This window comes from Flavihumibacter petaseus NBRC 106054 (genome assembly GCF_000974785.1).
GTDB lineage: Bacteria > Bacteroidota > Bacteroidia > Chitinophagales > Chitinophagaceae > Flavihumibacter > Flavihumibacter petaseus.
Genome location: NZ_BBWV01000005.1, coordinates 1 through 56,659, shown reverse-complemented (window position 1 = coordinate 56,659; position 56,659 = coordinate 1). Strand labels below are relative to the sequence as shown.

General features: G+C 49.6%; 55 protein-coding genes and 1 tRNA gene (1 of these 56 cut by a window edge). 22 read left to right on the top strand and 34 right to left on the bottom strand.

The features are described from left to right. The 10 genes from FPE01S_RS22495 to glgB form a co-directional block, all read right to left on the bottom strand. A protein-coding gene (locus FPE01S_RS22495) for a DMP19 family protein (RefSeq protein ID WP_083990447.1) crosses the window boundary here: on the bottom strand, positions 1 to 432 show its 5' portion. 192 nt of this gene lie to the left of the window's left edge; the window shows 432 of its 624 coding nt (coding positions 1-432); the start codon lies at positions 430 to 432; its stop codon lies beyond the left edge, outside the window. Between the two features lie 20 nt (positions 433 to 452). Continuing rightward, complete coding sequence (locus FPE01S_RS22490; protein WP_046371378.1) at positions 453 to 2,174, bottom strand: amidohydrolase; 1,722 nt, start codon at positions 2,172 to 2,174, stop codon at positions 453 to 455. A 37-nt stretch (positions 2,175 to 2,211) separates the two neighbouring features. Further along, a complete protein-coding gene (locus FPE01S_RS22485) occupies positions 2,212 to 2,661 on the bottom strand; it encodes a DUF4279 domain-containing protein (RefSeq protein ID WP_046371377.1) in 450 nt (149 codons plus the stop codon). 6 nt (positions 2,662 to 2,667) lie between these two features. Beyond that, positions 2,668 to 3,165 (bottom strand): hypothetical protein, encoded by a 498-nt coding sequence (locus FPE01S_RS22480; protein ID WP_046371376.1) that lies wholly within the window; start codon positions 3,163 to 3,165, stop codon positions 2,668 to 2,670. A gap of 86 nt (positions 3,166 to 3,251) precedes the next feature. Next, complete coding sequence (locus FPE01S_RS22475) at positions 3,252 to 3,818, bottom strand: hypothetical protein (RefSeq protein WP_046371375.1); 567 nt, start codon at positions 3,816 to 3,818, stop codon at positions 3,252 to 3,254. Between the two features lie 384 nt (positions 3,819 to 4,202). After that, the gene (locus FPE01S_RS22465; RefSeq protein ID WP_046371373.1) at positions 4,203 to 4,949 is read right to left on the bottom strand and encodes a hypothetical protein; all 747 of its coding nucleotides are present in this window, start codon (positions 4,947 to 4,949) and stop codon (positions 4,203 to 4,205) included. A 173-nt stretch (positions 4,950 to 5,122) separates the two neighbouring features. Next, positions 5,123 to 5,896, bottom strand: a complete 774-nt coding sequence (locus FPE01S_RS22460) for a hypothetical protein (protein WP_046371372.1) — start codon at positions 5,894 to 5,896, stop codon at positions 5,123 to 5,125. Positions 5,897 to 5,900: 4 nt separating this feature from the next. Continuing rightward, positions 5,901 to 6,563, bottom strand: coding sequence for a DUF4844 domain-containing protein (locus FPE01S_RS22455; protein WP_046371371.1), 663 nt, complete (start codon positions 6,561 to 6,563; stop codon positions 5,901 to 5,903). Between the two features lie 316 nt (positions 6,564 to 6,879). Next, positions 6,880 to 8,052: a tetratricopeptide repeat protein gene (locus FPE01S_RS22450; protein WP_046371370.1), complete on the bottom strand. Its 1,173-nt coding sequence runs from the start codon at positions 8,050 to 8,052 to the stop codon at positions 6,880 to 6,882. A gap of 50 nt (positions 8,053 to 8,102) precedes the next feature. Continuing rightward, on the bottom strand, positions 8,103 to 10,058 hold the full coding sequence (gene glgB / locus FPE01S_RS22445) for a 1,4-alpha-glucan branching protein GlgB (RefSeq protein ID WP_046371369.1): 1,956 nt from the start codon (positions 10,056 to 10,058) through the stop codon (positions 8,103 to 8,105). A gap of 111 nt (positions 10,059 to 10,169) precedes the next feature. Here glgB and FPE01S_RS22440 point away from each other — a divergent pair, with 111 nt between their 5' ends. After that, positions 10,170 to 12,938 carry an outer membrane beta-barrel family protein gene (locus FPE01S_RS22440; protein ID WP_169749215.1) on the top strand — a complete coding sequence of 923 codons (2,769 nt, stop codon included), beginning with the start codon at positions 10,170 to 10,172 and terminating at the stop codon, positions 12,936 to 12,938. Between the two features lie 5 nt (positions 12,939 to 12,943). After that, positions 12,944 to 13,693, top strand: coding sequence for a GLPGLI family protein (locus FPE01S_RS22435; protein WP_052956109.1), 750 nt, complete (start codon positions 12,944 to 12,946; stop codon positions 13,691 to 13,693). Positions 13,694 to 14,534: 841 nt separating this feature from the next. Here FPE01S_RS22435 and FPE01S_RS22425 read toward each other — a convergent pair. The 5 genes from FPE01S_RS22425 to FPE01S_RS22405 all read right to left on the bottom strand — a co-directional run bounded on the left by FPE01S_RS22425 (position 14,535) and on the right by FPE01S_RS22405 (position 21,385). Next, positions 14,535 to 15,152 carry a class I SAM-dependent methyltransferase gene (locus FPE01S_RS22425; RefSeq protein ID WP_046371367.1) on the bottom strand — a complete coding sequence of 206 codons (618 nt, stop codon included), beginning with the start codon at positions 15,150 to 15,152 and terminating at the stop codon, positions 14,535 to 14,537. 15 nt (positions 15,153 to 15,167) lie between these two features. Beyond that, the gene (locus FPE01S_RS22420) at positions 15,168 to 17,147 is read right to left on the bottom strand and encodes an alpha-amylase family glycosyl hydrolase (protein ID WP_046371366.1); all 1,980 of its coding nucleotides are present in this window, start codon (positions 17,145 to 17,147) and stop codon (positions 15,168 to 15,170) included. Continuing rightward, complete coding sequence (locus FPE01S_RS22415) at positions 17,134 to 18,513, bottom strand: MFS transporter (protein ID WP_046371365.1); 1,380 nt, start codon at positions 18,511 to 18,513, stop codon at positions 17,134 to 17,136. Before FPE01S_RS22415 ends, FPE01S_RS22420 begins: the two co-directional genes overlap by 14 nt. Positions 18,514 to 18,664: 151 nt before the next feature. Further along, positions 18,665 to 19,942: a glucose-1-phosphate adenylyltransferase gene (locus FPE01S_RS22410; protein WP_046371364.1), complete on the bottom strand. Its 1,278-nt coding sequence runs from the start codon at positions 19,940 to 19,942 to the stop codon at positions 18,665 to 18,667. Positions 19,943 to 19,966: 24 nt separating this feature from the next. Beyond that, the gene (locus FPE01S_RS22405; RefSeq protein WP_046371363.1) at positions 19,967 to 21,385 is read right to left on the bottom strand and encodes a glycogen synthase; all 1,419 of its coding nucleotides are present in this window, start codon (positions 21,383 to 21,385) and stop codon (positions 19,967 to 19,969) included. Between the two features lie 161 nt (positions 21,386 to 21,546). On the opposite strand from FPE01S_RS22405, the gene FPE01S_RS22400 reads away from it, so the two are divergent. Together FPE01S_RS22400 and FPE01S_RS22395 are read left to right on the top strand one after the other, a co-directional pair. Further along, complete coding sequence (locus FPE01S_RS22400) at positions 21,547 to 23,154, top strand: MFS transporter (RefSeq protein ID WP_046371362.1); 1,608 nt, start codon at positions 21,547 to 21,549, stop codon at positions 23,152 to 23,154. A gap of 18 nt (positions 23,155 to 23,172) precedes the next feature. Beyond that, positions 23,173 to 24,165, top strand: a complete 993-nt coding sequence (locus FPE01S_RS22395) for an ROK family protein (RefSeq protein WP_046371361.1) — start codon at positions 23,173 to 23,175, stop codon at positions 24,163 to 24,165. A gap of 86 nt (positions 24,166 to 24,251) precedes the next feature. Here the strand turns inward: FPE01S_RS22395 and lipA are convergent, their stop codons facing one another. Together lipA and FPE01S_RS22385 are read right to left on the bottom strand one after the other, a co-directional pair. Next, positions 24,252 to 25,190: a lipoyl synthase gene (lipA, locus tag FPE01S_RS22390; RefSeq protein ID WP_046371360.1), complete on the bottom strand. Its 939-nt coding sequence runs from the start codon at positions 25,188 to 25,190 to the stop codon at positions 24,252 to 24,254. A 16-nt stretch (positions 25,191 to 25,206) separates the two neighbouring features. Further along, positions 25,207 to 26,016 (bottom strand): hypothetical protein, encoded by an 810-nt coding sequence (locus tag FPE01S_RS22385; RefSeq protein ID WP_157474133.1) that lies wholly within the window; start codon positions 26,014 to 26,016, stop codon positions 25,207 to 25,209. Between the two features lie 49 nt (positions 26,017 to 26,065). On the opposite strand from FPE01S_RS22385, the gene FPE01S_RS22380 reads away from it, so the two are divergent. Next, complete coding sequence (locus FPE01S_RS22380) at positions 26,066 to 26,470, top strand: OsmC family protein (RefSeq protein ID WP_046371358.1); 405 nt, start codon at positions 26,066 to 26,068, stop codon at positions 26,468 to 26,470. A 27-nt stretch (positions 26,471 to 26,497) separates the two neighbouring features. On the opposite strand, the gene FPE01S_RS22375 is transcribed toward FPE01S_RS22380, so the two are convergent. The 6 genes from FPE01S_RS22375 to FPE01S_RS22350 are packed head-to-tail and all read right to left on the bottom strand — an operon-like array spanning position 26,498 to position 30,450. Next, positions 26,498 to 27,763: a DUF2851 family protein gene (locus tag FPE01S_RS22375; protein ID WP_046371357.1), complete on the bottom strand. Its 1,266-nt coding sequence runs from the start codon at positions 27,761 to 27,763 to the stop codon at positions 26,498 to 26,500. Positions 27,764 to 27,806: 43 nt separating this feature from the next. Next, positions 27,807 to 28,373 (bottom strand): Maf family protein, encoded by a 567-nt coding sequence (locus FPE01S_RS22370; RefSeq protein WP_052956107.1) that lies wholly within the window; start codon positions 28,371 to 28,373, stop codon positions 27,807 to 27,809. Further along, entirely contained in the window at positions 28,370 to 29,326 is a 957-nt protein-coding gene (locus FPE01S_RS22365; RefSeq protein ID WP_046371355.1) for a geranylgeranylglycerol-phosphate geranylgeranyltransferase, read from the bottom strand. The genes FPE01S_RS22370 and FPE01S_RS22365 overlap by 4 nt, the downstream gene beginning before the upstream one ends. Positions 29,327 to 29,337: 11 nt before the next feature. Further along, positions 29,338 to 29,853 (bottom strand): KdsC family phosphatase, encoded by a 516-nt coding sequence (locus FPE01S_RS22360; protein WP_046371354.1) that lies wholly within the window; start codon positions 29,851 to 29,853, stop codon positions 29,338 to 29,340. 4 nt (positions 29,854 to 29,857) lie between these two features. Next, complete coding sequence (iscX, locus tag FPE01S_RS22355) at positions 29,858 to 30,097, bottom strand: Fe-S cluster assembly protein IscX (RefSeq protein ID WP_046371353.1); 240 nt, start codon at positions 30,095 to 30,097, stop codon at positions 29,858 to 29,860. A gap of 14 nt (positions 30,098 to 30,111) precedes the next feature. Beyond that, the gene (locus FPE01S_RS22350) at positions 30,112 to 30,450 is read right to left on the bottom strand and encodes a 2Fe-2S iron-sulfur cluster-binding protein (protein ID WP_046371352.1); all 339 of its coding nucleotides are present in this window, start codon (positions 30,448 to 30,450) and stop codon (positions 30,112 to 30,114) included. A gap of 67 nt (positions 30,451 to 30,517) precedes the next feature. Between FPE01S_RS22350 and FPE01S_RS22345 the strand changes: the two genes are divergently transcribed. Continuing rightward, the gene (locus tag FPE01S_RS22345) at positions 30,518 to 31,531 is read left to right on the top strand and encodes an SRPBCC family protein (RefSeq protein WP_046371351.1); all 1,014 of its coding nucleotides are present in this window, start codon (positions 30,518 to 30,520) and stop codon (positions 31,529 to 31,531) included. Here FPE01S_RS22345 and FPE01S_RS22340 read toward each other — a convergent pair. Then, positions 31,512 to 32,282 carry a Rossmann-like and DUF2520 domain-containing protein gene (locus FPE01S_RS22340; RefSeq protein WP_046371350.1) on the bottom strand — a complete coding sequence of 257 codons (771 nt, stop codon included), beginning with the start codon at positions 32,280 to 32,282 and terminating at the stop codon, positions 31,512 to 31,514. The two genes, FPE01S_RS22345 and FPE01S_RS22340, sit on opposite strands and share 20 nt — an antisense overlap. A 17-nt stretch (positions 32,283 to 32,299) precedes the next feature. On the opposite strand from FPE01S_RS22340, the gene FPE01S_RS22335 reads away from it, so the two are divergent. Then, entirely contained in the window at positions 32,300 to 33,142 is an 843-nt protein-coding gene (locus tag FPE01S_RS22335; protein WP_046371349.1) for an alpha/beta hydrolase, read from the top strand. Here FPE01S_RS22335 and FPE01S_RS22330 read toward each other — a convergent pair. Both FPE01S_RS22330 and FPE01S_RS22325 read right to left on the bottom strand, forming a co-directional pair. Next, positions 33,137 to 33,802, bottom strand: coding sequence for a protein-L-isoaspartate(D-aspartate) O-methyltransferase (locus FPE01S_RS22330; protein WP_046371348.1), 666 nt, complete (start codon positions 33,800 to 33,802; stop codon positions 33,137 to 33,139). The genes FPE01S_RS22335 and FPE01S_RS22330 overlap by 6 nt on opposite strands. A 17-nt stretch (positions 33,803 to 33,819) precedes the next feature. Continuing rightward, positions 33,820 to 35,544, bottom strand: coding sequence for a phospho-sugar mutase (locus FPE01S_RS22325; protein WP_046371347.1), 1,725 nt, complete (start codon positions 35,542 to 35,544; stop codon positions 33,820 to 33,822). A gap of 45 nt (positions 35,545 to 35,589) precedes the next feature. Between FPE01S_RS22325 and FPE01S_RS22320 the strand changes: the two genes are divergently transcribed. Beyond that, positions 35,590 to 36,522, top strand: coding sequence for a DUF2279 domain-containing protein (locus tag FPE01S_RS22320; protein WP_052956106.1), 933 nt, complete (start codon positions 35,590 to 35,592; stop codon positions 36,520 to 36,522). A gap of 402 nt (positions 36,523 to 36,924) precedes the next feature. Here the strand turns inward: FPE01S_RS22320 and FPE01S_RS22315 are convergent, their stop codons facing one another. Next, complete coding sequence (locus FPE01S_RS22315; protein ID WP_046371346.1) at positions 36,925 to 37,428, bottom strand: phosphoribosyltransferase family protein; 504 nt, start codon at positions 37,426 to 37,428, stop codon at positions 36,925 to 36,927. An 82-nt stretch (positions 37,429 to 37,510) separates the two neighbouring features. On the opposite strand from FPE01S_RS22315, the gene FPE01S_RS22310 reads away from it, so the two are divergent. Further along, positions 37,511 to 38,782, top strand: a complete 1,272-nt coding sequence (locus FPE01S_RS22310) for a (Fe-S)-binding protein (protein ID WP_046371345.1) — start codon at positions 37,511 to 37,513, stop codon at positions 38,780 to 38,782. Positions 38,783 to 38,838: 56 nt separating this feature from the next. After that, positions 38,839 to 39,456, top strand: a complete 618-nt coding sequence (locus FPE01S_RS22305) for an SGNH/GDSL hydrolase family protein (RefSeq protein ID WP_046371344.1) — start codon at positions 38,839 to 38,841, stop codon at positions 39,454 to 39,456. On the opposite strand, the gene FPE01S_RS22300 is transcribed toward FPE01S_RS22305, so the two are convergent. Further along, positions 39,437 to 39,937 (bottom strand): DUF4440 domain-containing protein, encoded by a 501-nt coding sequence (locus FPE01S_RS22300; protein ID WP_046371343.1) that lies wholly within the window; start codon positions 39,935 to 39,937, stop codon positions 39,437 to 39,439. The genes FPE01S_RS22305 and FPE01S_RS22300 overlap by 20 nt on opposite strands. 82 nt (positions 39,938 to 40,019) lie before the next feature. Here FPE01S_RS22300 and FPE01S_RS22295 point away from each other — a divergent pair, with 82 nt between their 5' ends. Further along, positions 40,020 to 40,400, top strand: coding sequence for a hypothetical protein (locus tag FPE01S_RS22295; RefSeq protein ID WP_217998263.1), 381 nt, complete (start codon positions 40,020 to 40,022; stop codon positions 40,398 to 40,400). 27 nt (positions 40,401 to 40,427) lie between these two features. After that, positions 40,428 to 40,898 (top strand): TspO/MBR family protein, encoded by a 471-nt coding sequence (locus FPE01S_RS22290; protein WP_046371341.1) that lies wholly within the window; start codon positions 40,428 to 40,430, stop codon positions 40,896 to 40,898. A 30-nt stretch (positions 40,899 to 40,928) separates the two neighbouring features. Here the strand turns inward: FPE01S_RS22290 and FPE01S_RS22285 are convergent, their stop codons facing one another. From FPE01S_RS22285 to FPE01S_RS22275, 3 genes are all read right to left on the bottom strand, one after another. Continuing rightward, positions 40,929 to 42,878, bottom strand: coding sequence for an alpha/beta hydrolase-fold protein (locus tag FPE01S_RS22285; protein ID WP_083990444.1), 1,950 nt, complete (start codon positions 42,876 to 42,878; stop codon positions 40,929 to 40,931). Positions 42,879 to 42,962: 84 nt separating this feature from the next. Further along, positions 42,963 to 44,633, bottom strand: a complete 1,671-nt coding sequence (locus FPE01S_RS22280) for a family 2A encapsulin nanocompartment cargo protein cysteine desulfurase (RefSeq protein ID WP_046371340.1) — start codon at positions 44,631 to 44,633, stop codon at positions 42,963 to 42,965. Continuing rightward, the gene (locus FPE01S_RS22275; RefSeq protein ID WP_046371339.1) at positions 44,617 to 45,543 is read right to left on the bottom strand and encodes a family 2A encapsulin nanocompartment shell protein; all 927 of its coding nucleotides are present in this window, start codon (positions 45,541 to 45,543) and stop codon (positions 44,617 to 44,619) included. The genes FPE01S_RS22280 and FPE01S_RS22275 overlap by 17 nt, the downstream gene beginning before the upstream one ends. A 223-nt stretch (positions 45,544 to 45,766) precedes the next feature. Here FPE01S_RS22275 and FPE01S_RS25985 point away from each other — a divergent pair, with 223 nt between their 5' ends. Continuing rightward, positions 45,767 to 45,916, top strand: a complete 150-nt coding sequence (locus FPE01S_RS25985; protein WP_157474132.1) for a hypothetical protein — start codon at positions 45,767 to 45,769, stop codon at positions 45,914 to 45,916. Positions 45,917 to 46,075: 159 nt separating this feature from the next. Here the strand turns inward: FPE01S_RS25985 and FPE01S_RS22265 are convergent. Then, positions 46,076 to 46,152, bottom strand: a tRNA-Pro gene (locus FPE01S_RS22265). Positions 46,153 to 46,242: 90 nt separating this feature from the next. Between FPE01S_RS22265 and FPE01S_RS22260 the strand changes: the two genes are divergently transcribed. From FPE01S_RS22260 to FPE01S_RS22225, 8 genes are read left to right on the top strand one after another with little or no spacing between them, the layout of a single operon-like run. After that, complete coding sequence (locus FPE01S_RS22260) at positions 46,243 to 47,514, top strand: dihydroorotase (RefSeq protein WP_046371337.1); 1,272 nt, start codon at positions 46,243 to 46,245, stop codon at positions 47,512 to 47,514. Continuing rightward, a complete protein-coding gene (locus tag FPE01S_RS22255) occupies positions 47,511 to 48,035 on the top strand; it encodes a DUF4199 domain-containing protein (RefSeq protein WP_046371336.1) in 525 nt (174 codons plus the stop codon). Before FPE01S_RS22260 ends, FPE01S_RS22255 begins: the two co-directional genes overlap by 4 nt. Position 48,036: 1 nt before the next feature. Continuing rightward, positions 48,037 to 48,981, top strand: coding sequence for a glycosyltransferase family 2 protein (locus FPE01S_RS22250; RefSeq protein ID WP_046371335.1), 945 nt, complete (start codon positions 48,037 to 48,039; stop codon positions 48,979 to 48,981). Next, on the top strand, positions 48,978 to 50,096 hold the full coding sequence (locus FPE01S_RS22245; RefSeq protein WP_046371334.1) for a glycosyltransferase: 1,119 nt from the start codon (positions 48,978 to 48,980) through the stop codon (positions 50,094 to 50,096). The genes FPE01S_RS22250 and FPE01S_RS22245 overlap by 4 nt, the downstream gene beginning before the upstream one ends. A gap of 15 nt (positions 50,097 to 50,111) precedes the next feature. Beyond that, the gene (locus tag FPE01S_RS22240; RefSeq protein ID WP_046371333.1) at positions 50,112 to 50,693 is read left to right on the top strand and encodes a D-sedoheptulose-7-phosphate isomerase; all 582 of its coding nucleotides are present in this window, start codon (positions 50,112 to 50,114) and stop codon (positions 50,691 to 50,693) included. Positions 50,694 to 50,695: 2 nt separating this feature from the next. After that, positions 50,696 to 51,253, top strand: a complete 558-nt coding sequence (locus tag FPE01S_RS22235) for a D-glycero-alpha-D-manno-heptose-1,7-bisphosphate 7-phosphatase (RefSeq protein ID WP_046371332.1) — start codon at positions 50,696 to 50,698, stop codon at positions 51,251 to 51,253. 23 nt (positions 51,254 to 51,276) lie between these two features. Further along, a complete protein-coding gene (locus tag FPE01S_RS26030; RefSeq protein ID WP_169749214.1) occupies positions 51,277 to 52,308 on the top strand; it encodes a hypothetical protein in 1,032 nt (343 codons plus the stop codon). Next, positions 52,250 to 53,749, top strand: a complete 1,500-nt coding sequence (locus FPE01S_RS22225) for an oligosaccharide flippase family protein (protein WP_046371331.1) — start codon at positions 52,250 to 52,252, stop codon at positions 53,747 to 53,749. Before FPE01S_RS26030 ends, FPE01S_RS22225 begins: the two co-directional genes overlap by 59 nt. Here the strand turns inward: FPE01S_RS22225 and lepA are convergent. Continuing rightward, positions 53,733 to 55,526 carry a translation elongation factor 4 gene (gene lepA / locus FPE01S_RS22220; RefSeq protein ID WP_046371330.1) on the bottom strand — a complete coding sequence of 598 codons (1,794 nt, stop codon included), beginning with the start codon at positions 55,524 to 55,526 and terminating at the stop codon, positions 53,733 to 53,735. The two genes, FPE01S_RS22225 and lepA, sit on opposite strands and share 17 nt — an antisense overlap. Positions 55,527 to 55,589: 63 nt before the next feature. On the opposite strand from lepA, the gene FPE01S_RS22215 reads away from it, so the two are divergent. Further along, positions 55,590 to 55,847 carry an acyl-CoA-binding protein gene (locus FPE01S_RS22215; protein WP_174446988.1) on the top strand — a complete coding sequence of 86 codons (258 nt, stop codon included), beginning with the start codon at positions 55,590 to 55,592 and terminating at the stop codon, positions 55,845 to 55,847. On the opposite strand, the gene FPE01S_RS26025 is transcribed toward FPE01S_RS22215, so the two are convergent. Beyond that, positions 55,828 to 56,659 (bottom strand): glycosyltransferase (locus FPE01S_RS26025; protein WP_046371328.1); only part of this gene is annotated, 832 nt, incomplete at its 5' end. The genes FPE01S_RS22215 and FPE01S_RS26025 overlap by 20 nt on opposite strands.

Here is a 56,659-nt window from a genome sequence, read left to right as displayed (position 1 = left end):
CTGGTTGGCTCGCGCGACGAGGCTGGATAATCCGGAAGCCCCGATCAAATTCAATGCTGGGGGTGCTAAAGCTGCAAATTGCCCGGCAGGGTTGGCATAATACTGGTTAAATCCTCCATTGTTTATCTCTGCCTCCAGCCACCAGGTTATATATATTGCCTGTTGCGGTTTGCTCCAGCCCGACACCACCTGGTACTCTTTTGAATAGTCAATTGGTAGTTTTTCAGTCAGGTTGTCAATCACCGTTTGCAAAAGTTCATCGTCTGACGTTGAGTCGATGATTTGTACGGTGAGGACCCTGTGGATCGGCCGGTTTTCAAAAGCTTCAACTGACTGGATGATGTGGTTGTTTAGAGTGTCTGTTTCTGCGGACTTCTCCCGTTGTTTTGTTTTTCCGGAACAGCCGAGCAGATTGAGCAAAAGGGTAATCATTAGTATTGGTGTAATAATTTTCAAAATGTCCTCCTGTAGATTGTTTTGCCTTCCTTGATGGTTTGCAGCACTTTGATGTCCTTCAGGGTCAGCTGGTCGACCGTAAGGGGATTATGGTCGAGGATGACCAGGTCGGCTAATTTTCCTGTGGCGAGGGTGCCTTTGGTATTTTCTTCGAAATGCTGCCAGGCACTCCAGGACGTGATGCATTTTAAGGCTTGGAAAGGCGTAAGTCTTTCGTCTGCTCCCATCACTGTGCCGCTGCGGCTCAGGCGGTTAACGGTGGTCCACATGATCATCATGAGGTTGGGAAGCGCTACGGGTGCATCGGTATGGCTGGTTACATGAAGTCCTTTGTTCAGTGCTGATCGGATGGGACTGATCTGGTTGGCTTTTTCCGGACCGATGATTTTCTTGTACCAGTCTCCCCAGTAAAAGGTATGCATGGGGAAAAGCGACGCCACGATATCATATTTCTTCAGGCTGTCCAGCTGATCCATGCGGATCAGTTGTCCGTGGATGAGGACGGTTCTACGGTCATTGTTGCCATATTTCGCTGCGACTGGTGCGATGGCCCTGAACAGCTGAACTGCTGCGGCATCGCCGTTACAATGGACCAGCAGCTGCCAGTTGTTGGCAAATGCAGTATCTACAATTTTTTGTACATCGCGATCATCCGGTATGGCCGGGTATCCTTTGTAACCTGGTTTTTGTCCGTCAGGCGGCAGCAGGTAAGGAATGGACTGCCAGGCTGTTCTGCCCTGGGGCGAGCCGTCCAGGGTAAGTTTGATGCCCGCAACCCGGTAGTGGTGCTGGTAGGTAGTTCCGTACCATTTGCTGTGAATAAACTGCGGCATGGAGTAATCGATGTAAGCGTTGACATCGAGATAGAATTTTCCGCGTTCGGCGTAGCTGGCCATCTGTTGGTGATTGCCCATTGCCCGGCCTTCCTGCGCTGTGGTGTAACCGTAGGAGGCTGCCAGTTCCTGAGCTTTGTCCAGGTAGTAATCCGCGAGTTTCGGGTCAGTTGGGTTGAGGGTTTTCAGCATAACGGGAATGGCTGCCAGTTCTTCCAGTACACCGTTGGGTGTCTTTCCGTCCTTTTCTCTCCTGATGGCGCCGCCTTTGGGATTTGGGGTTGCAGCGGATATGCCCAGCATTTCCAGCCCCTTGGTATTGACCACACAGAAATGCCCGGAAATATGCCCGATCATGATGGGAAGGTCTTTGGAGACCTGGTTGAGATCCCGCCGGGTTGGGAAGCGGTTTTCTTTCAGGACAGCGTCGTCAAAGCCTGAGCCGGCGATCCATCCCTGGGTTTTATCGGTGCCGTTGGCGGCGTACCAGTCTTTCAGGATCCGGATAAGTGCCGGGATATCGTTACAGGTGCCATCGGGACTGGCCAGCAGGTTGGCCACGATGGCCTGCACGCCAAACTGGAAAAAATGGGCATGGCCGTCGATGAATCCAGGCAGCAGTGTTTTGCCTTTTAAGTCAGTCATGACGGTGCTGTCACCTTTCAATTGCTCGGCCCCTGCCCTGCTGCCAACAAAAGAAATTTTGCCGCCTCTTATCGCAACCGCTTCGGCATACTGTGCGCTATCACCTTCCATGGTAATGATATCGCCGCCATAGAAGATGGTGTCGGCGTGATCGGCGGAGCCAGTTTGGGTTGCAAGATTGTTGCAGCTCTGGGTTAGCAGTGCAACAAAGCTGACGGCAAGAATACAGACACATTTCATAATGTCCAATTTAAGGCATTAATCAGCTAATAGCAGGTCATGCATTTGTACGGCGTCTCTCCAGATTGGATTGCAGGTCAACCGGATAAATGGAAAGTTCAATATCCAGGCCTAAGTCGCCGGCAAGTTTCAACAATGCATTCGGAAATGTGTCGGATTGGGTAAGAACTTTCACTTTGTCTATTCTCAGGTCAACTCCAAAGTCCAGGACGGCATGATCAATTCCTTTGAAGGTGGCAATATGGACAAGATTGTCTTTGTTCCGTTTCAGGTAACGAACAGTATCGGAAATTTGCTTTGTAAGGTTATCAAAGTCCGCCTTACTGGTTTCAATGGAAATTGATGATTGCGTTAGTTTCGCACCGTCTGGTTTGGTTTTAAACCTGGGCTGGCCCTTATAGCTTTTCCTGAATGGTTTTAGGTTGCTTTTATCAATGAATTGATCAATGTCGAAGTTTCTGCCGCTAATGGTTAAAATACAACTCATTGTAGGCTAATAATAGCGTTTTTTGTTTGACAAATATGGTCCATACTTTTTTCTATCGTTGCTTTTAAGCCATTCATTATAACGATACTGAAATATCTCCATTCCATTTCTTCTTATTGGGTATAAATAATATTCAATTAGATTGGGATTGTCTTTGCAGAATTCTAAAGTGCAGTTCTGAACATGGGTTAACAGGGCGTAAGGCATCATTTCAATTTTGTCTGCCATTATAATTGCTACTTCCCCTTTGGTCAAAACAAATTCACGGCAATCTGAGTGAATCTCAGTCAGTGCGGTGTCTGCAAACCGATTGGCCAACAAAGGCAATGCCCTATCACCAAAGTTGAGTATCGCCTGAGCGTTGTGATGAGCCGAAATGTCTTTTGAACTTTTTATATCATGTAACGGTTTCAATAAACTATCAATATCAATTTGTGTTTGGCCATATGACATGCTTGCCAATAAAGTCAGGTAGATTAATATTGTTGCTTTTGGGAACTTCATATTAGAATCCGGGGTCTACTATTGTCAATGTCGTCAGAGGGTCAGGATGTATATGCCTTTTTGAGTTTCCCTTTCTACCGTTGTTATTAGGCTTTGCTGTAGATTGTACTTAGAGGAATTAGCTTCTTTGCAGCGAATTCTCTGAGGCGATCGTAATTTTCGTGGCCTAACTCGGTCTTTGAATAGTAAAGCGTTTGATAAGGATTCGCTTCGTCACATAAAAAAAGTGAGTTTTTGTGCTCAGTGTAATACTTGAATACCTCCCATTTTAGTGAAGTGTCATATTTCTCGGTAGAATAGTGTAAACGATCTTCGTCGAAGGAGAATCTGAAAGTCTCCTTTTTAGAGAATGCAGTTTCAATGCTCTTTTTTCTCCAGGATCTTCTTTGGCTGTATTTGTAAAAAAGCCATATTACATATGTCAAAGCTGCAATCCAGGATAAGAAGATAATGGTAAGCAGCACCCCCTTCAATGGTATATTTATTGGGGTGTCGGGCAGCCAATAGACAAAACCGGCAAAAAGTGTAAGCCCCAGGAGGAAGAATAGTCCATTTCTTTTAGAGATGTATACATTTTTGAACTCGAGCCTGATTAGGAAGTCAAGCTGATCGGCCAGGTCGTCTGTCGCTGTTGTTAATTCAATTTGTTCCATTGTCCGACCTGGTATTTTTTGAAATTGATTTTATTGTCGGAATAACAGCCAGGTAAGAAATTGAAATTGATACTACACCGATGATAAGAAAAAACACTGTCCAGACTAATCCCTCTGACGTGTCGCCTGGTACATTCCGATATTCAGGGGCAATTAACAGTCCCCCGACTGAAGCAGCAATTAATTTAAAGTAGATACCCAAAAATCGTCTTCCTGAAATTGCCTGTGAATAAAGGATGCAGCTTATGACTGTAAGGATAAACAGCGGCAGAAATTCAAGAAGCAATCCTGCTGTATGATATTTATACGTGTCAATAAAAGTTCGCAGGAAATACTCTACCGCAAGAAATGCCACGGAAATTGATAAAAGTCTCATACTCGTAGTTACTTGGGGCTCCGAAATTTAACAGGATCTGTCGGAGTAAGTAGGTTGCCATACGCGTCTATTGGTACAAGCTGAAGTTCGTACAGGCCGTTTTTTTCAAAGTCAAATGGTCCCCCGCATGCCCCGTGCCCGATAAAGAGTTTGGTTTTATCGGGCCAGATATAATAGCTGGCAGTTCTGCCTGTTTGAAGATTTTTGACATTTGCCTTGAAAAGACATTTTGAGTTGTCATTGAATTGATAGTCGAAAGTTACAAATTCACTTACACCACAAGAGGTTCTTGAGATGTAGTTTTCAATTTTGACCGGTCTGGATGCTATTTCTGGTAGGCTTGTTGAAGGGGAGTTCTGCGCTATATATTTGATGGGCTCAGATTTTTTTTCAAGACTGTTCCAACGATGTAAACGTTCCCGGTACGGCAATTTGCCTCCAATCAAGGTGTATTCCAATCCCAGGGTAAGCGTCCTTTCCGGAATCAGGACAATTTGAGCTACCATGAACTGCCCGATGCATACCTCTTTAACTTTTAGCTTTATCTGGCTCGTATCATTTTTCAGATACAGGGAATCGGAGTTTTCGAGGGCAAATATTACGTCAATCCCACTTGCAAATCCTTCAATAATAATTATCGGATTACAGCTAATGTTTCTTTCTTCCGGATAAACTTCAACTCCATACCAATTACATTGAGCGATGACTTGCCCATAGAAAAGAATGTGGAAGATAATCGTCAGAAATAGTTTCATGTGTTGAGCATTTACAGGTTACTCTTAATGGCCATGGCTATCTGCTATGATGGCATTCGCTCTCCGCCGGCCTCTAATCCGGAATAGTAAACATTTTGATTGAACCAGAATATAGCATTTCAGACTCGTCGTTAACAATGTCTGAAGTTAGTATCAGCATAATCAATTATGGTTTATATAACCAGGTCGCAGTGGGTCCAGTTTACAAACACTAAATTGAAGGCCTGGTTTATTTCCAGGATTTCGTTGGTTGACTCTTCATTCCAATTAGCCATGCAAAGTTCAATAACTGTTTCACCGTCAAGCGTTCCGAAGTAAGTGGTATTGTCGGTCCTTATCACAAATCCGTTTGAGAGTGTTCTTTCGTTGATTATTACCTGTCCGACAGATTTGCATTCTAATAGAGATTTTAGTTGCTTGAAATCAATAACCAGGTTGGGTGGTCCGATCGTCTTTCTTACGTGACAATTTTTGAATACAGTAATATCGCCACTCTTCTTACTATACTCTGACCAAACCTCTCTTATGCCAACAAATTCTTCCTCAATTTTTGGTGTTGAGCCGGGGCTTAAAAATTCACGCTGCCTGTAGTCGTCTTCGTGAATACCAAGGTCATATGCTGTATCCCTGGTCTTTGGTTCTAACCGGGGAAACTCGTTTGAAATTGTCGGAGTAGTAAACCAAACTTCACTTAAATCTATTTTTTCAGTTTTCCTCATTTTCAAAATGAGGCTTTTTGTTTTGATGAAGTCAATTGAGTTTTCAGGTATCGCTTCTTCAATAACCCAAGCATCGTTATGATAATGCATTGTAGTCTGCAGGGAAAAGGTTTCGGGCAATTGGCTTGCTGTCATCTCTGAAATGCCAATCGTCTGCCCGTTATCGCTGTCGATAAACTGAACTTTTATTTTGCTACCAGTTCCAAATATTTTGTCAAAAAGTCCCATTGGTTTATTGTTTTCTGAATTGTCGGATTTGTTCAAGTCGTATTTCAGCTTGTTCTTTGGTGAACTCGTGCTTTGGCAGCTGCTCAACAATAGCGTAATTGTCGTGTCGAAATTCTTTTACGTTAGTTCCATAGCTTACCATGGCATAGTCTTTACAGTTCCTGCATTGAATAATATTCCAGCTAAAGTCCGGTATCCCGGTTTCCTTTCGCATAATGAAGGTATCAAGAGCCGTTCCGCAAGTTGAACAGTTCAGTTTTATGGTATCTAAAACTTCTGGCGGATTTAATACTGCCTGTAGCTTTAATATGGTAGCCATTACCGGACCATAGAGCCAACGCCTCATCGTATCAGTGTAGTCAACTTTCAGGATTTGCGCTATTTCGAAAAAAACGTCACAAATGAATTCCTTTTCCTCTGTGTCGTAGTCCCGTTGATTAAAATAGGATAGCCTCGTTTTCAGAATTTTCTTCAATTGCGCGTCCGATGCCTTAGCATTAATAGCGTCGATCAGTGCGCTGGCACAACCATTAAAAAGTTGTTCCAGTTTCGAAGAAAGTTCCCTTGCGGAGGGATTTAATTCCCTGCCATACCATTTGTCGTCGGAGAATTTTTCGCGGTTTATGAAAGCGGTTAGCTGATCAATTTTTTCCTGATCCGTCGCCATTGAATGTGTAGGTTTTACTTTGCAGGCAATGTCTGAATCGAAGTGTTGTTTTGAAGACGGCTTTGCAGGATTTTGTGACGCTCCTGGTTAATGCTTCGCCACCTCACCCACAAACAGAAAATTTGCATGGTCAGAATAAGGTTTAGGCCGGACAAAACGTCCGGCCTGTAATGATAATGATTTGCAATTACTTTTTAAAGACTGGCCAGGGCGAGGCAGCCAACTCCTAAACCCACCTTCGCTAAAGCTACTGCTTACGCTAACGCTTCAGCAGTCGAAGCCGGTGGGCGAAGCCTAAACTTATAAACAGTTAAACTTAAAGGCTCAGCCCCGTACTGGACTGCCGCATTTTTTCGAGCGAGGGATCCATCTGAATCGCCTGCTGGCAGAGGTTGTCCCCCTTGCTCTTGTCCCCCATCTTGATGTGCGCAATGCCGCTCATGAAGATGGCGCGGGCATTTTTGGGGTCCAGGGTCTGCAGCTTGCCGTAGGAGTCGATGGCGGCGGCATACTGGCCGGCGCGGAGGTTGGCCTCGCCTTCCATGAAGAGCATGTTGACGTCTTTGGGATTCGATTTCAGGATCTCGGCAATGGTGGTGGCTGCCTTGTCGAAGGCACCCAGGTCGATATAGCCGCCGGCCAGGGTCTCGAGGATGTCACGCTCCCGGGGATAACCGTTGGCAAGGGCATTTTCAAGCCATTTAACGCCGTTTCTGATGTCGGGGATGGCCAGGTAGGTCATACCCACCTCGAACTTCCAGTCGGGCTTATTCGGGTCAAGACGGATCGCCTGTTCGTAAGCGGTAATGGCCCGCTTGTAGTTGTTCATCTCGATCTGGCAACGTGCCATGACAAAGGCTGCTTCCGCGTTGGAGCTGTCCTTTTTGGAGAGCTTGTCCAGGTATTCGAGGGTGCTGCGGTATTCTTTCAGCTCGTAGTAGGATTTAGCTACCCGCCATTCATTGCCACTGCCCAGGTTCTGGCCCAGCGCCCGGCGGCCCATATCGGCTGCTTCGGTATATTGATGGGTATCAAAAAAGAGCACGGCCAGGTGGCTGATGCTGGCGGTATCGTTGGGCAGGATAGTGATGATCTTTTTATACGTTTCCCGCGCGATTACGGCATATTGCAGGCTTTCGGCGGTTTTGGCCATCCCGCGGAGGGCGAACAGGTTTTCGGGATCGTCGGCGACGATGCTGCGGTATTGCTGGTAAGCAGCTTTATTGTCGCCCCGGGAAGCAGTTGCGGCGGCTTCCTTCAGCTGGTCGGCGAATTTGCCGGTTGGTTCCGGTTCGGGCGCCGGTGCGGCGGACCGGGCCGGGGCTGCTGTGGTGGACGACTTGGATGATTTTGACTTTGACTGCGCGTAGGTGGTGGTCAGGGAAATGGACAGGCCCCCGGACAGCAGTAGTGCAAAAAGTAAGGGTTGTGAAGACTTCAGGATTACAGGCAGCTTCGGGAATGCGGACAACTTCAGGAAGGGCTTCATAGCAGCGGATTTAAGTATTGCGGGTTTGAGGCGGGCCCTGAGGGGTTCCGCTAGCGCAATACTATCGCTCCTAACGAAGGCAGGTGAAGGTTTATTTCAAACAATTTGTTTTTTTCGTCCAGCGTTTCGACGAGTATTTCGGGGTTAAAAACATCGCCCGTACCCCAGTATTTCGCATCATTGCTGTTGAAGATCTCCTTCCAGGCCGATTTCCCGTACGCTTTGATCTTCCAGTTCCGCCGTACTTCGGGCGTCATGTTCAGGATCACCAGGACGTCCTCTTCGGGTTTCTTGCCCTTCCGCCGGAACACGATCACCGATTCCTGGCGATGGCTGAGGTCGATCCATTCGAAACCCTTGTTGCTGAACTGTTCTTCGTAGAGGGCTGGCTCATTGCGATACAGGTGGCAGAGGTCGCGCACACAATCTTTCATGCCGCTGTGTGAATGGTGCTGGAGCAGCGCCCAGGGCAGTTCGGTCTTGTAATTCCATTCTGTGGTGACTGCGAATTCATTGCCCATGAACAGCAGTTTGCCGCCGGGATGGGTAAACATGTAGCTGTACAGCAGGCGCAGGTTCGCGAATTTCTGCCATTCGTCACCTGGCATCTTGTAGATCATAGGACTCTTGCCATGCACCACTTCATCGTGGCTCAGGGGCAACATGAAATTCTCGTCGTAAAAGTACATCATGCTAAAGGTGAACGCGTCCTGGTGGAACTGCCGGTACCAGGGATCCTGCTTGAAATACCGCAGGGTATCGTGCATCCAGCCCATCATCCACTTCATCCCGAAACCTAATCCATCTTTAAAGGTCGGACGGGAAACGCCGGGCCAGTCCGTCGCTTCTTCGGCAATGGTCTGTACGTCGGGGAAATCGCGGAAGATGGTTTCGTTCATGTCCTTGATGAAAGCAATCGCTTCGAGGTTGCCATCGCCCCCGAATTCATTCGGCTCCCATTGTCCGTGGGTGCGGGAATAATTCAGTTTGAGCATGGAGGAGACAGCATCGACGCGGAGGCCATCCACATGGAACTGGTCGAACCAGAAGCGGGCGCTGCTGATCAGGAAGGATTTGACCTCTCCCCTTTTATAGTTGAAAACGTAGGAGTTCCAGTCCGGATGATAGCCTTTGCGCATGTCGGCATATTCGTAAGTATGGGTGCCGTCGAACATGAAGAGGCCGTGGGCATCATAGGGAAAATGTGAGGGGACCCAGTCGAGGATCACGCCGATGCCGGCTTCATGGAAGGCATCTACCATGGCTTTGAAATCCTGTGGCGAACCGAAACGTGAAGTAGGCGCGAAATACCCGATACCCTGGTAGCCCCAGCTGCCGTCGAAGGGAAATTCCATCACGGGCATGAGCTCCACGTGAGTGAAGCCCATTTCCTTTACGTAGGGCACGAGGCGCTCGGTGATCTGCGCATAGGTATTGTAGGATTCTTCGTCGTTGGGATCGGGCCGCATCCAGCTGGCGAGATGCACTTCGTACACGCTCCAGGGGGCGTTGAGGGCATTGTGTTTTTTGCGCACTTGCATCCAGGGAGCGTCTTTCCAGTCGTAGTGCAGGTCCCAGGTGATGGAGGCCGTGAGCGGGCGTTTCTCCCAAAAATTGGCGAAGGGATCTCCCTTGTCCATGGCGAGTCCGCCGAAGCCGCGGATATGATATTTATATACTTCGCCGAGACCGAGTCCGGGGATAAATCCTTCCCAGACGCCGCTATTGTCCCACCGCGGGTTTAATTCATATTCGAAATTGTGCCAGTCGTTGAAATTGCCTTTTACGGAAACGCTGGTAGCATTGGGTGCCCAGACGGCAAAATAAATGCCCCAGCGGTCGAGTACCTGTATGGAATGCGAGCCGAACTTTTCGTACAGGGAGTAATGGGTGCCTGCCTGGAAATTACGGATATCCGCATCCGTTAGGATGGAGTAATTCCATACATTTTTACCGGTATCTATGAAATGTTGTTCTTCGTAAGGCTGGGTACTGTTGTCAGGCATAACGAACTGTTCTAATAAAATTAACGCTTTAACGATATATTAAATGCTTAAAAAATGGCAGTTAGGTTTTTAATCCGGAATTTGGGAGCGCCTTTGCCTGAGAACCGATTTATGAGAAAATTCACCAACCTTATCTGCTTCCTGCTGATAGCATGCGCGGGCTATGCCCAGGGCGTAAACATCAAAGGAACGGTCAGCGATACCGCTGAGAAGAAACCCCTCGCCAATGCGGCTGTGGTGCTGCTTTCCAAAGATTCTACACTTCTTAAACATGTACGGACGGACGCTGCAGGGAAGTTTGACATTTCCCTGAATTACCAGCAGCCCGTGATCCTCGTGATCATGTATCCGAAGTTTGCCGATTACCTGGATGAGGTCAAACCGGGAACGGAGAAGTCCGACCTGGGATCTATCCCGATGATCCGTAAAGCTACCCTGATGGAGGAGGTGATCGTGTCGCAGAAGATCGGCGCCATCCGGGTGAAGGGTGATACGCTGGAGTACAAGGCGGACAGTTTTGCCGTTCGGCAGGGTGCCAATGTGGAAGAGATGCTGAAGAAGCTGCCGGGGATCCAGGTGAACAAGAAGGGTGAGATTACTGCGCAAGGGGAAAAAGTGCAGAAAGTACTGGTGGATGGTGAAGAGTTCTTCAGCGATGATCCGGCGGTGGTGACGCAGAATTTAAGGGCCGATGCCATCGACAAAGTGCAGGTATACGACAAGAAAAGTGACCAGGCTGCCTTTACGGGTATCGATGACGGCGAGAAGCAGAAGACCATTAACCTCCAGATGAAGGAGGACAAGAAGAAAGGTTATTTCGGCAAAGCCAAGCTTGGCGGCGGATTGCCCAACTATTTTGAGAACGATGCCATGATTAATGTATTCAAGGGGAAACGGAAGGTTTCGGCCTATGGAACGATGTCGAACACGGGCAAGGCCGGTCTCGACTGGCGGGATAATGACAAGTTCGGCGGCGGTGATAACTTCGAATACAATGAAGAGGAAGGCTACTTCTTCTCCTATGGTGAAAGTGATGAGTTCAATCTCTGGGGCGGGCGCTATAACGGTGCGGGCCTGCCCAAGGCGTGGACGGCCGGTGCGCATTTTTCCAACAAGTGGGATGCCGACAAGAAGCATATTAACGGCAACTACCAGTTCAACAAGCTGGATGTGGAAACCCAGACCACCAATACCGGGCAATACATTCTTCCCGATACCCTGTATTACAATAACGAGCGGACTGCCAGCAATACGCAGAACCTGCGGCACAAGCTCAGCGGTTACTATGACCTGAAATTTGATTCGCTGAGCAGCATGAAGGTGAATGTAAGCGGCAGTTCGGGAACAGCAAGGAGCAGTAATGTGGGTGAGATGGAATCACTGACGGAAGAGCAGAAAATGGTGAACCACCAGCTGACGCGTTCTTTTGCGAATGGCGACAAGCAGGATTTCAAGATGAATGCGATCTGGCGGAAAAAATACAAGAAGAAAGGCCGGTCACTGTCGGTAACCGGTGAAGTGCAGTATAATGCCAACAATTCTGATAACCAGTTGCTGACGCGGACGGATATCTTTGATGCATTCGGCAGTATCTACCGTACAGACACAGTTGATCAGCACAAGAACAATTATTCGCAGAGCAATATTTACAGTGTGCGGATTGCTTATACCGAACCGCTTTCCAAAAAATGGTTCCTGCAGCTGAATTATGGTTACCGCATCAATGCGAGCAAGGCTGACCGGCGGTCGTTCAACAAAGATGTAGAAGGCAAGTATGAAGCGCTGGACAGTCTCTACAGCAGTAATTATTCCTTTGATTTCAACACCAACAGTGGTGGGTTGGCTTTCCGTTATAACGGAAGCAAGATCACGGGCAATATCGGGGGTAATATATCCTACGCGGATTTCAAACAAACGGACCTGTTCCGTGACAGTATTTACCGGTATGATTACCTGAACTTTTTCCCGAAGGCGAATATCCGGTTCAAGCTGGGTACGCAGACCAACCTGAATTTCGGGTATAATGGTTCTACGCGGCAGCCGACGATCGACCAGATCCAGCCGATCGTGGACAACAGCAATAACCTGGTGATCAAGGTGGGTAACCCGGACCTGAAGCAGGAGTTCCGGCATAGTTTCAACTATTTCTTCAATGATTACAAGGTGATGACGAGCCGGAACATTTATATCAATGGTAATATCTCTTTTGTGAACCAGGCGATCAGCGGGTTTGATTCGGTGGATTACAATACCGGGCGTCGTTTCTACAAGTTCGTGAATGTGAATGGCAATATTGACTATGGTATGTGGGCGGGATACTGGAAGCAGATCAAGAAGCTGAAGCTGAATGTGAATGGTAACGTGTTTGTGAACGGCGGCAAGACGAACAACTATATCAATAACGACGCGAATACCAATAAGTACTTTACAGTGGGTGCGAATACGGGGATCTCCAGGGATGTGGAGAATAAGTACAATATGGAGCTGGTGGTGAGTCCCTCTTATACGAAGAGCCGGAGTACGATCCGTCCCGATGTGGTGACAAAATACTGGACAGTGGTGAATGAGTTTACGGTGACGGTGCAGTTGCCCTGGAAGATGGAGATCAACAGCAATGTGAATTATAGCTGGCGGCAGAAGACGGATGTGTTTGGGGCGGACAGGAATGTGTGGTTATGGAATGGGTATTTGAGTAAGAAGTTCTGGAAGAATAAGAATGGTGAGTTGCGGTTCTCGGTGAATGATATATTGAACCAGAATATTGGTTTCAACCGGAATGTGTCCAGCAACTTTATATCAGAAAGCACGTATAATACCCTGCGGCGGTACTGGCTGGTGAGTTTCATCTGGAATTTCAGTAAAACACCGGGGTCAAAATAATTACTATGAAAAAGATTGTATTGTTCACCTGTTTTGTGGCTGTGGCATTTGTGCTGCGGGCGCAGCAGGTATTTGTGTCCAATGGTGTGATTGAGTATGAGCGGAAGATCAATGTGCACCGGCAGTTTGAGATGGATGAGGAAGGGAGTGATTTCTTCAAGGATTTCATTTCGAAGCAGCCGAAGTTTCACAACTCCTATTTCAACCTGACGTTTAACCGGGCGCAGTCGATTTACCAGCCGGGGCGAGAGGCAGATGTGAAGATGGAGCCGTGGATGGTGGGTCCGGCGAAGACGAATGTGGTGACGATGGATTTTAAAACTGATGTGTATACCAGCCGCCGAAGGGTATTTGAAGAGAATTTTGAGATCACGGATTCGTTGGCCAAAGTGCACTGGAAGCTGAGCAATGAGACGCGGGAGATTGCGGGGTTTGAGTGCCGGAAGGCGGTGGGGGTTATTTGCGATTCTGTGTATGTTGTTGCGTTTTATACGGAAGAGATTCCCGTGAGTGGCGGGCCGGAGTCTTTCGGCGGGTTGCCAGGGATGATCCTGGGGCTGGCAGTGCCACGCTTGTATACGACCTGGTTTGCTACAAAGGTGGAATTGTCTGAGCCGGCAGCGACGGCGTTTGCGACGGGCAAGCCGGGTAAGAGCAAGAAACTGCCGAGCAATCAGCTGGCGCCGGTGTTGACGTCGACTTTTTCGGATTGGGGGAAGCGGGGACAGAAGTTTATCTGGTGGTCGATGTTGTAGGTGGAGAGCAGTTTGAGGTTGGGTGTTTGGGGTCTGAAGTTGGGTTTGATGTTTGAAGTCCAGCGAGTTCATGTATATGGACAGTAATAGTGGCAGTGTGCATTACCCACCGAAGCTTTAGCGAGGAAGGATGTTGCTTTTTCAAAAATGGACAATTTATAAAATTCTCTGAAATGAGCCACCAGACTGCGTTGTGGAAAATTAGACTCTAAGTTCCGTGTGATATACAGGTTGAGTTCAAGCGTAATTCCTTGTAACGGTAGTGTATATTTTGACATTACTATAACTATCGACCCTATTAGTAGTAATTTTTAGTTTGACAAAACAGCATATGGCGAGACTGCAAATTGACCTAAGGAAAAGGTTTCGGGAACATGCATTTATATCTTTAGCAGTCCTTGTGTTTTGCAGCAACGGTTTAGCCCAGGTAACGCAGCAACCGGATGCCTGTGAACGATTCTTTGATCAGAATCTGAGAGAATACATTTATAAGAATCTGTCAGAACCCCCGGAATACCCCGGAGGGCCATCAGCATGGCAACGGTTTCTCAATAAAAATCTTAAATATCCTCAGTCCGAAATTGACAATGGTACACTGCATTCCAGCACAACCGTAGTATTTATTGTAGATAGAAACGGAAACATCGGGCTTCCCGGAATAAAGAACCGTTCGCCTGAAAGCTGGTCAGCATATGATAGCGCTTGTGTAAAAACAATTAAAAATTCGGGCAGATGGACGCCGGGAAAGTGTAATGGAAAGGTAGTGGCCTCCTTTGTAGAACAGCCGTTTATAGTTTGTTTACAGGACGAATAATGACCTATTCATGAATGTAGCAGCGTTTTATTTTTTTTGAAAGCTGCAAAAGAGAAAATTCTGGGTCGTGTTGAAAGGGGTCAGGTGAACTTCTTCAATGCATTTGATCCGCTCAAAGCTGCGTTCAAACGTGTGTGACATGGATGCCTGCGAATATTGTTTAATTTCCAATCCACTGCACTTCGTGGGACCCGTTTCAGAAAAGGTACCCAGGATCAGATAACCGTCTTGTTTAATGGCTGCTTCAGCAACGGATACATACTGGTTTATCCGTGCTTCAGTGGTCAGGAAATGGAATGCCGCCCGGTCGTGCCAGAAATCAAATTTTACGGGTGGTTTGAAATCAATGATATCAGAGACGATCCAGTTTACTTTTGCGGCTTTTTCGCATAATCTTGCTTTGGCCTTTTCCAGGGCATTAGCCGAGATATCCAGCACGTAGATATTGTTGTATCCCTTCTCAACCAGGACATCAACGAGGTGACTGTCACCGCCTCCTATGTCAATGATATTGGCATCCCGGGGCAAATTGAATAGTTCAAGGAACTCAATGGAGGTTTTAGGGTAAGGTTGAAACCAGCTTACTTCGTTTTCACCCTTTGCGGCGAAAACCTGTTCCCAGTGTCGTTTGGAATCGGTCATCATTACACCTGCAAGTTATTACTTCAATTGCAGAACCAGCATGCTCCAGGGCCGCAGGGTGATGGGCTGGTGGAGGTCGATGCTGGTGTTGGAAGGCAGGTCGGTGCCGGTGGTGTTCGTGCCGATGCCTTCGCTGAAACGTTTAGGATCGATGGTTTTGGTGTCATTGCTTGTATTCATGATGCACATGATACGGTCGCTGGTGCCAATGTTGCGGTTGGCGCTATAGTTGTTCGTGTTGTTGTTGCCACTTGCGCTGTTGTTCTCGCTGATACGGAAGTAGACGTATACTGCGTCTTCGGGGACGAACTGGAGGAGTTTTCCTTTTTGCAGGGCGGGTGAATGCTGGCGGTAACGGGCCAACGTGCGGATATGGTTGAAGATGGCATTTTGTTTGGCATCCCGGCCGGCTGCGCTGAACTGGTTGACGGGATCACCGGGCCAGCCGCCTTTGAAATCGAGGCGCACCCAGCCATCGGGGTTGGTGACACCGGTCATCAGGTTTTCGTTGCCGTAATAGAGCTGCGGCACGCCGCGGAAGGTTAGTAGCCACGAAAGGGCCATCTTGTATTTAGCCGTGTCTTCCTGGATCACGGAATAGAACCGGGAAAGGTCGTGGTTGTCAAGGAAGATGACCTGTTTGGTGGGATCGCTGTAGAGGTAATCCTGCGCGGTGGTCGTATAGAGTTTGTTCACCCCCTCGGTCCAACCGAAAGGTTTGGTGAGGGCTTCCTGGATGCCGTAGAACAATTGCTGGAAATCGGTGGTGGCGGGCAGGTTGCATTTGAAGGGTGTATTGACGGTATTGCAGCAGAAATAGCTCTGGTTCGGCACGCCGTGTACCCAAGTTTCGCCGAAGATGGAGATATTGGGATATTCGTCGAGCAGGGCCTGGTTGCAGCGGTTCATGAAGGGCAGGTCGTTGTAGATATACGTATCTACCCGCCAGCCGTCGACGCCGAAAGCTTCCACGCTCCAGATGGCATGCTGGATCAGGAAGTTGGCCACGTAGGGATTGTTCTGGTTGAGGTCGGGCATCATGGGTGTGAACCATCCGTCTGAAAGGCGTTTGCGGTCTGCTGTGGCGGCATAGGGATCAAAAAGTACCTGGTCTTTGTAGGTGGTATTGGTATAGGCTGGCCATTCGTGCAGCCAGTCTTTCGTGGGTTTGTCCTGCACGAAGAAATGGTAAAGGCCAACGTGGTTGTAGACGGCATCCTGGATCAGTTTCATGCCCCGTTTGTGGAGACTGTCGCCCAGGGCGCGGTAATCAGCGTTGGTGCCGAGCCGGGGTTCAACGTTGTAGTGGTTGGTAATCGCATAGCCGTGCTCGGTGCGGTCGGGCATATCGTTCTGCCATACGGGCAACATCCAGAGGGTGGTTACGCCAAGATCCTGCAGGTAGTCGAGGTGATTGATGATGCCTTTCAGGTCGCCGCCGTGGCGGTGGAAGATGGAATCGCGGTCGAGGGACTGATCCCGCAGGCCGGGAATTTTGTCGTTGGCGGGATCGCCATTGCTGAAGCGGTCGGGAATCAGGAGATAAATGAGGTCGTGTGAATCGACACCCTGGGCGAATTGACGGCCTTTTCCTGGGCGGCGCGGCTGAAGGGTATAGTCGAATGTAGCGGGAATGGAGTTGGCGCCGGAAGTGTTTTGAGTGTTGGAGCCGGTGGTGCCGGTCAGTTTGAAGTGCAGTGTACCGGCGCGGGCAGTTGGGTTGATCTGAAGGTCCAGGAACAAGTAGTTACTGTTGTCAACCTTATTGACTTTTTTAAGGGTGACACCAGGATAGTTATAGAGGGTGATACTGGCGTTGCCAATGCCGGGTGCATGCAGCATGATTTGCAATTGCGGATTCTTCATCCCCACCCACCAATTGGAAGGATAGCTTTCGATGGTTTGCGCGGAGAGACCGATGCTGGTCAGCAACAGCAGGGTGAACGGCAAAGTGAATGGCAGGCTGAGCTTCAGGGTGATCTTCTTAAACCGGTACATTTTCCAGCATTGATTTTTTGTCGTCCTTCATTTCTTTCACTACCAATGCACAGGCGATGGCGGCGATAAACAGCAGGCAACCGCCGATCTGCACAGCGAGCAAACGATCGTTGTGCAGGAAATTCGACATGATCTTGCCGAAGAACAGCGAGGCAATGATCTCCGGCAGTACGATGAAGAAATTGAAGATGCCCATATAGATGCCAACCTTGTCTTCAGGCAGATGACTGGCGAGCATGGAATAGGGCATGCTCAGGATCGAAGCCCAGGCAATGCCCACGAGGCTCATGGCGAGATAGAGGTATCCTGGTTGCTGGATATACCGCACCATGCATAGCCCGATGCCACCGATGATCAGGCAGGTGAAATGGGTCCATTTCTTCCCGATCAGGGTTACCCAGAAGGGTAAGGTCATCGAAAAGAAAAAGGTCACGAGGTTGAGAATGCCGGAAGTGGCGCTGGCATATTCTACGCCCTGCGTATAGACCTCACTGTTGGTGGTGGGATCGCCGTGAAAGATATCTGTTGCGACACCTGTAGTGTAATAGAACCACATCAGGAAGAGTCCCGGCCAGGTGAGAAAATTGACGAGGGCGAGGCGCTTCATCTGGTTGGGCATCGTGCGGATCGAATGGGTGATCTCGCGGATCCCTCCACCAAAACCCTTGTTGCTTTCCTTCACTTTTTCTTTCCAGGTGGTAAGATCCGCCGGCGGGTATTCCTTACTGGAGAATACGGTATAGAGTACAGCACAGAGGAACACGAAGGCACCGATATAAAAAGACCACTGGATGGTTTCCGGAATGGCGCCATTGGTCTTATCCCGGGAGAAACCTACGCGGTAGAGTAGTCCCGGAAGGTAACCGGCTACGAAGGCGGCCAGGCCGATGAACATGCTTTGCATGGCAAATCCGAAAGGCCGCTGTTTTTCATTGAGGTTGTCTGCCACGAATGCACGAAAAGGTTCCATGCTGATATTGATGCAGCTGTCCAGGATCCAGAGGAGGCCTGCGGCCATCCATACGGTGGGTGACTGCGGCATGAAGAACAGGGCGATGGAACTGAGTATGGCACCGACCAGGAAGAAGGGTCGCCGGCGGCCCAGCCGCGGATGCCAGGTACGGTCACTCAGGTACCCGATGATGGGTTGGACGATCAGTCCGGTCATGGGCGCGGCCAGCCAGAGTCCGGGGATCTGTTCCGGCTTAGCACCCAGGAATTCATAGATCACACTCATATTGTTCATCTGGAGCGACCATCCGAACTGGATGCCGAAGAATCCGAAACACATGTTCCAAACCTGCCAGAAACCGAGTCTGGGTTTGTGAATGGAGGAAGTAATCGTTGAAGCTGCCGGGCCGGCCATAGCAATCGTTTTAGTTGGTGTTGTGTAGGTTATACACGTTTTCGAATATAGAAGAAAAAAGTCAAAAACCGTGAGGCTTTTGACTTTGATTAAGTTTTGTATGTGGGACTATGGAATGTTTGCGGAAACTGTGAATTGGTGCATCTGGCAATCAGATCACGAAGCCGTTCGGGATGATGGCGCCTTTTTTCACGACCACGATGCCGTCTTTAACCGTGTAAAGGGCGTGATCGCAGTTTTCGAGGTGGGTGCCACCGTTGATGCGCACATCGTCACCAATACGCACGTTCTTGTCGATGATCGCATTCTTGATATAGCAGCGGTCGCCGATGCCCAGCACGGGCTGGCCCAATTGGCGGGCGATATCGATTTCGGCTACGGTCTCGAAATAATCGTTCCCCATCAGGTAGCAGCTGACTACGGTGGTACCATGACCGATCCGCGAGCGGATGCCGACCACGGTATTCTCCACGCGGGAGGCATTGATGATGGAGCCTTCGGCAATCACGGTCTTTTCGAGGGTAGAGCCGCTGATCTTGCCGGGCGGCAGCATGCGCGCGCGGGTATAGATGGCGTTGTTGTTGTCGAACAGGTTGAAATCGGGCAGGTCCTGCGTGAGGCCGAGGTTGGCTTCAAAAAAGGAATAGATGTTCCCGATATCCGTCCAGTACCCGTCGTACTGGAAGCTGCACACGGAATATTTGTCGATTGATTCGGGGATGATTTCTTTACCGAAATCCGTTGCATCTTTCTTCTCATTTTCAAGCAGGTCGAACAGGAGTTTACGGTTGAAGATATAGATGCCCATGGAGGCAAGATATTTTCTGCCCTGGCGGCCCATCTCCTCCCCTGTATCACTAACCCAGTCGGGCAGCAATTCTTTTTTCGGCTTCTCGATGAATGAGGTGATATAGCCGTCTTTGGAACGGAGGATCCCGAATTCAGGTGCTTCTCTTTCTGCGACGGGAATGGTGGCGATAGAGATATCCGCCTTGCATTTCTTGTGGTTGTCGATCATCGCGCTGAAATCCATCTGGTAGAGCTGGTCACCGGAGAGGATCAGGATGTATTCGGAATCGAAGGGATTGATGTGGCGGAGGCTCTGGCGAACGGCATCGGCAGTTCCCTGGAACCACGTGGGGTTGTCGGGCGTCTGTTCAGCAGCCAGGATGTCGACAAAGGCCGTACTGAACGCACTGAAGTGGTAGGTATTCTTGATGTGGCGGTTCAGAGAGGCGGAGTTGAACTGCGTCAGTACGAACATCCGGTTGATGTTGGAGTTGATGCAATTCGAAATAGGAATGTCCACCAGGCGGTATTTGCCGGCGATCGGAACGGCAGGTTTGCTCCTGCTTGCAGTCAGCGGGTACAATCTCGTTCCGGCACCACCACCCAGGATAACGGCAAGGATCTCTTTACTTATTGACATATAGCTAGCTTTGTATTGGAAAGATTAAGGTACTAAAGATTTATACAGGTCGAGGTACTGTTCTGCGCTGATATCCCAGCTGAAATTCAATTCCATTACCTGTCTTCTCAGGGCGTCGAAGGTGCGCTGGTCCTGGTACAGTTCCACCCCGCGGTAAACTGCCTGGGTGATATCCCCTATAGATGCCTGGTTGAAGCAGATGCCATACCCGCCGGGTTCGCCGAAATCTTTCACCGTATCACGGAGGCCACCGGTTCTGCGTACTACCGGGATGGTGCCGTAGCGCATGGCATACATCTGGTTGAGGCCGCAGGGTTCCACACGGCTGGGCATCAGGAGGAAGTCTGCGCCGGCGTACATCTGGTGGCTCAGCTTTTCGTTATAGCCGATTTTGGCGTTATAGACGCCTGGCCAGAAATGGCGCATATTGCCGAGATCCCATTCAATATGGGTTTCACCGCTGCCGAGCACCAGCCAGTTCATGCGCTGGTTGATATAGAAGAGGGAATCGCCGATTGCGCGGGGCAATAGTTCTGCTGCCTTCTCTCCTACCAGCCTGCCGATAAAAATGAACAGCGGTTTATTAGGGTCGAGGCCGAATTCCTGGCAGAGGAAGTCTTTGTTGGCTTTTTTCCCTGTAGCGAGGGAGTCAATATTGAAATGGTGATCGAGGTATTTGTCGGCTGCCGGGTCCCAAACCTTGTCGTCGATGCCATTGAGGATCCCGACCGATTTTCCCTTTTCATATTCGAAGAGTGCTTCGAGGCCGTTGCTTTCCAGCCGCATTTCCTGGAGATAGCTCCAGCTTACGGTCGTTAGTTTCCAGCAGGAACGGATTCCCGCTGCGAGCGGGTTGATCATATTGTTCCAGTCGAGCATGCCCCAGCGCCAGCCGTCCCAGTGCGGGATATAGTCAGAGTGACCCCAGTCGATCCAGCCCTGGTACTGGGCGTTGTGGATGGTTAGCACGGTGGGGACGCCTGCCAGGTGCTGGTACTGGTAACAGTATTTGACCATGAACGGGATCAGTGCCGTATGGTGGTCGTGTACGTGGATGATGTCCGGGTGGTGTTTCCAGGAGGCGATCCAGTCGACCACGGCGATCTGGAAGCTCATGAATCTTTCGACGTCGTCGTCGTAGCCGTATACTTTTTCACGGTCGAGCAGCCCGTGGATGTCTACCAGGTAGAGGTCGAAACCCAGCACATTGGTCCTTTCTTTTATAATGGTATAGTCGAACCAGGTGTTGGCGAGGTAGGCGCTGCTCTTGTGCACTACATCCCACTGGTGTTCATACAGGAATTTAGTGCGGTACATCGGCAATACCACCTTTGACACATGACCGGCTGCAGTCTGATACTTGGGAAGCGCTCCCACCACATCGCCCAGTCCGCCTGCTTTTGCCACAGGATAACACTCGGCGGAAACATGTATAATCTCCATAGAAAGAATTGCCATTCAATATAATAAGAAAAAACAATGGGTAACCGCCGACGTTAAAAAATTTCAAACAAATAAAATTCTGTCCTATTTTCACCCATCGTGCGGGACGCATATGCGCGTATGCGCAGCGAACAATAAACCAATAAAATTGAAGATTGCTTATGTCTCAATCTAAACAACCCACCAATACGGGTGCGCTTGCCACGCTTGTGATCGTGTTCTTTTTCTGGGGCTTTATTGCTGCTTCCAACAGTATATTCATTCCTTTTTGCAAGACGCATTTCGGGTTGAACCAGTTTCAGAGCCAGCTTATCGGCTCAGCATTTTATGGTGCCTACTTTATTGGTTCGCTGGCGCTCTTCATCGCTTCCAATCTTCTCGGATATGATATCCTCAACAGGATCGGTTATAAGAAAGGTATTATTTACGGTCTCTGGATCTCGGTAGTGGGCGCATTGCTGATCATCCCTTCCGCTCATGCGAATTCTTTCCCTGCGATCCTGGGCTCGTTCTTCGTGATTGCGTTGGGCTTCAGTTTGCAACAGACCGCTGCACAACCCTTTGCGATCAGCCTGGGTGATCCTTCCACGGGTTCTCACCGGCTGAACCTGGCTGGTGGCGTAAACTCACTGGGTACTACCCTGGGTCCGATCATTGTGAGCCTTTTCCTTTTTGGTTCAGTGGGTGGTGAGCATACTGAAGTGACCGTCACCAACGTAAACAACCTGTATATGATCGTTGCCGGTGTATTTGCAGCGGTAGCGCTGTTCTTTGCTTTTTCCAAACTGCCTGATGGTAAGAATGACGAGAAATTTGAGAAGGCCAGCAAGGCTTCCCGGAGCCTGTTGATGATGACTGGTGCCATTGGTGCATTGATCGTTCTGGGTCAGCTGACCGAAGTGGATAAATTGTATCTCCTGCTGATCTCTATTATTGCGGTTGTTGGGATCTTGTTCTGGTCGAATGGGGAAGCGGGCCGCAAGCCTGAAGGCTGGGGTGCGATGCAGTACCAGCAGCTGATCTACGGCATGATAGGCATCTTCGTTTACGTTGGTGTGGAAGTGACTATTGACAACAACTTCGGCGCCCTGCTGAAGTCACCTGGTTATCTTACTGAACTCGGCCTTGATGAAAGTAAAATCTCCAAATATGTTTCCCTGTATTGGGGCAGCCTGATGATTGGCCGGTGGACCGGTGCGATCGGCGTATTCAATCTTTCCGAAACCGGTAAGAAGATTGCGACGATTGTTGTGCCGTTTATTGCGTTTGCAATTATCCTGCTGGTGAACCGTGCATACGGTAACGATATCTCTGATCTGTATGGGTATGCGGCTTGTATCGTGCTCGCGATCCTGGCCTTCTTTTACGGACAGCAGAAACCTGTGAAAACATTGCTGACCGTAGCCTTGCTTGCAACGATCGCGATGCTGGTGGGTGTGTTCTCCAAAGGCATAGTTTCCGTTTATGCGCTGATGGCCGGCGGACTTTGCTGTTCCGTGATGTGGCCCTGTATCTTCTCTCTGGGTGTTGCCGGTCTGGGCAAGTATACCAGCCAGGGTTCAGCTTTCCTCGTGATGATGATCCTCGGTGGTGCCGTTATTCCGCCATTGCAGGGAACCCTTGGCGACATGGGTGCTATCGGATTCCATAAGTCTTATCTCCTTGCCGCACTTTGTTTTGCCTTCCTCGCTTATCTTGCGGTGAAATTCAGAAGTGTGCTGAAGGCCCAGGGATTGGATTTTGACAGCCAGGTAGGCGGCGGACATTAATTTTTATCAACTTAGATTATGACGAAGATTCCCATGGAATATGCGATAGGCGTAGATATTGGCGGGACCAATACAAAATGCGGTATTGTGAACCGGCGCGGCGAAGTATTGCAGTACGAACAACTGTCGACTCCTGAATATGAAACTGCTGAAGCTTTTGTGGACGCTCTTTGTGTGCGGCTGCACCTGATGATCGAAAAGGTAGGAGGACCCGAGCATATCAAGGGAATTGGTGTGGGCGCTCCCAACGGAAACTATTATACGGGTACCATTGAATATGCGCCGAACCTTCGCTGGCAGGGTGTAATTCCTTTGGCGGATATGGTTTCGGAAAAGACCGGTCTACCTACTGCACTTACCAATGATGCGAATGCCGCAGCAGTGGGTGAAATGCAATATGGCGCAGCCAAGGGTATGCGCGATTTCATTACCATTACCCTCGGAACAGGTGTGGGTAGTGGAATTGTTGCCAATGGTCAGCTGATCTATGGTCATGATGGATTTGCGGGTGAACTGGGACATACCATTATCCGTCCCGGTGGCCGTCCCCACTGGAGCACCAAGGTAGCGGGTTCACTGGAAGCCTATGCTTCTGCTACCGGTGTATGCCTTACTGCAAAAGAAATGCTGCAGGAGAATCCGGGTAAGGAAAGCCTGCTCCGGAAATACAATATGGATGATCTGACCAGCAAGAATGTGTTTGACTGTGCCATGCAGGGCGACGAGATCTCCCAGGAAGTATACAAGTTCACCGGGCAGATCCTTGGCGAGTCACTTGCTAATTTTGTCATGTTCTCCTCACCCGAAGCGATCATTCTCTTCGGCGGGCTGATTAAGGCAGGCAAGCTGATCTTTGATCCGACCATTGAGCACATGGAGCGGAACCTGCTTCCCATTTTTCAGAATAAGGTTAAGGTGATCAAGAGTGATCTGCACGAAGCGGATGCTGCCATTCTCGGCGCCAGTGCACTGGTGTGGGAGATGAAGCCGGCGAGTCACGCTTCACTGTGAGCAGATACTGGTAGAGATACCTGAGAAAATAAAGAGGCCGGAAATTATTCCGGCCTTTATCATTCCAAATCAAACAACAATATCCATCAGGCTGACTGCTCCTGCTTTTGTTCCTTCCACTGGCCGATGCCGTATCCGGGGATAACGTGCTTTTCGGAGTGGTAGCTGGAACGAACGAGTGGGCCGCTTTCTACATAGTCGAGACCGATGCTGTAGCCGATCTCCCGGTATTCTGCGAATTCGTCGGGGTGTACAAAGCGGTGTACGGGCAGGTGTTTGCGTGTGGGCTGGAGGTATTGGCCGATGGTGACCACATCCACACCATTATCACGAAGGTTGTGCAGGGTCTGAATTACTTCTTCCCTTGCTTCGCCGAGGCCCAGCATGATGCCGCTTTTAACGCGCATCTTACCTTCCTTGAGTGTGCGGAGCACTTCCATGCTGCGCCAGTATTTTGCCTGGATCCTTACTTTTTTGGTAAGGCGTTCCACTGTTTCGATATTATGGGATACAACTTCCGGAGCAGCGTCTATCACCCGCTGGATCTGGTCTTTGAAACCCCTGAAGTCGGGGATCAGTGTTTCCAGCGTGGTGTCAGGGTTGAGCTGTTTCACCGCCTTGATGGTGTTATACCAGATGGTGGAGCCTCCGTCTTTCAGTTCGTCACGGTCAACCGAAGTGATGACCGCGTGCTTTACTTTCATGAGGTAGATGGCTTCGGCTACCCTTTGCGGTTCATCCCAATCCACAGGTTCCGGGCGGCCCGTGGCAACAGCACAAAAGCCGCAGCTCCGGGTACAGATATTTCCGAGGATCATAAAAGTGGCCGTGCCGGCACCCCAGCATTCGCCCATATTGGGGCAATTTCCACTTTCACAGATCGTATGAAGTTTATGGGTATCCACCAGGCCACGGACCTGTTTGAAGTTTTCGCCGGTGGGGAGTTTAACACGCAGCCAGTTGGGCTTCTTGATCTTCTGTTCGGTTTCGGGTTGTAGGGCCGAAACTACGGGCAATTCCTGCATAATAGGCAAAAATACGTTACTTCCGCTTTCCAAACAGCAGTGTTACGTAAGCGTTGAAAAACAGGTGTTTCTCTTCGACGGTCACCATCTGGGGTACTCCTTTGGCGTAATATTCGAGGTTGATGCCGGCTTCGATGGCGGAAACGACCTCATTAAAGCGGCCGTAGTCAAACCGCAGGGCGGATTTGACCTGGGCGCCGGGATTCAGCTTTACTTCTCCCCAGCCTACCGTGAAGCCGCTGGCGCCGAGAACGCCATATTTCCCCGGATCCTGGAGAATCTCGTCAAAAGTCTTCCGGGAACGTTCCTGGGTATCGAGGTTCTGCACATCCACATAATAGGGTTTTTCGAAACCCAGGGAGAGACCGCCTGCCCAGAGTGCAGATACGGCTATGCCGTTTTTGTTGGATTTTCCGCCAATGAGGTATTGATAGCCGTATGCGCCTTTCAGCTGATAGAAATTGTTGGCTTTGCCGTATACGTACTGGTTAACGTTCCCAAAGATGTCGAAGCTGCCGGCATCCTTATCTTCCTTAGGATGCTTTTTTTCATTCAGTTCAAACATCAGTAAACGTGTGCGCCTGGGGGTGATGAATTTTCCTTTTTCGTAAGAGATGCCGTATCCGTCGGTATTGAGTTTAATGCCAAAGATGGAATGTTTGTTGAAAATCAGTTCGCCCTCCTCTTCCATTTTTGCCATCGCGTTAATGCGTTCTTTTTTCTCGGCCTTTTTGTTTTTCCGGGGGGCGTTGGGGTCGGATTGGGATTGTGCCATCGTCATTGTACTTGCGAGAATGCCGAGGCTTAAAACGAGTATTTTTTTCACGTTCATTATTTTAGATAGCGGCCAACGTAAATTTAGGCAAAAATATAGCATGACAGCTTCCGTAGTTTATGAAGGCGACCTGAGGTGTGAGATCACCCACAATCAGAGCAGGACGATCATTGAAACCGATGCACCCACAGATAACCGGGGTAAGGGTGAGCGTTTCTCCCCAACCGACCTGGTTGGTGTTGCACTGGGCACATGTGCCATCACCACGATGGGCATGAAAGCAATGGACATGGGCATTGATCTAAGGGGCACTACCATCGACATTCAAAAGCATATGCGGCCTGATCCCCGGCGGATTGCACGGCTTGACGTTGTGCTTAAAATGCCGGCAGGACTTGAGCTGGATGATAAAAGCCGGACCATCCTCGAGAACACCGGTAACAATTGCCCGGTTGCAAAAAGTCTTTCTGCTGAACTGGATATGCAGCTGGTTTACAACTGGTAAACTGTGATCATTTTTTCAGCATTCACTTTAACGTTTCAATAGGTATTTTCCAATGGCACAATCCAGGCATCGTTTGGCCAGGCAATAGTTTTTGCGCAGGTCGAGCAATGCCTGGGAGTCGCCTGCCTGCCGGCAGCTGACTCCCAGTCTTTCCCATTCCGCAATCACCTGGTTTTTTTCCGGTGGCATATCGTGCAGCCATTGCAGTGCCCTGGCCTGGAAATGGTGCTGTCGCAACTGTTTTCCGGTAGCATAGAGTATCGGAATGATGCCATTGATGATGAGTGACTGAATCATTTCAGATCCCAGGTGTTTTGGTTGAAAGGTAGTAATGCTATCGAGCTGATAATGATGGTTCCAGAACCCGCCTGCTGCAATGTGAAATAGTTGTTCGGCCTCCTGCCAGGTATTGCAATCCAGAAAACGCGCATAGCCTGACCTGTTATCCCGGATTAGTGCAGCCAGTTGAGCGAGCCTGACTTCGGGAAAAGCAGCGGGTCTCATTCTCAGTTTCTGCACCTGTCCGAATACCACCGGCAGGCTGTATTTTGAACGCAGGTAGTCATATTCCCGCTTTAGCCCCTGTACATACTGATCTGGTGAATCTTCGGGCAACAGTCCGGCTTGTCCCAGTAACAGTGCCTCCAGCTGCTCCAGGTGCTGCCGGTGGCGAACCAGGATCTTCCAGTCGATGCTGCGCGCCACCTGTTCAAAGAACTGACCGTTACCTGAGCCGCCGAATTGCCGGGCAATCCAGTGCCAGGTGGCTTTGTTCCAGTCCATTCCAGCTGCCCGGCAGCCGTCGAGATACCAGGCGGCTTTTTTCATCAGGCGCTGGTGGAGCAGGTCTGATTTCCAGTGCAGCCACTGTGTTTCGGGAACCAGTTCCAGCAGACCGGAGCATGCGATGATGGCGCTGCCCGCTTTGTTCATCAGTTCCCCGTACCGGTGCAGCATGATGGAGGACACGCGGTGTTGCAGCACGAGTGTGGGAAGTCTTATGGCCAGCTGACGGTCATCATTTTCCCATACCACATGGAGGATAACATTCCGGTAGTGGGGATCGGGGCCATGGCGGTGTTGTTGCCAGTAGGAGCTTTTGGTGTGCAGTTCAATGTTTCCTGCCCATTGCGTACCATCGATCAGCAGGCGGGCGTCCAGAAAATCAGGGCCCTGGTGGCGGTTGAGCTTTCCGGTATCCAGAACCACCAGGGGCTCGCCGGTTTCCGTGAAAAGTTCGTTTCCGTCAAAATATCTTTCCTGCCAGATGAATTGTAAAAGTTTCTCCTGCATGTATCAAAACTAGCCATGCAGCAAAGCCCGTTCAAGGGGGAGATCACCGGAATTGTTCCAGTGCTTTCACGACTCGACTTACGGGCAGCCCCATTACATTGTAGAAGTCACCGGTCACTGAGCGGATGCCGACCACGCCGATCCATTCCTGGATGGCATAGGCGCCGGCTTTGTCGAAAGGCTGGTATTTGTTCACATAGAAGCGGATCTGATCTTCTGTGAGGGTATGAAAGCTGACATGGGTGATGTCGGCAAAACTGATCTCCTTAGACGCATTGCGGATCACGACACCTGTGATCACCCGATGTTCCTTTCCAGAGAGCGATTGCAGGATGCTGACGGCATCTTCCACTGACGTTGGCTTGCCAATAATACGGTTATCGAGTACTACTACCGTGTCTGCGGCGATATAAATGCCGTCGCCTGTTTCTCGGGCCATTACGGCCTGACATTTCTCCCGGGCGATATGTACGGGCACTTCTTCCACGGGCATGTGTTCCGGAAAAGATTCATCTGTATCGGCAACCCTGATCACAAAGGGGATTTCTGCCCATTCGAGCAATTGTTTGCGGCGGGGCGATTGCGATGCCAGCGTTATTTGCTTTGTCATAGATACCATTTGAAAAAGCCCATGCTGAGGATACCAGCCAGCATGATGAGTTTGATCCAGGTGCTGATCCTGTGGTAGTCAGCTTTTGCAGAAGCCTTCTGGATCTGCCAGCCGATGGTGATCAGTGGAACCAGTACTGTTGCGAGGCAGTAAACGGAACCGATCCACCAGCCTTTGAGCAGACCGTACAGCTGCACGATGGCGATGGAACCGAAAAGCAGGATGACCCAGATGGTGGTGAAGTATTTGGTGGCGGGGATACCCCATACGATCGGCATGGTACGGCAGCCGTAACGGGCGTCTCCTTCCCTGTCTTCCATATCCTTAACCAGTTCCCGGATCAGTGAGATCAGGAAAGCAAAGGCGCTGTAGATGATGGTGAATTTGAAGATCGATTGAACTGCATCACGGTACTCCGGTTCATCGAAACGGGAAATGCTTATCTCGGCAAAGTAGATCACGAGGATTACCCATGCCGTGAGCAGTGAGATGATGATGTTGCCAACCAGCAGCTGTTTCTTAAAATTAGTGCTGTAGAACCAGAGCAGGATCACGCAGCCCAGGTTGGCAAAGACGATAATGGGGTTGCGCAGTTTCCAGCTGAGGTAACCTGAGATGATCACTCCCGCGGCGGATAGGAGGCCGTGCCAGGCAATGGCCCAGCGGCGACTGATGATCTTCTGGATGACGATGGTATCAGGCTTGTTGACAAGGTCGATATTCAGGTCAAAGTAGTCATTAATAATATAACCTGCGGCGGCAATGCAAACAGAAGAAATGACCAGAAGTGCGAAAAAGAAAGGGTCCAGTTTCAGGCTGCCACTGTTTCCGGGCATTGATACGCCGGTCATGGCCGGCACCAGGAGGCAATAGTAAAAAAGCACCTGGGTGACGACAATGAAAAACAGGTTGGGCCAACGAACCAGGCGAAGAAATGCACCGATCAGTTTCAAGAATAATGATTTTATTTACTCGGAACAGAGGTATCCTGTGTCCAGTCTCCCCGCAGCTTCATCACTTTTTCTATTATCTGGCGGACGCAGCCGTATCCTCCGTTCAAAGGGGAAATATAAGCAGCGATCTTTCTTATTTCAGGTGCGGCATCTGCCGGCGCACAGGCGATACCGGCTTCCATCATTACTTCGATATCAGGTACGTCGTCGCCCATGTACATGATCTCTTTCCACACCAGGTTATTGGCCTTACGGTATTCCTGCAGCAGGGCGAGTTTATTCTCCACGCCCATATGCACTTCGGTAATGCCCAGGCGGGTGAGCCGGAGGCGAACCGCCTCTGATTTAGCGCCGGAGATCACCATCACCCGGTACCCTCTTTTTACTGCCAGCTGAAGGGCATAACCATCTTTGATATGCATGCGGCGCACTTGCTGACCGTCATCAAACAGCCAGAGTCCGCCGTCAGTGAGCACGCCGTCAACATCAAAAACAAAAGTGGTTATTTCCCGGAACTGCTGCAGCATGGCATTATTTCTGGTTATCGCGCCATTCGTATACCCATGAGCTCTGGATCATTTCCAGGTGGCCTTCATTGCATTCTTCGCGTTTACCGGCGAAGTTGGGCAATTGCAGCACCCATTCCAGCAGGTCCGTAAAACGGATCCTGTAGATCTTTCCTTCATTGAAATCATCGCCGAATTTTTCATAAAGCTTCAGCGCAATGTCTTCGTGGTCTCTCCAGTGAATCGGCGGTTCGTAATGCGGCATAGGATGCGTATTGATTATTCTCCTAAAAATTGTGTCTGATCGGGCAGGGTGACAGTGACCTTACCGCTCTGGCCGGCAAGCAGGACGCACTGGCAACCAAGGCGGGAGGTCAGCCGCGGATTGATCGCGCGGTCGATAAAGTCTTCTTCCTTATCACTGAGCTCTTCTACCAGGTCCTCCCCCTGTTCCAGGTAAAGGTGGCAGGTACTGCAGGCGCAGACTCCACCACAGTTGTGATGCAGTTCTATATTGTTGTCCAGCGCCACCTCCAGGAGGCTCTGGTCAGGTTTTATGTTATCCAAAGTTACCGGCTCCAATCCCTTCTGCTCAAACTTGAATGTGATCGAATACATTAATTTCCAATTTGGGATGCAAAAATAGCAGTTTTTATACCTTTAAGGATTCCTTAAATAGCCTGTCATGAAAAAACTGCTTAAAATCCTTGGATGGATCCTTGGTATCCTGGTGTTATTGCTCCTCGCCGGATACCTGTTGCCGGCGAAGGTCTCGGTATCGCGGGGTATTGCGATACAGGCCCAACCCGAAAAAATTTATAATGTGTTGACCAATATGAAGACCTACAATTCCTGGATGGTCTGGAATCAGCGGGATACGGCGATGCGGATTGAATGGGGGGACAGGACGAGCGGTCTTGGTGCATCGTATAAGTGGTTCAGTGACAATTCACAGGTGGGTGACGGACAGTTAAAGATCTCTGATGTACAACCGTATAAATCGATCACCACTGAGATGACTTTCGGGGAGTCGCCCAATCCTTCGTTTGCCACCTGGTGGCTTCAGCCTGATGGAAAGGGGACTTCCGTAAAGTGGGAAATGACCATGAATATGGGCATGAACCCGGTGGGCCGGTGGATGGGATTGCTGATGCGGGGCATGATGGAAAAGGATTTTGATAACGGATTGTCGCAGCTGAAGCAGAAAATAGAAAGCGGGCAACTGGGTAAGCAGGATCCGAAGGTAACGCTGGAAGAAAGTAAGGTAGACGCGATGCGGTTACTGACTATTCTTGATACGGCCCAGGCTATGACGGAGATTGGTCCCTTGCTGCAGAAAGCTTATGGCGAAATGAATGGACTTATGCTGGAGCAGAAATTATCGATAAGTCAGGCGCCGATGGCCTGGTATTATACAGAGGGTGAACCATTTATCGTGGATGCGGCGATTGCTGTTTCCGGCAAGCCGGCGACTACCTCTGGCAGGATCAGGTTTCGGGAAGAACCGGCATCCAAAGTGATCATCGCGCATTATTATGGTCCCTATGAAGAAATGAAAGCCGGCTATGACAAACTTGCCGGATGGCTGCAAAGCAATAACAAAAAGGCCGCCGGAAAACCTTATGAAGTCTATGTAGATGATCCCACCGGTAAGTCCATGTACGATGTGCGTACCGATATTATTCAGCCTTTTGAGTAAGGTCAGCGATCGCTGCAGACATTTTCGCATACAGTTCCTGCCATCCGGCATGCGATTTCAACAGATCCATATGCTTTTGTAAAGTGACGGTGTCGTTGCGCAACGCCGGACCTGTTTGCCATTTCCAGGGATCCGTTCCATTCTGGCGGTCGGCGGTTTCCTGCAGCAGCGGCAACAGGAAATCAAAGGGTACTTTGTTTTCTTCCGTGAGCCGGTAAGCGATGCTGTACAGCAGGTTGGGAAAGTTGTTGACCCACACTGCCGCGTGGTGCATGTTGATGCGGACGGATTCTGTGACTACCTGCGAGGGGCAGCCAATGCTTTCTGAGAGTTCGCGCAGCAAAACGCTATCTTCCGGCGCTGACGTCTGAATGAGAAACGGGATCTTATGCGGTGTCGGCTGATCACCCCGGATGCTTTGAAGCGGATACCAGACACCGGTTCTTTCACTTACGCCTTCCAGCACATTAAGCGGCACCGAGCCAGCGGTGTGCACCAGGAATTTTCCCGGGAGTTGCAATTTTTCTTTGAAACCCGTCAATGCACGATCGCTGATGGCCGTGATATAAAGATCAGCATCTGACCGGATCGCCTTCCAGTCTGAAACCGGCGCGGCACCGGTATCGTAAGCGAGGTGTGCAGCCCTCTGACGATCGCGGCCATAGACCTGAAGCACCTGGTGCCCTGCATTGGCCAGCAGCCTTCCCAGGGCATTGCTGATATTACCGGTTCCGATCAGTACAAGTTTCATACTGTAAATTTGAAGCCATGAAATTAGCACAAAAGGTGGCCTTGAATTATTTCCGGGCAAAGCTGAATCTTACGGCAGTTTTTTCACGCAGGCTGGCAGCCGGGATGGCTTTTGACCTTTTCTGCACCCCTTTCCGCAGGAAGCGCAAACACGACCCGCCCATATTCAAAAGCGCGGAACATCTCCATGTAATGGTGGATGGCTGCCGTACGGCAATCTACCGCTGGAACGCGGGTGGCGTTGCCCGGGCGATGGTATTGCATGGATTTGAATCATCAGCCCGCAATTTCGACCGGTATATTGCCCTGCTGGTGAAGAAAGGTTATGAAGTGATTGCCTTTGATGCGCCAGCCCACGGTGCTTCCGGAGGGAAACACATCAACCTGCCGTTGTATGTTAAAGCCATCGCTGCGGTTTGTGGTGTGACGGGTGTGCCTGATCGTTACCTGGCGCATTCGTTTGGGGGGCTGGCCATTATGCATTACCTGGAACAGATACCCCGTAATAATGATTTCCATGTGGTGCTGATCGCGCCTGCCACGGAAACGACCACTGCAGTGAGACACCTCTTCAGGGTATTGCAGCTGGATGACGAGGTAAAGGCTGATTTTGAGCAGATCATCGTTGAAAAAGGGGGCTATCCCAGCAGCTATTACAGCATCCCCCGCACACTTGGTAAGGTGCATTCCTCCATACTGTGGGTACACGATGAAGATGATGACGTCACACCTCTTAAAGATGTACAGCCGCTGATGAACAACGGTTCAACGCAGATCAGTTTCATGATCACACAGGGGTTGGGACACCGTAAAATTTACCGCGACAATAATGTGGTGAAACGTTGTATGGAATTCTTATAAACCTTTGCCGTCCCGCCCGCCAAGCATTGGCACAAAGGAGAAATGATCAAAGAGTTCTTCGCGGATGCTGCCATCAGCAAGTTTGGTAAGGCGGAGCATCTGCTGCACTTTGCCTTCTCCCAGGGGAAGCACCATATAAGCGCCGGTCTTCATCTGACCAATCAGTTTTTCAGGAATATAGGGTGCGGCTGCAGTGATGATGATCTTGTCGAAAGGTGCGAAAGTGGGCAGCCCTTCGAAGCCATCGCCATAAAAGAATTTGATGTTGGGGTATTTCCTGAGGTAAGGGAATTTCTTGTTTTCTTCAAATAAAGTCTTCTGCCTTTCAATGGTATATACCTGTGCTCCCATTTCCGCTAAAACGCTGGCCTGGTAAGCGCTGCCGGTTCCGATCTCCAGTACCTTTTCGAAAGTGCGGATCTCCAGCAACTGGGTCTGGTAAGCAACGGTATAAGGTTGGGAAATGGTCTGTCCAACTGCAATCGGAAAGGCTTTGTCCTCGTAAGCTTTTTCATCAAAAGCGGAATCGAGGAAAAAGTGCCGGGGGATCGAGTTGATCGCTTCCAGCACTCTTTCGTCGGTGATACCCTTGCTTTTGAGGTGATCTACCAGTTTTTTTCTCAGGCCTTTGTGACGGTAACTGTCTTCAAATGATCTCATCGCAAAGGCAAGTTACATCAAAGCTTCATGTCGGCAATGATTCCTTTGATGCGGTCCTCGAGAACTTTCTGTTCTGCGTCAAAAGAACCAGCATTGGCAAGGGTTGTATTGACACTGAAATAGAATTTGATCTTGGGTTCTGTGCCGCTTGGTCTTGCTGAAATCTTGCTGTCGTCTTCCAGGATGAACTGTAATACATTGCTTTTGGGCAGGTCGATTGCCCAGGTTTCTCCCGTCTGCGGATTAAGACCTTTCTGCAGTTCGTAATCGAGTAATTGTGTAACAGCTGAGCCATTGATGGTTTGCGGTGGCTGCTTGCGGTAACCGTCCATCATGGCCGCGATCTGTTGCTGACCATCCATGCCTTTTTTGGTGATGGAGATCAGGTGTTCCTTATAATAACCATATTCGACATAGAGGTCGATCAGCTTCTGAAAGAGTGTGCGGCCTTTGTTTTTTTCATAGGCTGCCATTTCGCACAACAAGGCAACTGCGCTGATGGCGTCTTTGTCACGGATCTGTGATCCGATCATCAGTCCATAACTCTCCTCTCCTCCTACCACATAATTCTCTTTACCTTCTTTTTCCTTGATTAGTTCTGCGATCCATTTGAATCCGGTGAGCACATTGTAGCAGGTGATGTCGTTGGCCCTGGCGATCTCATCGATGAGGTCTGTGGTTACAATGGTCTTCACCACCATATCGTTGGCCTGGGCAAGTCCCTTCGCCTTTCTTGCTTCGATCATGTAGTTGAAAGCCAGTACAGCGGTCTGGTTGCCATTCATGAGTACCCAATTGCCGGAAGCATCTTTCACCCCGATGCCCACGCGGTCGCTGTCGGGGTCGGTACCCAGTAGGATATCGGCATCGAGTGATTTCGCCAGTTTGAGTCCGTAGGCCATGGCATCGGCTTCTTCCGGGTTAGGATAGTTTACGGTCGGAAAATTGCCGTCCGGAACACTTTGCTCTTCCACGATATGCACGTTTTCGAAACCAAAGCGATTCAGCACTTCAGGAACCAGCGTGATGCCGGTACCATGGATCGGCGTGTATACGATTTTCAGGTCCTTTTGTTGACGGATCACATCAGGGTACACGCTCAGTCCTTTTACCATATCCATATAGGCTTCATCGATCTCTTTGCCGATGAGGGTGATCAGTGCTTCACCGCCGGACCATTTCACATCATCCACGGAAGCGATATTCTCCACTTCTGTGATTACATTCTTGTCGTGCGGCGGAACGAGTTGTCCCCCGTCGTTCCAATAAGCTTTGTAGCCGTTGTATTCTTTGGGGTTGTGGGAGGCGGTGCAGACCACGCCGCCCTGGCAGCCGAAGTGGCGGATAGTGAAGCTCAGTTCCGGAGTTGGCCGGAGGGATTCAAACAGGTATACTTTAATGCCATTGGCGGCAAATACATTAGCGGTGGTTTCTGCAAAGAACCGGCTGTTGTTGCGGCTGTCGTGTGCAATGGCAACTTTGATGTCGCCGTTGGGATATGTCTTTTTCAGGTAGTTGGAAAAGCCCTGCGTGGCCATTCCCACGGTGTATTTGTTCATGCGGTTGGAGCCAACGCCCATGATCCCGCGGAGGCCACCTGTACCGAATTCGAGGCTGCGGTAAAAGGAGTCTGTCAGCTCGGTTGGATTATTTGCTTCCAGGTCACGAATGGCCGCTTTCGTAGTATCGTCATAGTTTCCGTTCAGCCACTGGTCAACTTTAGCTTTGATCTTAGCATCCATAATATTCTGGTTTAATCGGCGTTGAAGTTATGTATTTTTACCCCATTGAAAACCATCTCCTTTGCGGGCATTTGTTTTGCCCTGATGATCGCCGTTAGCTGTGCCGCGCAGGATATACACAGTGGTGATACGCTTACTCCTCCTGCTTACCGGAAATGGGTGGTAGCTGGCGGCCATGCTGCCGTCTGGACAGGCACTTTTATTGCCCTGAACAAGGCGTGGTATGCGGATTATTCCCGGAGTAATTTCCATTTGTTTAATGATGGCAGCGAATGGCTGCAGATGGACAAGGCAGGGCATGTGTGGACGGCTTACCAGCTGGGCCGGGCTTCAGCAGCCACCTGGAAATGGGCGGGATTCTCCGACCGGAAGGCGGCCTGGTTCGGAGCGGGAAGCGCACTGGCGTTTCAGAGTATCATTGAGATCCAGGATGGATTTTCCGACAAATGGGGTTTCAGTGTGTGGGATATGGTGGCAAATGTTTCCGGAGCGGGGATTTTTCTAGCGCAGGAATTGGGTTGGAAAGAGCAGCGGCTTCAGGTGAAGATGGGATACTGGCCTTATGACTATCCTTCAGATCTTGTAGCGCGCAGGGATGAGTTGTTCGGAGAAGGTGGCAGTGAGCGGGTGTTAAAGGATTATAATAGCCAGACTTACTGGTTGTCGGCCAATCTCCGGAGTTTTTTCCCGGATTCGGGGATACCCCGCTGGCTGAATGTCTCGCTGGGGTATAGTGCGGACCTGATGTTGGGTGGAGAAGAGAATAAATGGACGACGGATGATGGTGTGGTGGTGGACAGGACGGATATTCCGCGGGTGCGGCGTTTTTATTTGTCGGTGGATGCCGATCTAACGAAGATACGCACCCGAAGTAAGTTTCTGAAGTCGGTTTTCTTTTTGGTGAATGCGGTGAAGGTACCGGCGCCTTCGGTTCAGTTCAGCAAGGATGGGATTCGCGGGTATTGGATACATCAGTAGTGCTTGCATGTTGGCTGTTCACGCAATTGTTGTTTCACGAGGAGTTTCATAATATTTGTTTTTGGGCAGTGTGGTTTGGGGTCGCTGGCGCTCCCGTTCACGCAGGAGTATTTTTTCACGCCAGGCACGCCAGGTGCAAAGGCGCAAGGATCGATTGATTCAGTTGCTGGAAGTAATCAGCGTTCAGGCAACCACTTAGTGTGGGTACCGAATGTGGCAGGCGTGGTATTGATGGCAAAAATCTCCTTGTTGGCAGTATTAAGGCCCCGACTATTAATTACTCCCCTCCATCATCTACTCCTATATAATTTTTTTCTTCTTTGCGCCTTTACACCTTGGCGTGCCTGGCGTGAAAAAAACAGATAGCGTGATAGGCGCGCAGCGCCTTAGCGGGATAACAGCCTATTCGAGGTAAGCGCCGGAGATGATGTGGTTTTCTACTTCGACGTAAATATGTTCCTGGAGGGTGGTCGCGATGCTGATGCCTACGTAGTCGGCTTTGAGGGGGAAAGCCTTGTGGGTGCGCTCGATGAGGGTCAGGATCTGAATGCGGCGGGGATGTTGCTCCAGGAAGGGTTTTAAAGCATACAGGAGCGTCTTGCCGCTGTTGACTACATCGTCTACAAGGATGACGATTTTATTATCTATGGAGATTTCCTGGTCAATGGTTATGAGGCCGGGATTGCGTTTATCGAGGCTGATCTCGATGATGGACGTGGAAAGAGATGCAATCTTCCTGAGCAGCTCCTGCAGGATTTTTGCCATGACTACGCCGTTGTCCCGGATACCGGCCAGGATCACGGGCGCATCCTCTCCTACCAGCTGCTCCGCTATTTCATAGGCCATTCTTTCCATCTTCACTGCTGCTGTCGGTGCATCCAGTATATATTTTCTTTCTGTCGTCATCGGCATCAAATAAGGCCGAAAAATTACAACAAAACATTGAGCCAAACTGAAAACGCTTAATTTAGTCGCACAATGCCTGCCTATGCATCTTGTTCAGCAAATTGCTTTTGTACTGCTGGCTACTGCTGCGATCATTTTGTTTTCCCGGAGAATCCGCGCGATACGGCGCAATATTCTGCTCGGAAAAGATGCTGATTACAGCGATCATCCCGACCGGCGCTGGAAAAATCTTTTCCTGCTGGCTTTCGGGCAGAAAAAAATGTTTGCCAATCCGCTGGTGGCCCTGATGCACCTGGTGATCTACCTGGGCTTTATCATTATTAATATTGAAGTGCTGGAAATCGTGCTGGATGGTATCTTCGGCACGCACCGTTTGTTTCGCGCGCCATTGGGTGCCCTGTACCCTGTTTTGATCAATTCTTTTGAATGGCTGGCCCTGGGTGTGCTGACGGTTTGTGTGATCTTCCTTTTGCGCCGGAATGTGATCAAACTGAAGCGGTTTATCAGTCGCGATCTGGATGGCTGGCCACGCTCCGATGCAAATTATATCCTCATTACGGAAATCATTTTGATGGTGCTTTTTCTCACCATGAATGCAGCGGATCCTTCGACCGATTTTGTTTTGTCTTCCCGGATAAGTCCTTTGTTTGCCGGCTGGTCTCCCGGGGCTTTGCATATGCTGGAGCGCACCTGCTGGTGGCTGCATATCATTGGCATTTTTGCATTTCTCAATTACCTGCCATTTTCCAAGCACCTGCACATTCTGCTGGCTTTTCCCAATGCTTATTATACGCGGCTTGAGCCAATGGGTAAGATGCATAATATGAAAACCATACAGCAGGAAGTGCTGTATGCGATGCAACCGGAGACGGCACCTTCAGGTCCGGCAGAGGCGGCTTCCTTTGGTGCAAAGGATGTGACGGATCTGTCCTGGCGCAACCTGCTGGATGCGTATAGCTGTACGGAATGTGGAAGGTGTACCGCTGCCTGTCCGGCGAATATCACCGGCAAGAAGTTGTCGCCGCGCAAGATCATGATGGATACGCGGGACCGCCTGGAGGAAGTAGGCCGGGCAATTGACATGAACGGTAGTTTTGAGCCTGATGGTAAGACGCTCGTGCACCAGTATATATCGGTAGAAGAATTGCGGGCGTGTACGGCCTGCAATGCCTGTGTGCAGGCTTGTCCGGTCAGTATCAGTCCACTGGAGATTATTCTGGAACTGCGGCGTTCACTGGTAATGGAAGAAAGCAATGCACCGCAGGAATGGAATGTACTGTTCGGAAACGTAGAGAACAACTTCGCACCCTGGAAATTCAGTCCTGATGACCGGGATGCCTGGACCAATTCCTGATATGACTCGTTTCCATGGCTGCCTTTAACCTGATAGGGTTTAATCTATAATCTGAGATGTCTTTACTTACCTACCTCGCCTTGGGCGATTCCTATACGATCGGCGAACAGGTTTCTTTGGAAGAAACTTATGCTTACCAGCTGGTGCAGTTGCTGCGGAAGAAGGGCGTTTCGATGGCAGCACCGGAGATCATTGCGCGGACGGGCTGGACGACCGGTGAGCTGAAAACTGCCATGGATGGGTATACACTATTGCCCCGGTACGATAGGGTCAGCCTGCTGATCGGGGTGAATAATCAATACCGCGGTTACCCGGTTGACCTGTATGCGGAGGGTTTTGAAGAACTGCTGACCCGGGCTATTGTTCTTGCCGGTGAGAATGCTGCAGCCGTCATGGTTTTATCGGTTCCGGACTGGGGTGTAACACCGTTTGCGGAGGGGCGTGACCGTAGGAAGATCGCTGCGGAGATCGATACTTTTAATGCGATTAACCGGGGTATTACGGAAACGATGGGGTGCGGATATACAGACATCACGCCGCTGACCCGTGAGGCCGCGCGTGATGCATCTCTGCTGGCGGGGGATGGATTGCATCCTTCGGCAAAAGACTACCGGCGCTGGTCAGGGTTGCTGGCGGCGACGGAATGGGTCAGCTCTATTTGTGATCGAAACTAAGCACTTCTTTGAGGATCCAGTCGGACCCGACGAGCAGGTAAACATGGGTGAATTTTGCTGAGCCCATCAGTTGGTCCGGTTTGCCGGGCGTGCGGCGGTAGAAATCGTGAATGCCCGACTGGACAACACCGTAGAGCTTGTCCTGGTTGTACAGGGGGTATACTTCAAGGGATTCCTTTTTTACTTTACGGATGGGTTTGTTGTTCCAGTCGCTGCAGAGGTATTTTGCGGTGTTTTCCAGGAATTGTTTTTTGTAACTGATGCCGTTCCGGTCATGATAGAATACAAGGTCTTTATCAGTCGCCCTGTTTACATATGCGGTATCGCACAAATTGAAGGCACGTTCAAAGAAGATGCTGTCGTGCCGCTGCATGGTCAGGAATAATTCCGAATCGCGGGGGACCTGCGCTGTTGTGGAGGAGCAGATAGTCGTCAACACGAAGAGCAAAATGATATTCAGGACAATTGGTAAGGTTTTCATCGTTTTTATTTGCTGGTTTGAAATCTATGAAAGATTCATTTTCCGGTTGATATAATATTATAAGCGGCAAAAGTTATTTTAGATGATGAAACAGAAATTAAAGTACATCGAACTCAAATCAGGCTATAATGATGACGGTCCGGCGTGGATTGGCTATGTTGAGTATTCCAAATCGGGCAAAACAGTCTATTTCAATGATCATGCATTCTATGGTAATGGCCATGGAGGCAGCCATGATATGGAGACCGGAGAAATTTACTGGATCACGGGAATAAAGAAAAATGGAAGTAACAGGCATGTATATGGGAGGGGTAAAATTCAGATTGAAGACCGCGCTGTTGAAGCATATGAAGCGATTACGGGCGTTAAGGTTCATCAGAACAAAGACTTTGAAATTGTAAAAATTGAAGTCACCAGCAAAGAACGGTTCAACAAATTGTATAATGAGCGGCTGGCTGACTGATGGTATAAGTATTGCTTAAGCGCCAATATGAGTAAATGGCAGAAACTGGTGCTGGCCCTCCTGCTTCCGCTGAGCGTGGGGGGCATTGGGGGGTTAGTGACGGCCCGGAATGTTGAGGAATGGTACCCGGCATTGAATAAGCCCTGGTTTACGCCTCCGAATGCCTTGTTTGGCCCGGTCTGGACGATCCTGTATTTGCTGATGGGCATTTCGTTTTACAGGATACTTTTGAAGCCACCTTCCGATGGCAGAAGAATGGCGGTGTTCATTTTCTGTTTACAGCTTTTCTTTAATTTCTGGTGGAGCCTGATATTTTTCAGGTTTCATTTAACCGGCCTGGCTTTAATTGATATTATCCTGTTATGGTTGTTGATTATGGTGATGATCCGGCAGTTTTACCGGGTTGATCACTGGGCTGCAAATATCCAGTGGCCTTATCTCGTGTGGGTGACTTTTGCGATGGTGCTTAATTTCTGGATCTGGCGTCTCAATTTATAAGCCTGAAGGATATAGTGTCAAATCGGATTCTTATTTGAACAGCACCTGGGCGAAATTGAACAGGTTATTTCTCCATACCGGCCATGTATGTCCGCCTGGGTATTCGCTATACTCATATTTTACACCGGATTCATCAAACCTGGTCATCATGATTTTGCAATTCTTGTAGGCGATGTCTTCAGGGCCGCCCATTGCTATCCAGAAATGTTTGATGTTGTCATTGATGTCAGTTGCATTGCTTTTCATAAAGGCATATTGGGGATCTGACAATGCGGGTTGATTGGCCCACCAGCCGGAACTAAAAACCCCGAGCGATGAAAATTGTTCCGAATTCCTGATGCCTGCGTAAAGCGTTTGCAGTCCGCCCATGGAAAGTCCGGCCAATGCCCTTTTTGCCGGTGATTTTGCTACCCTGAAGTTACTTTCAATAAACGGGATCAGTACTTTCATCAGTTCCTCCTCAAAACTGCGCAACGACTGCTCGCCGAAACCGGCAAGGCTGCCATTTCCCATATTGCCGTCCATCATGACAACCAGCATCGGTTCAGCTTTCTTTTCCGCGATGAGGTTATCCAGAATATTACCCGCCTTCCCCTGGGAAGACCAGCCTCTTTCATCTTCCCCGCCACCATGCAACAAATACAACACCGGGAGCCCGGCGGCATTTAAAGTGTCATATCCGGGGGGCGTGTAGACGTAACATTGCCGCCAGGAATTGGTCGTGCGCGAATGATATCTTTTGATGCGGATATCTCCATGCGGCACATTGTTAATGGCATAGTACCTGCCGCCGGTAAAGGGGATTTCTATACCGCTGGCCATTCTTCCCATCCCATAGAATGTTTCGCTTGCTGGGTCTGCTACCGGCACACCATCAATAATGAGCGAGTAATAATGAAAACCTTCGCTGACGGAATCTGTGGTTACCGCCCATATTCCGTCATTGTCTTTTACGAGGTCATATTTTTTAACGAGGTCCACCTGTACCTTTTTCGCGTCCGGTGCTTTGACGCGAAACATTACCCGGCTATCGGCAAACACCTGGGGATACCCGGCATTACGAACATTGGTGGCTGCCGGAGCACCCACCACCGGATAGCTGGAGAAAGCGGCGGTATCAACAGGTTTAAATACCAATTGGGAGAACATATACAACCCGTCCTTCCAGACTTTAAAATCATGCACTCCCGGCTCAATGCAGTAAATATGCGGCACATTATGCTGTGCGAGGTAATCATGCGTTCTTTTACTGAACCCGATCAGGCCGTCGCTTGCCCCGCAGGAAATAAACAACAGTTTTACCCGCTGTTTTACTGCTTCGGGGTCCGTTACCAATTCCTGTGGAGGCTTTGTGTTGGGCGCTGCAGAGAATGCTGCTATCCACGCGAATTGATCCAGGTTTCCCAATCCAAAATTCAGTGATTGCCCGCCACCCATGGAAAGCCCGGCGATAGCCCTGTTTTCCCTATCCTTAAGCACGGTATAATTCTTTTCGATGAAAGGAATTAGGTCAGACAACAGGTCTTTTTCAAACGTAGCGAACGCCTGCACTTTATCCGCCGCCATGATGTTACCTGTTGCACGGTCGTCTTTCATAGCCCTACCGTTGGGCATGACTACGATCATCGGCACTATTTTTCCTTCTGCATACAGGTTATCGAGGATGACCTGTGGGTTTCCGCCTTTCAGCCATTCCGTTTCATCACCACCAATGCCATGCAATAAATACAGTACAGGATATTTCTTCTTTCTTGTATAACCGGGCGGGGTGTATAAAACAGCCCGGCGTTCTGTGCCAACCGTTTTAGAAAAATAGGTGATCGTGTCAACTTTCCCGTGAGGAATATCAGTACGAATTGTATCGAAACCAACCGACCCTGGAAGTACATCCTGTTGCGCGAGGCCGGACATTGTGATCAGCAATAAAACCTTGAGTGTTATGCCGGCAATAAGCCTGGCGGGAATCCTGGCAGCAGTCATTTTGAGGTATATTAGAAAATCAATATACCAAAAATCTGAAAAACAAGTGTATATCCGACATTTAAATCTTCGTCCAGGGGGTTTTCAGGCCTTCAACTTTTGCAGGGTATTTGCGAGCAGCTCGACATCTGCGCAGGTATTGTAAAATGCCAGGGATGGCCGGACGGTGCTTTCCACACCAAACCGCCGCAGGATAGGTTGCGCGCAATGGTGCCCCGTTCTTACTGCGATGCCTTCTTTGTTCAGTGCCTTGCCCACATCGTCATTGGTATAACCCTGAAGGGTAAACGACATTACGCTTGCCTTTTCCGGGGCGGTGCCAATCAGGCGGAGTCCCGGTACCTGTTTCAGCAGGCTTGTTGCATATTCCAACAGGTAGTGCTCGTACAGGGCGATGTTTTCGATACCGAGGTGGCTGACATAGTCAAGTGCAACACCGAGTCCCACCGCGTCGGCAATATTACCCGTGCCTGCTTCATACCGCAAAGGCGCCTTATGGTATTCCGTATGTTCGAAGGTGACATCTTTGATCATGTTGCCCCCACCCTGCCAGGGCTCGGCCTGGTTGAGCAGTTCTTCTTTACCATATAAAACACCGATACCGGTGGGACCAAAGATTTTATGGCCGGAAAACACGAACCAGTCTGCGTTCAGGGACTGCACATCGGTTCGCATATGTGAAACCGATTGGGCGCCATCGAGCAATACTTTAGCCCCTGCCCTATGGGCCATTTCAATGATTGCCGGTGCGGGTGTGATCGTACCGAGGGCATTGGAGACCTGGGTAAAGGCAACCAGCTTCGTTTTACTGTTCAGCAGTTTAGCGTATTCGTCCAGCAGCACCTGGCCGCTGTCATCTACAGGTGCTACGCGCAGTTTGAGATTCTTTTTCGCTGCCAGCTGCTGCCAGGGAACGATATTGGCGTGGTGTTCCAGGTGGGTGACAACGATCTCATCGCCGCTTTGCAGGAATTGTTCGCCCCAGCTTTTCGCCACCAGGTTGATCGCTTCGGTTGTGCCGCGAACGAAGACGATCTCATTGGGAGAAGCCGCATTGATGAATGCCTGTACTTTTTTCCGGGCGCCTTCATAGGCATCAGTGGACCGGGCGGCCAGTTCGTGCGCTGCGCGGTGAACATTGGAGTTCTCATGCTCGTAGAAATGACTGATCCGGTCGATCACCTGTTTGGGTTTCTGGGTGGTGGCAGCGTTATCCAACCAGACCAGCTGTTTCCCGTTGACCCGTTCGGAGAGGATCGGAAAATCTTTTTTTATGATACCGGCATCGAAGCCCCATGAACCCGGAAGGCTGCCCTGTTTGTTCATGAAATAGTACGATGGCGTTTCGCCGCCGGCAAGACCGGGGATCTGGGTGATAATATCAGCCGGGAAAAGCGAAAGCATTCCGCGAAGGTTCAGCCAGGTATTGGGATCGCTTTCAGCTGGCAGGTATTCTTTAAACCGGAGCGAAGGTGCGAAAAGAGTGTCCCCAGGAATGCTGTTGCTGGTTGGATCGCGGAGGTTTTTGTCGGGAAAGCCGGTTTGCGGATCATCTATATTGATGTTGTTGCCGTGCTGGATGCCTGAAGGTGATTGGCCGCTGCCTGCCACAGAAGGAGGCGTCCGGTGATGGTTACCATACTGCCCTTGTTGCACTTGTTGCCCCTGTTGCCCCTGTTCCCGGAATAACTGGTTGGCCAGTTGCTGCAGTTCCGATTCGTCCGGCAGTCCGTTTCGGTTAATATTTGTATTCATGGTAATTGCCGGTTTCTACATCATCAAGTACAGCAATGGCGTCATCTACCAGAACTGCCAGTGAACAATACAGGGAAACCAGATAGGAAGCGATGGCTTTATCGTTGATTCCCATAAACCGAACCGATAACCCGGGGGACTGCTCACCCTGGAGTCCGGGCTGGAAAAGTCCGACGACGCCCTGGCGGCTTTCACCAGTGCGGAGAAGGATAATCTTTGATTTACCATTTTCCATCGGGAGTTTATTCGAAGGGATCAATGGAATGCCCCGCCAGGTGAGGAAAGGTGACCCGAACAAGGTTACGGTAGGTGGCGGCACGCCTCTCCGGGTACATTCACGGCCAAAGGCTGCGATTGCCTGCGGATGCAGCAGGAAGAAGCCCGGTTCTTTCCAGACCAGCGCGATCAGCGCGTCGAGATCATCGGGAGTGGGTGCACCTGAACGGGTTTTGATGCGTTGTGATGGGGCGATGCTGTGCAGCAGTCCGTATTCCTTGTTGTTAATCAGTTCGCTTTCCTGACGTTCTTTGATGGTTTCAATAGCCAGGCGTAATTGTTCGCTGATCTGGTTGTACGGTTTGCTGTAGAGATCGGAGACCCTGGTGTGTACATCGACGATGGTCTGCACCGCTGCGAGGTTGTACTCCCTGGGGTTTTCAATGTAGTCGACAAATGTCTGGGGAAGGATCCTTTCATCCCGTGCAGAGCAGTCGACAACGATGGCTCCGGCATCTTTTACTTTGTTGAGGCGATAGACCCCGGATTCGACGCCTACCCAGCTGAGGAGGCGGGTGAGCCACCTGGGGCTGATGGTGACCATCTGGGGAACAGTACGGGTAGCGATGGCTAATTGGCGTGCTGCTACGTCACCCAGTGCTGTCTGCTGGTAATTACTGATCTGTTCTGCCATAGAGATATGTTTTGAGCGTTAAAAACATGAAGGGATACAGATTGGGCGTATCTTAAGCAAATACAGCAGAAAGGAAAGCAAGAGAGGTATTCTTCGTTAAATTAGAGATTAGCGGGGTTCTGCACAAATTTATTTCCCGCCAAATAACTTATCTGGCATTTTAGCTGACTTTTCCGGATGTGAAATTTTTGCTGACTCTGTTTGCCAGTTAAACCACCTGTTAATGTTTACATATAAAATATCCTTCCGGGCGAGTCGCAATTCCAGTGAATACATCTTTCTTGTGTCACTGGCCAATGCCATTAATCCTAATTCTGTATTTATTGCAATGGAATCTCCGCGTGTCACCCGGGGTGCAGACAGCCCGGAATAAGCCAGCCAGAAATCGCCTGACTGAATAATAATGAAGTATACTTTATTCACATGGTTCACCGAGGATACAATTCCTGGTAGAATGGCTGCTGAGCTTTGGACATGAAACAATGAAGAAAGCCCTGAAACACTTGTTGGTCAGTGTTCCAGGGCTTTCTTCTGGTCGGGACGACTGGATTCGAACCAGCGACCTCTTGCACCCCATGCAAACGCGCTACCGGGCTGCGCTACGTCCCGTCTTTTTCCCTTGCGGGGTGGCAAAGCTACGGTAAAATTTGATTACACAAAAATCAAATAACAATGCTAATTTCGCGGAACGTTACACCGATGAAAGTAGTACTACAATCAGTCCTCATCAACGATCCCCGCTCTACTTATTTTGGTTCCATTAAAGACATCCTGGTTAAAGATGGCATTATCATGTCCATTGAAGACAACATCGGTACCGAAGATGCCGTGGTCTTCAAAGAACAGGGATGTGTCGCTTCACCGGGCTGGGTGGACACCTTTGCCCATTTCAATGATCCCGGTACGGAGTACAAGGAAACGATTGAATCCGGTGCGGAAGCAGCAGCAGCGGGAGGATTTACCACTGTGCTCGTACTTCCCAATACCCAACCGGTCATTGATACCAAGTCAGCCGTCGAATACATCATGGCGAAAAATGACCGGCTTCCCACCCGCGTGTTACCGATTGGCGCAGTGACCCGGCGTGCTGAAGGAAAAGAACTGGCGGAAATGTATGACATGAGTACCAATGGTGCGGCTGCGTTCAGTGATGGTCTTTACCCTATCCAGTCGTCCGGCATTCTCGTGAAGGCGCTGCAATACCTGAAAGCAATCAACGGTGTGCTGATCCAGGTACCTGATGATACGAGTCTTTCCGCGAACGGGCTGATGAATGAAGGCGTAATTTCCACCCGGCTGGGACTGCCGGGAAAGCCCATGATGGCGGAGGAACTCCTGGTAGCACGTGACATCAAACTGGCACGCTATACGCAAAGCCGGATCCATTTTACAGGCGTGACGTCACCGAAGTCAATCGATTATATTTCCAGGGCAAAAGCATCGGGCCTTGCTGTTACCTGTTCGGTTACGCCCTATCATCTTTTCTTCAGTGATGAAGACCTGATGGATTACGATACGCAGCTGAAGGTGAATCCTCCCCTGCGCACCGTGAAAGACAGGGACGCCCTCCGCGAAGCCGTACTGAATGGTGTAGTGGATACGATCGCCACGCATCATTTTCCGCATGACTTTGATGCCAAGATTGTGGAGTTCGAGTATGCAAAGTATGGCATGATCGGGCTGGAATCTGCTTATGGCGCGGTAAAAGCAGCGATACCGGGCATTTCGGAAACGAGACTGGGGGAACTGTTCTCACTCAATGCCAGGAAGATCTTCAACCTGCCGGACGCCCGCGTGGAAGCGGGTCAGCCTGCAGCCATTACACTTCATCTTCCCGAAAACAGTTTTGTTTTCAGCAAAGAACATATCCGTTCCAAATCCGATAATTCGGCATTTTTCGGTAAACCACTGAAGGGGCGTATTGCCGGAACGATCTCCGGAAAGCATTACCGGTTTAATAAACTCTCATGATCCGACGTGTTGCGCTGATCACCGGGGTCTCCCTGGGATTATTGTATGGCATCGTGCTTTTTGCCACCTACCAGGCAGGGATACCCGTAATGGCATCCTTTTTAAATATCTATACGTGGTTCCCTCTAATCATAGTGCCGGTCGGTGCGGTAGCCTGGTGGCTGCGGCGCAATCTTGTGCCTGTGCCCGATCTGAAAGAGCTGTTACAGTATGCATTTCTGGCCTATGTGGTGTACGAAGTGTTATATGCGATGTGTACCTACGGATTGTTCGGGCTGTACGACAGGACGGCGAATGATCAGCTGATCCGGCACCTGCTTGCGCAGACCGAAGCAAAAATGGCCGGGCAGCAGGTTCCGAAGGAAAAGCTGGACGAAATCAGGAAGTTGGCCGGTTCGGAAAAAGGACCGCTTACCATCCGCAAAGTGTTGCTGGGATTCGGAACGAACCTGGTGCTCGATTTCATCAAGTCCCTGTTTATTGCTACTATTACCAAACAAACCGTCCATCCAAAACGATAACATGGATCTTTCCATCGTCATACCCTTACTGAATGAGGCTGAGTCTTTGCCGGAGTTATGTGCCTGGATCTGCCGCGTGATGGACGAAAACGGCTACAGTTATGAGGTGATCCTCGTGGATGATGGCAGTACGGACGAAAGCTGGGAAGTGATTAAGACCCTGCATCGCGAGAATCCGCTGATCAAGGGGATCAAATTTCAGCGTAATTATGGAAAATCCGGCGCATTGAATGAGGGATTCCGGGCTGCTCAGGGAGACGTTGTGATCACGATGGATGCAGACCTGCAGGACTCTCCCGATGAAATTCCCGGGCTTCGCTCGATGATCCTCAATGATGGTTATGACCTGGTGAGCGGCTGGAAAAAAAAGCGGTATGACAATACCCTGACCAAAAATCTTCCTTCCAAATTATTTAATGCAGCAACCCGCAGTGTGTCGGGGATCTACCTCCATGATTTTAATTGCGGCCTGAAAGCCTACCGGCAGAAAACCGTGAAGAGTATTGAAGTGTACGGTGAGATGCACCGTTACATACCTGTGATTGCCAAATGGGCCGGTTTCAGAAAGATCGGAGAAAAAGTGGTAGAACATCGTGCCCGGAAATACGGCGTAACAAAATTCGGCCTGAGCCGGTTTGTCAATGGTTTCCTTGACCTTGCTTCCATTACTTTTGTCGGAAAATACGGCAAGAAACCCATGCACTTTTTCGGTTTATGGGGAACGTTATGTTTTCTGATCGGCTTTATTTCGATTACCTACCTGATCATCGGAAAGATCGTTGATCCTGAAGTGAGTCTCAGTAACCGGCCTGCTTTTTATATCGGGCTAACGGTGATGATTATTGGTTCCCAGTTGTTCCTTGCGGGGTTCCTGGGAGAACTGATCTCCCGGAATGCACCGGGACGGAACCTTTATCTGATTGAAGAAAAAACCGGATTAGGATGAGGATCGTGATCCTCGGACCGGCGCATCCGTTCCGTGGCGGCGGAATTACCACTTTCAATGAACGTATGGCCAGGGCTTTACAGGAGGCCGGGCATGAAGTGACCATTGTCAATTTTACTGTACAGTATCCCGGTTTTCTTTTTCCCGGCAAAAGTCAGCTGACCGATGAGCCTGCGCCCACGGATATACTGATCGAACGGCGGTTGCATTCCATGAATCCCATCAGCTGGTTCCGTACCGGCCTGTACCTGCGCCGCAGCCGTCCTGACCTGATCATTGTACGCTTCTGGCTGCCCCTTATGGGGCCTGCATTTGGCACTGTGCTGCGGATCGCAAGGGGCAACAGGCATACCAAAATCACTGCGATAACAGATAATATCCGTCCGCATGAGAAAAGGCCGGGCGACAAAATATTCACTCGCTATTTCCTGAAGAGCTGTGACCGGTTTGTGTGTATGAGTAGCAAAGTCAGGGAAGACCTGCTGGCCTTCGGACTACCGCAACCCGTGCTGCAGGTAGAGCATCCCCTGTACGACAATTTCGGGGCCGCAGCCGGCAGGGAAGAAGCCAGGCAGCGACTGGGTTTGGCGCCGGAAGATAAGGTGATGCTTTTTTTCGGGTTTATCAGGCAGTACAAGGGACTGGACCTCTTGCTGGAAGCCATGACCCTGCTCGAAGATCCCTGGCTGAAACTGGTGGTAGCAGGCGAGTTTTACGAGGATGAAGCCCTGTACCGGCCCTTGATGGACCCACTGATCAGTTCCGGAAAATTACTGTTGCATCAAAATTTTATACCCAATGATGCCGTTAAGTATTATTTCAGTGCTGCGGACGTGGTGGTACAACCCTACCGAAATGCCACACAAAGCGGCGTGACACCCCTGGCCTATCATTTTGAAAAGCCGATGATCGTCACCCGGGTTGGAGGCCTTCCTGATTATGTAAAAGATGGGGAAACCGGGCTGGTTACAGCTGCGGAACCTGCTGCGATTGCCGATGCTATCACCCGGTTTTTTACACTTGGTGAATCACATTTTATATCGCAGATTCGTACTGAAAAGAAGAGATTCAGCTGGCAGGTATTTTGCGAATCCCTGCTCAGGTTTAACCGTTAACGTAAAAACAAGCATATGCAGGAAACCATCAGTGCATTGATCCGGGCATCGATTGACACGAAGCAGCAATTGCTGAAAGATGAAACGATATTAAACACCATCAATGATGTGGCTGATCTCATGACAGCGGCATTTAAAGATGGCAAAAGGGCATGGTTCTGTGGCAATGGCGGCAGCGCTGCGGATGCACAGCACCTGGCGGCGGAACTTAGCGGGCGTTTCTACCTGAACCGGGTGGCGCTTCCAGCCGAAGCCCTGCATTGCAATACCTCTTACCTGACAGCAGTTGCCAATGATTTCGGTTACGATGTTGCCTATGCGCGTCTGGTGGAAGGCATTATGGGTAAAGGCGATGTGCTGCTGGGATTCTCCACATCCGGCAACTCTCCCAATATCCTTGCAGCATTTGAAATGGCCCGGTCGAAGGGGGTGCATACTGTTGGGCTTACCGGGGAAACCGGTGGCAAAATGCGTCCGCTTTGTGACTACCTGATCAATATTCCATCGAAGGATACTCCCCGGATCCAGGAGAGTCATATTCTTGTCGGACATATCGTTTGTCAACTTGTTGAGGCCGCATATTTTCCCACTAAGTAGTTATGCTGAATCTTGCTGAAATCCGCAGGGACTGGACCCTGTTCCTGGACCGCGATGGTGTGATCAATATTGAAAAGGAAGCTGATTATATCTATCATCCCGGAGAGTTTGTGTTGTATGACGGTGTGCTGGATGCACTCGAGATCTTAAAAACCCGGTTCGGGCGGATCGTGATGGTTACCAATCAGCGGGGCATCGCAAAGGGACTAATGACAGAAAAGGATCTTCACGATATCCACGATCACATGCTGGAACTGTTCTCCTCCCGGGGCGTGGTGATAGATGAGATCTATTTTAACAGTTCTCTTGATGACGAACATCCCGACCGTAAGCCACAGCCCGGGATGGCATATAAGGCCAAAGCAGCCTTTCCTCAGATCTGGTTTGAGAAATCGGTAATGGTGGGTAATAATCTCAGTGACATGTTGTTCGGGAGAAATGCCGGTATGCATACCGTTTTTCTGCTGACCACTTCGCCCGATCAACCCCTTCCCCACCCGGCTATTGATCTGGCTTTCAATGACCTGTTAAATTTTGCGCAGGCAATTCCTGCGGTATGAATTTGGTACCTTCATATCCTGATATGAAAATAAAATCCCTATTCCTCCTGATCGCTTTATTGCCTGCCTTATACCTTTCTGCCCAGCGCAACATCAAAGCTGCTGACTGGAAGGATCTTGAAAAACGGGAAGATTCCCTGAAAGTGTTTGCTGACAGCATGGTCAATGCAGAACGTGCCGGGACCAGGTTCCTGGCAGACAGCAATTTTGTAAAAGGATTTGTGCGTGCCTTAAAAGTTCCCTGGTCATTTCAGTTCCCTTTCGATTCACTGACTACCGTATCGCAGTTGTATGCGCCTGATAGCAGCTTCCGGATCTTTACCTGGCAGCTGAAGAAAGACGAATACATGTATTTTCAGAAGGGAGCCATCCAGATGCGTACCAAAAATGGCACATTGCGGTTGTATCCCCTGTTTGATGTTTCCATGTTCACCAGGAAACCGGATGATTCCGTACGGAACCGCCAGAACTGGATCGGTGCACTTTACTACAAGATCATTGCAAAAACCTGGCAAGGTAAAACCTTTTATACCCTCCTGGGATTTGATGGGTTTACCGTATCCAGTAACCGCAAATGGATGGAAGTTTTGTCGTTCGATGACAATACCGGTGAACCGGTTTTTGGCGGACCATTCTTCGTAATACAACCGGATTCAGCAAAAAAGAAAACTACTGTGAATCGTTTCCATATCGAGTATAAGAAGGAAGCAAGTACTACGTTCAATTACAGTTCGGAAAAAGACATGGTGATCTTTGATCACCTGATCTCTGAAACAGACGAACCCAATCGCGCGGAGACTTATGTTCCTGATGGAGATTTTGAAGGATTTGAATGGAAGGACGGGAAGTGGGTACAGATCAAGAAAGTTTTTGTTGATGTGCCTGATCAGTTCAAGAATGTGGATCCCTACCTCGGGAATGCACCTGCTGAAGATGCTTTGCTTGACAAAGACGGAAATATTGACGAGAAGAAGCTGGAAGAAAGATCAAGGAAGAATGAAGAAAAAGGAAAAGAGAAGCCCAAACCCAAACCCAAGAAACCTGTCAGCAACTAAAAATAAGATCCCGTTTTACCATTTGCTGTTGCAGTATAGCAATACTGCACTGAACATCATTTTCCCGCTCATTTTATTCCCATATATGACCCGTACGCTGGGACCTTCGGGTTACGGCGTACTGGGCTTTTATGAGTCGATGATGCTGGTGGTGACAGTGCTTGCTGCGTTTGGCGTGAATTACTACGGATTGCGGCTGCTGAGTAAATCGGCGATTGGGGATACCGATCAGGCAAATACCGTTCTGCACCTTTTGCTAATCAATGGGATAATGGCACTATTGGGTGTTGCAATCTATTTCGTATATATAGCCCTCAAACCGGTGCATATCGGAAACTGGACGATTTCAATATTATATGGGTATATCATGGTGATTTACCTGTTCAATGCTGACTGGTATTTTCAGTCTCAGGAAAAGTACCGGTTTTTATTGTTGCGAACGCTGATACTTCGGCTTTTTGTGCTGGTGAGTGCTTTGGTCTTTGTCAGACAACCCGCGCACCTGATTTATTATATTGTCATCAGTGCGATCAACTATTCCCTGATAGCGGTATCCACCGGATGGAACCTCAGGCACCTGCTTAGGCACTGGCACTGGGATCCGGCATTGCTCCGCAAACTGATCACAGCGCTCTCTCCTTTCGCTGTCATGGGTATATTGAGTTCGTTGTATTTTGCAATCGACACCATCCTGCTGGCACGTTATGGAAGGATCACAGAACTTGGCCATTATACCGTTGCGGTCAAGATCGTGAGACTGAGTCTCAATGTATTTGTCGCTGCTTCGATTGTGTTTTTTGTGAAACTGTTCCGTACCCGGGTTGATCGTTCCCTGCAGGCAGACAGTATGCTGATGACCGTGCATCTGAGTATTCCGGTGTCTGCGTTGTTATTCTTCCTGGCGGAGCCGGTGATCCGTTTTATTTCCGGTGAAAGTTACCTTCCTTCCGTTCCGTTGCTCCAATTATTTGCGTTGCTGTGGGTGATTGTGCCTTTACATGATTTCTTTGCCATACAGGTATTGATGGTTCATCACAAGGAAAAGCAGCTGGTAATCATTTATGGTTTTGCGTGTGTGCTGTCTTTTGTGCTGAATGTGATGCTGATCCCCCTTTGGTTCACGCAGGGAGCGGCAATAGCAATTGTGCTGACCGAGATATTTGTACTCGTCGCTACAATCTGGCAATCCCGTTCGCATTTTCGCTTTAGATGGCAGCATTTCGGTGAAGTGATGGGCTGCCTGCTGTGTTTTCCAGTTGCTTACGGTGCATCTTCATTTGCTGCAGGATGGAGCAGTCAGCCGGTTTTGCAACTCATTATCGTTACTATCGGAACCCTGGTGGTGTATGCCGGGATTCAATGGTATGTTCTGGCCAATCCTTTCTGGAAAAGGATGATCAGATCATTAACAATTGAAAAGGAAACTAGTCGTCCAGTTTAAGAACAGCGAGGAATGCCTCCTGCGGCACTTCAACAGAGCCAATCTGACGCATCCGCTTCTTACCTTCTTTCTGCTTCTCCAGAAGTTTACGTTTCCGGCTGATATCACCACCATAACATTTGGCGGTAACATCCTTACGCATCGCGCTGATGTTCTCCCGGGCAACGATTTTGGCGCCGATTGCAGCCTGGATCGCGATGAGGAACTGTTGGCGCGGGAGCAATTCTTTCAGCTTTTCGCAAAGTTTACGACCGAAGTCGTTTGCCCTGCTGCGATGGATCAGCGCACTGAGTGCATCCACTTTTTCCTGGTTCAGCAGGATATCCATCTTCACGATATCCGCTTCGCGGTAGCCGATAGGATGGTAATCGAAAGATGCATAACCCCTGGTCTGGCTCTTCAGCTTATCGTAGAAATCAAAAACAATCTCGGTGAGTGGCATTTCGAAGATCAGCTCTACCCGCGTTTGTGTGAGGTAGCTCTGGTTGATCAGGATGCCGCGTTTTCCGAGGCAGAGCGTCATGATATTGCCGATATATTCCGGCTTGGTAATAATCTGTGCTTTGATAAAGGGCTCTTCGATCCGGTCAATCCTGCTTGGATCCGGCATTTCGGTCGGGTTGTTCACCAATACCTTTTCACCCTTTGACGTGTAGGCGATAAAGCTAACGTTGGGAACGGTAGTGATTACTGTCTGGTTGAATTCCCGTTCCAGCCTTTCCTGGATAATCTCCATGTGGAGCATGCCCAGGAATCCGCAACGGAATCCGAATCCAAGCGCCTGGGATGTTTCCAGTTCGTAGGTAAGGGAAGCATCGTTCAGCTGGAGTTTATCCATGCAGTCGCGGAGCTCTTCAAATTCATCTGTTTCCACCGGGAAGATACCAGCGAATACCATGGGTTTAACCTCTTCGAAACCCTTGATCATTTCGGTGGTCGGATTGGCTGCGAGCGTGATGGTATCACCAACCTTCACATCCTTGGCGTTCTTGATACCGGTAATTACATAGCCCACATCGCCTGCGGCTACTTCATTGACCTCCGTCATTTTCAGTTTGAGGATGCCCACTTCGTCGGCAAAGTATTCCTGACCGGTTGACAGGAACCGGATCCTGTCACCTTTTTTAATGGTTCCGTTGAGAATCCTGAAATAAACGATGATTCCGCGATAGCTGTTGAATACGCTGTCAAAGATCAGCGCCTGCAGCGGAGCCTGTGGATCACCTTTTGGTGGAGGAATTCTTTCCACAATGGCTTCCAGGATTGCATCCACACCAAGACCTGTACGTCCGCTTGCCAAAAGGATTTCTTCCGGTTTGCAGCCGATGAGTTCCACGATCTGGTCTTTTACTTCCTCGATCATAGCGCCATCCATATCGATCTTATTGATCACCGGGATGATTTCCAGGTCATTATCGATCGCCAGGTACAGGTTGGAAATGGTTTGTGCCTGTATACCCTGAGCAGCATCGACAACCAGTAATGCCCCTTCGCAGGCAGCCAGGGCACGGCTCACTTCATAACTGAAGTCCACGTGACCGGGGGTATCGATCAAATTCAGAACATATTTTTCATTATTGGGACGCTGGTAGTTGATCTGAATGGCGTGGCTCTTGATCGTAATGCCCTTTTCCCGCTCGAGGTCCATATCGTCCAATACCTGGTCCATCATTTCCCGTTCGCTGATCGTATTGGTTGTTTGTAACAGCCTGTCTGCCAGCGTACTTTTTCCGTGGTCAATATGGGCGATAATGCAAAAATTCCGGATGTGCTTCATCAATGCTTCTTAAATGCGGTGCAAAAGTAACGAAAAGGTGTTAGTTTCGCAGCAAACTTACCTATGATGGATTTACAGGAGCAGTTTAATCAAGCCGTTGCCGACAGCAAATCTCTTTCCGAGCGCCCCAGTAACGAAACCCTGCTGCAATTGTACTCCCTCTACAAACAAGCCACTGACGGGGATGTAAATGGTGAGGCCCCCAATATGTTTGATTTTGTGGCCAAAGCGAAATATGAGGCCTGGGCCGCGTTAAAGGGTAAATCTCAGGATGCCGCGCGTTCTGAATATATTGCGCTGGTCAATAAACTGATGAATTAAGCAGATTTTCCAGAGCACTGGCCAAATGCCTGCCTGTGGCAACATTTTCCGCAATTTTCAACAAATTTTGCCTCTTCGTTAAATAATCTTCTTCGGTTATTGTAGGGATGATCGCTGGCAATTCATGAAGGTCACGGATCAGCCAGCCGATATTCATTTCGCTGATAAATCCGGCTGAGCCTGAAGATTCCGGTGCGATTACGGGTAAGCCTGAAAGAATATAAAGGGAAAGTTTATGGTGGTTGACATAGGACATGTATCTGCCAACGCTTCCCCCTTCTGGGGTGAAATCGTCGCCATCCCAGATAAGGCCGAATTTGCCCAGGATGATATTGGGTAATACTTTTGGATCAAGTATGCCCATCCAATGCAGGTTGGGTTGGTTTTTCATGTTTTCTGTCAGTCCTGGTCCATATACGTAGAACTGAAGAGGCTGTAAATCGCCTGTTTTCTCGAGAAACGGACTCTTGGAAAGGTTACCGGAGAAATTAATGGTGATATCGGATGAAGGTTGGCGCTGGTTGACCGGCGCCAGAAAATCAAATGGTCCGAGGGTCGAAAAGTTGGCCGCAGGCACATGTTTCAATAACCAGCCAGCCATGTTCCCGTTGTGAACGATGAAACGTGAAAAATGCTTCAGGAATCGAATCTCCTTCTTCAACAACAAATCATCTCCGTCTTTCAACCCGTCAATATCGGTAATAAACAGAATAATATTTGTATGCTTACGCCGCAATGTTTTGAGCAGGTACCGGTATAGTTTTGGATAAACCGGGAATTGGGCAACGACGATATCATTTTCCCGGATTTGT

Coding starts and splice junctions, on each gene's coding strand:
- FPE01S_RS22435 (WP_052956109.1), top strand. CDS start 12,944: ATGAAAAAGATTGTATTGTTCACCTGTTTTGTGGCTGTGGCATTTGTG.
- FPE01S_RS22440 (WP_169749215.1), top strand. CDS start 10,170: ATGAGAAAATTCACCAACCTTATCTGCTTCCTGCTGATAGCATGCGCG.
- FPE01S_RS22405 (WP_046371363.1), bottom strand. CDS start 21,385: ATGGAGATTATACATGTTTCCGCCGAGTGTTATCCTGTGGCAAAAGCA.
- FPE01S_RS22395 (WP_046371361.1), top strand. CDS start 23,173: ATGACGAAGATTCCCATGGAATATGCGATAGGCGTAGATATTGGCGGG.
- FPE01S_RS22310 (WP_046371345.1), top strand. CDS start 37,511: ATGCATCTTGTTCAGCAAATTGCTTTTGTACTGCTGGCTACTGCTGCG.
- lipA (WP_046371360.1), bottom strand. CDS start 25,190: ATGCAGGAATTGCCCGTAGTTTCGGCCCTACAACCCGAAACCGAACAG.
- lepA (WP_046371330.1), bottom strand. CDS start 55,526: ATGAAGCACATCCGGAATTTTTGCATTATCGCCCATATTGACCACGGA.
- FPE01S_RS22360 (WP_046371354.1), bottom strand. CDS start 29,853: ATGCTGCAGCAGTTCCGGGAAATAACCACTTTTGTTTTTGATGTTGAC.
- FPE01S_RS22455 (WP_046371371.1), bottom strand. CDS start 6,563: ATGGCGACGGATCAGGAAAAAATTGATCAGCTAACCGCTTTCATAAAC.
- FPE01S_RS25985 (WP_157474132.1), top strand. CDS start 45,767: ATGTTTACATATAAAATATCCTTCCGGGCGAGTCGCAATTCCAGTGAA.
- FPE01S_RS22425 (WP_046371367.1), bottom strand. CDS start 15,152: ATGATGACCGATTCCAAACGACACTGGGAACAGGTTTTCGCCGCAAAG.
- FPE01S_RS26030 (WP_169749214.1), top strand. CDS start 51,277: ATGAAAATAAAATCCCTATTCCTCCTGATCGCTTTATTGCCTGCCTTA.
- FPE01S_RS22240 (WP_046371333.1), top strand. CDS start 50,112: ATGCAGGAAACCATCAGTGCATTGATCCGGGCATCGATTGACACGAAG.
- FPE01S_RS22250 (WP_046371335.1), top strand. CDS start 48,037: ATGGATCTTTCCATCGTCATACCCTTACTGAATGAGGCTGAGTCTTTG.
- FPE01S_RS22350 (WP_046371352.1), bottom strand. CDS start 30,450: ATGTATTCGATCACATTCAAGTTTGAGCAGAAGGGATTGGAGCCGGTA.
- FPE01S_RS22475 (WP_046371375.1), bottom strand. CDS start 3,818: ATGGAACAAATTGAATTAACAACAGCGACAGACGACCTGGCCGATCAG.
- FPE01S_RS22280 (WP_046371340.1), bottom strand. CDS start 44,633: ATGAATACAAATATTAACCGAAACGGACTGCCGGACGAATCGGAACTG.
- FPE01S_RS22375 (WP_046371357.1), bottom strand. CDS start 27,763: ATGCAGGAGAAACTTTTACAATTCATCTGGCAGGAAAGATATTTTGAC.
- FPE01S_RS22420 (WP_046371366.1), bottom strand. CDS start 17,147: ATGTACCGGTTTAAGAAGATCACCCTGAAGCTCAGCCTGCCATTCACT.
- glgB (WP_046371369.1), bottom strand. CDS start 10,058: ATGCCTGACAACAGTACCCAGCCTTACGAAGAACAACATTTCATAGAT.
- FPE01S_RS22300 (WP_046371343.1), bottom strand. CDS start 39,937: ATGAAAACCTTACCAATTGTCCTGAATATCATTTTGCTCTTCGTGTTG.
- FPE01S_RS22260 (WP_046371337.1), top strand. CDS start 46,243: ATGAAAGTAGTACTACAATCAGTCCTCATCAACGATCCCCGCTCTACT.
- FPE01S_RS22325 (WP_046371347.1), bottom strand. CDS start 35,544: ATGGATGCTAAGATCAAAGCTAAAGTTGACCAGTGGCTGAACGGAAAC.
- FPE01S_RS22275 (WP_046371339.1), bottom strand. CDS start 45,543: ATGGCAGAACAGATCAGTAATTACCAGCAGACAGCACTGGGTGACGTA.
- FPE01S_RS22370 (WP_052956107.1), bottom strand. CDS start 28,373: ATGACAAAGCAAATAACGCTGGCATCGCAATCGCCCCGCCGCAAACAA.
- iscX (WP_046371353.1), bottom strand. CDS start 30,097: ATGCCGCATTACGAACCGCCGATTCACTGGAGAGACCACGAAGACATT.
- FPE01S_RS22290 (WP_046371341.1), top strand. CDS start 40,428: ATGAGTAAATGGCAGAAACTGGTGCTGGCCCTCCTGCTTCCGCTGAGC.
- FPE01S_RS22415 (WP_046371365.1), bottom strand. CDS start 18,513: ATGGCCGGCCCGGCAGCTTCAACGATTACTTCCTCCATTCACAAACCC.
- FPE01S_RS22380 (WP_046371358.1), top strand. CDS start 26,066: ATGACAGCTTCCGTAGTTTATGAAGGCGACCTGAGGTGTGAGATCACC.
- FPE01S_RS22225 (WP_046371331.1), top strand. CDS start 52,250: ATGAAGAAAAAGGAAAAGAGAAGCCCAAACCCAAACCCAAGAAACCTG.
- FPE01S_RS22410 (WP_046371364.1), bottom strand. CDS start 19,942: ATGTCAATAAGTAAAGAGATCCTTGCCGTTATCCTGGGTGGTGGTGCC.
- FPE01S_RS22460 (WP_046371372.1), bottom strand. CDS start 5,896: ATGGGACTTTTTGACAAAATATTTGGAACTGGTAGCAAAATAAAAGTT.
- FPE01S_RS22295 (WP_217998263.1), top strand. CDS start 40,020: ATGATGAAACAGAAATTAAAGTACATCGAACTCAAATCAGGCTATAAT.
- FPE01S_RS22235 (WP_046371332.1), top strand. CDS start 50,696: ATGCTGAATCTTGCTGAAATCCGCAGGGACTGGACCCTGTTCCTGGAC.
- FPE01S_RS22245 (WP_046371334.1), top strand. CDS start 48,978: ATGAGGATCGTGATCCTCGGACCGGCGCATCCGTTCCGTGGCGGCGGA.
- FPE01S_RS22330 (WP_046371348.1), bottom strand. CDS start 33,802: ATGAGATCATTTGAAGACAGTTACCGTCACAAAGGCCTGAGAAAAAAA.
- FPE01S_RS22490 (WP_046371378.1), bottom strand. CDS start 2,174: ATGAAATGTGTCTGTATTCTTGCCGTCAGCTTTGTTGCACTGCTAACC.
- FPE01S_RS22480 (WP_046371376.1), bottom strand. CDS start 3,165: ATGAAGTTCCCAAAAGCAACAATATTAATCTACCTGACTTTATTGGCA.
- FPE01S_RS22340 (WP_046371350.1), bottom strand. CDS start 32,282: ATGAAACTTGTACTGATCGGAACCGGTAATATCAGCAATGCCCTGGGA.
- FPE01S_RS22345 (WP_046371351.1), top strand. CDS start 30,518: ATGAAAAAACTGCTTAAAATCCTTGGATGGATCCTTGGTATCCTGGTG.
- FPE01S_RS22400 (WP_046371362.1), top strand. CDS start 21,547: ATGTCTCAATCTAAACAACCCACCAATACGGGTGCGCTTGCCACGCTT.
- FPE01S_RS22285 (WP_083990444.1), bottom strand. CDS start 42,878: ATGACTGCTGCCAGGATTCCCGCCAGGCTTATTGCCGGCATAACACTC.
- FPE01S_RS22255 (WP_046371336.1), top strand. CDS start 47,511: ATGATCCGACGTGTTGCGCTGATCACCGGGGTCTCCCTGGGATTATTG.
- FPE01S_RS22335 (WP_046371349.1), top strand. CDS start 32,300: ATGAAATTAGCACAAAAGGTGGCCTTGAATTATTTCCGGGCAAAGCTG.
- FPE01S_RS22215 (WP_174446988.1), top strand. CDS start 55,590: ATGATGGATTTACAGGAGCAGTTTAATCAAGCCGTTGCCGACAGCAAA.
- FPE01S_RS22465 (WP_046371373.1), bottom strand. CDS start 4,949: ATGAAACTATTTCTGACGATTATCTTCCACATTCTTTTCTATGGGCAA.
- FPE01S_RS22485 (WP_046371377.1), bottom strand. CDS start 2,661: ATGAGTTGTATTTTAACCATTAGCGGCAGAAACTTCGACATTGATCAA.
- FPE01S_RS22315 (WP_046371346.1), bottom strand. CDS start 37,428: ATGACGACAGAAAGAAAATATATACTGGATGCACCGACAGCAGCAGTG.
- FPE01S_RS22450 (WP_046371370.1), bottom strand. CDS start 8,052: ATGAAGCCCTTCCTGAAGTTGTCCGCATTCCCGAAGCTGCCTGTAATC.
- FPE01S_RS22305 (WP_046371344.1), top strand. CDS start 38,839: ATGTCTTTACTTACCTACCTCGCCTTGGGCGATTCCTATACGATCGGC.